Here is a 54,553-nt window from a genome sequence, read left to right on the forward strand (position 1 = left end):
TCGCTGATGGTCGTCAACGTCGGCGAGGCCGACGGCGAGGGCTCGCCGCACCCCCGCGGGCCGCGCCTCGACCTGGAGCAGGTCTCCCGCACCCTCTGAGACCGCCCTCTGCTGTGGGTATGAGATCGGCAGCCCCGGACGGGTTCGGGGCTGCCGATCTCATACCCACAGCGTTGTCGCGGGTGCTGGGAGCCCTGCGTCAGGAGACGGCGACCGGGCGGCCCGGGTCGTTCGACCACTGGGACCAGGACCCCGGGTAGAGGGCCGCCGGCACGCCGATCGACGCCAGGGCGGCGATCTCGTGCGCCGCGGTCACCCCGGACCCGCAGTAGACGCCCACCGTCGCGTCCGGCCTCACCCCGAGGGAGGTGAACCGGGCACGCAGCTCCGCCTCGCTGCGGAAGGCGCCCTCGTCGTCCAGGTTCTCCGTCGTCGGCGCCGAGACGGCGCCCGGGACGTGGCCCGCCTGCGGGTCGACGGGTTCGACCTCGCCGCGGTACCGCTCGGCGGCCCGGGCGTCGAGGAGCACACCCGAGGTCGCCAGGTCCGCCGCGTCGTCGGCGTCCAGCACCGGCATGCCCCCGGGGTGCGCCACCATGTCGCCGGGCACCCGGCGGGTGATCCCGACCTCGAGGGGGTGGCCCGCCCGGCGCCACGCCTCGAGCCCGCCGTCGAGGATGCGCACGGCGTCGTGACCGAACCAGCGCAGCAGCCACCACGCCCGGGCGGCGGAGGTGCCGCCCACCTCGTCGTACACCACGACGCGGGAGTCGGAGCAGACACCCCACCCCCGGGCGGACTCCTGGAACTCCGCGGCGGACGGCAGCGGGTGCCGTCCGGCCTCCGGCGACGGCACCGCGGCGAGCTCGGCCTCGAGGTCCACGTAGACCGCACCCGGCAGGTGACCGGCCTCGTAGCGGTCCAGACCGTCGGTCCGGCCCAGCGCCCAACGCACGTCCAGCAGCAACGGCGCGCCGCCGAACGGGTCCTGCAGGCCGCCGAGCTGCAGGTCGGCGGCGACCGTGTCCGCGTCGACGAGCACCCGGTCACGTGCCGGGGACGTCACCCGGCGCGTCACGCGGCACCGCCGGCACCGGTCGTCGCCCGCGTGCCCGGCGAGGGGTCCTCGGGGACCGACAGGTCCAGACGCATCGTGTAGGCGTCCGTGCCCTCCGGCTGGTAGTAGCGCTTGCGGAGGCCGAGCTGCTCGAACCCGAACTGCCCGTAGAGCGCGAGCGCGCTGTCGTTGTCCACGGCGACCTCGAGCAGCAGCGCCTCGGCACGCAGCTGTCGCGACCGGTCCACGAGAGCCTGCAGGAGTCGCCGGCCCACGCCGCGCCCCTGGTACTCACGGGCCGTGCCGATGGTCATCACCTGGGCGACGTCACCGTCGAACCACAACCCGGCGTACCCGACCACGGGACGTCGTCCCGGCCCGAGCCCCACGGCGTCCGGACCGTCGAGCTCCGCCACGACGTACCAGCGCCCGAGCCCGGCCAGCTCGTCGGCCAGCATGCCGTACGTCCACGCCCCCGGTCCGAACAGCTCGTGCTCGAGCTGGAGGACCCGGTCGAAGTCGCTGCTCACCAGCGGCCGCAGCCGCACCGACACGGGACGGTCCGTCATGCCGCTCCCCCGGTGGCGCGCTTGGCCCCGGCCGGCTCCTGCACGTCCGGACGGCGCAGGTACAGCGGCTCGGTCGGCTGGTCGACGCCCTCGGCCCGACGGGCCAGGGCCAGCCGGGCGAGCACGGTCGCGTCCGGCAGGACGGGGGCGTCCTCGTCGGCCACCAGGTGGTCCGGGTAGAGACCCGCACCCTCGCCCACGACGGCGAGCCGGGCGCCGTCCGCCGTCGGCGGGTCGAGCTGGGAGGCCGCCACGTCGGCCGCCCGGCCGACCTCCGGACCGCGCTCCACCGCGACGACCGGCACACCGTGCGGGCCCTCGTGCGCCACGACGCGGTACCGGGCCCAGTAGACCTCCTTGCGCCGCGCGTCGGTGGCCACGAGCACCTCGTCGCCGGGGTCGAGGCCGAGGTCGGCGACGGCCTCCACCGCGAGCGCGTCGATGCTCGGCACGCCGAGGACGTCGATCCCCAGGCTCAGCGCCAGCGTGCGGGCCGTGACCAGCCCGACGCGCAGACCGGTGAACGGTGCGGGTCCGGTGCCACCGACGACGGCCGTCAGGTCGGTGCGCTCGAGCCCCGCCGCGGCCAGGGCGTCGGCGATGAGGGGGGCGAGGGACTCGGCGTGCCGTCGGCGCTCGTCGGCGTTGCGGACGGCGAGGCGGCCACCGTCGTCGTCGACCACGGCGACGGAGACGGCGGCGGAGGTGTCGATCGCGAGAACAGCCACGGGACCAGCCTACGGCGAGCGGGGGATCAGCTCGGGCGCGGGCGCGGCACCAGGCGGGTGAGGTCGACGCCGGCCCAGCGCGGGCCCACGGCGCGCACCGTGGCGCGCCGGACACCGGCCTCGGGGTGCTCCGGGTCCACCTCGCCGCCGCGAGGCCGCTGCAGGTCGACCTCGAGACGGTCCTCGGTGAGGGCCTCGGCCAGCCCGCGGCCCCACTCGACGACGGTCACCGACTCGTCGAGGGAGGAGTCCAGGTCCAGGGCGTCCAGCTCGTCCAACCCGCCCAGCCGGTAGGCGTCCACGTGCACCAGCGCCGGACCGGTCGTGCCGTCCTGGCGCCGCAGCGGCGGGTGCTCCCGGGCGACGATGAACGTCGGGGACGCGATCTGCCCCCGCACGTTCAGCGCCCGGCCCAGGCCCTGGGTGAGGGTGGTCTTGCCCGCTCCGAGGTCACCGGTGAGGATCACCAGGTCCCCGGCGCGGAGCAGGCCGGACAGGGCTCCGCCCAGCGCCCGGGCGTCCGCGGCACCCGGCAGCTCCAGCTCCACCTGCGCGACGACGTCACTCACGGCTCTGCCTCTCTCCTTCGGGGTCGTCTCCGGTCGGGGCCGGCGCGGGCGTGCCGATCGCGCCCGTCCCGGCCGCGGGGACGTACACGCGGGGCACGCGCGGCGCCAGCCGCGTCACGATCTCATAGCTGATGGTCCCGGCGGCCTCGGCCCAGTCCTGGGCGTTCGGCAGCGGCGACCCGTGCGCCACCCCGTCCGAGGCGCCGAACAGGGTCACCAGGTCGCCGGCGCGTTCGGTGGCACCGGGCCCGAGGTCCAGGACGAACTGGTCCATGCAGACCCGCCCCGCCACCCGCAGCACGCGGGCGGTGGCCCCGTCGCCGACGGCCACGGGCGCTCCCGGGCTGCCGGCACCGCCGGAGCCGTGCCGGGGGACGCCGTCACCGTACCCCAGCGGGACGAGCCCGACGGTCGTGTCCTGCGTCGTGGTGTAGGTGTGACCGTAGGAGACGCCCTCGCCGGCGGCCACCTGCTTGACGTTGGCCAGCCGCGACTCGAGAGTCATCGCCGGCCGCAGCCCGAACCGTCCCGGCGGGCCGACGCCCGGGCCGGGCGAGTTGCCGTACACGGAGATCCCGGGGCGGACGAGGTCGTGATGCAGGTCCGGGCGGGTCAGGGTCGCCGCGGAGTTCGCCAGGTGCCGCACCTCGGGGCGCAGCCCGGCCCGTGCGACCTGCGCCAGCGCGTCGTCGAACGCCGCGCCCTGGCGGTCGATCGACGGGTGTCCGGGTTCGTCCGCGCAGGCCAGGTGGGAGAACACACCGACGACCCGCAGCTCGCCCGACGCCTCGAGCTCGGCGGCCCGGCGGACCACCGCCGGCAGGTCGCGCATCGCGACACCGTTGCGGGACAGCCCCGTGTCGACCTTGACGTGCACCCGGGCGGTCCGCCCGGCCGCGCGCGCCCCGGCCGCGACCTCCTCGAGCGCCCACGGCGCCACCACGGTCACGTCCACGTCCGCGGTGATCAGCTCGGCGAACGGCGCCCCGGGCACGAGCAGCCAGACCAGCACGGGCACGTCGGTGTCGAGCCCCGCCCGCAGGGCGAACGCCTCCTCGGCGGTCGCCACACCCAGCCACGTCGCCCCGCCGGCCAGCGCGGCGCGGGCCGCCGGGAGCATCCCGTGTCCGTAGCCGTCGGCCTTGACGACCGCCATGAGGTCCGCCGACGGCGCGTGGCCGCGCAGCGCGCGGACGTTGTCGCGGATCGCGTCGAGGTCGACGATCGCGCGGGCAGGGGTGCCGTCGGCGAAGGCGGGAGTCGTCACGGTGGCGATTCTCTCACTGGCCCGTGGGCCAGTCGCCCAGCCGACGGCGGGAGGTGAACGTGCGCCGCTCACCGGTCAGCGGGTCGTCGAACCTCAGCGAGCGAGCCAGCAGCTGCAAGGGTTCACCGCGGTCGTCCGCGCCGTCGTCGGCCCCGGCCCGCAGCACGGGCCAGAACGGGTCGTGCCGGATCGGCAGCCCCAGACCGGCCATGTGCAGCCGGAGCTGGTGCGTCTTGCCGGTGTGCGGCTCGAGGCGGTACAGCCCCAGCCCTCGCCGCTCGTCGCGGTCCACCAGGTCGATCCACGACTCGGCGTTGGGCTCGCCGGGCACCTCCTCGGCGCGCACGACGCCGCGGCGCTTGACGATGCGCGAGCGGACCGTGCGCGGGAACCCGGTGCCGTCGGACCCGTCCGGCAGCGGGGCGACGGCCTCGTACACCTTGCGGACGCGCCGCTCCTGGAAGACGAGCTGGTAGGGCCCGCGGACCTCGGGCCGGACCGTCAGCACCAGCACACCCGCCGTCGGGCGGTCGAGGCGGTGGGCGGGGACGAGGTCCGGCAGGTCCAGCTCGCGCCGCAGCCGCGTCAGCACCGTCTGGGTGACCCAGCGGCCGCGCGGCATGGTGGCGACCCGGTGCGGTTTGTCGACCACCAGCAGGTTCTCGTCCCGGTGGAGCACCTCGAGGTCCGCGAGCGCCGGCACGGCGGGTTCGTCGGCCGGCGGGTCCCGGTACAGGTAGAGGAACCCCCGCGGTTCGTAGGGGGTGTCCCGCGTGACGGGTGTGCCGTCCCCCGTGACGACCTCGCCCGCGGCCAGCTTGTCCCGCAGCCGGTCGGCGTCGTCGGGGAACCGCGCCAGCAGGTACCCGGCGGCCGTGGCGTACCGCGCCACGGCGGCGTCGTCGTGCGGCAGCACGAGCCGGGTGGGGTTCAGGCCGTCCCGCACCGGCAGGGGCGGGACGTGCTTGCGCGGGGACGGCATGGCACCCATTCTCGCGCGCCGTCATGACCCCGTAAGGCGCCGGACCCTGGGCAGGGGCCCGGCCCCGGCACAGACTGGGGGCATGCGAACGACACGAGGTGCGGCGACGGCCGCCGTGACCCTGACCCTCCTGCTCGCGGCGGGGTGCGCCGCCGAGGAGGACACCTCGGCGGGCGGGGCGTCGACCACCACCGAGATGTCGGAGGGGTCGGCAGACGCGGAGATGTCCGGTCCCGAGGACGACGCAGCGGCCGAGGAGGAGATGTCGGAGGGCGAGGACGCCGGCGACATGGCGTCGGGCGATGCCGCGCCGGTGTACGACTTCTCGGCCACCACGCTCGAGGGCGGGACGTTCGAGGGCAGCGAGCTGGCCGGGGCGCCGGCGGTGCTGTGGTTCTGGGCACCGTGGTGCCCGACCTGCATCGGCCAGATCCCCACCGTCACCGGCCTCGCCGAGGAGTACGACGGCGAGGTCGCGGTGGTCGGCGTGGGCGGCCTGGACGATGCCGAGACGATCCGTGAGATGGCCGAGAACGACATCGCCGGGCCGACCCACCTCGTCGACGACGCCGGTGAGGTCTGGCAGCACTTCGGCATGACCCAGCAGTCGACGTTCGTCGTCCTGGACGCCGAGGGCGAGGTCGTCCTCGAGGGTCAGGTGCCGGGCTCCGAGCTCGAGTCCGTCGTCGCCGAGCTCGCAGGTTGAGCGTCGTGCTCGACGGGGCGTTCGCGCTCGCGCTCGGGGCCGGGCTGGTCGCGGCCGTGAACCCGTGCGGGTTCGCGCTGCTGCCCGCCTATCTCGCGACGCTGGTCCGGCCCGACGACGGCCGGGCCGCCGCCGTCGGCCGTGCGCTGCGCTCGACCGCGGCGCTCACCCTCGGGTTCGTCGCGGTGTTCGGCGCCTTCGGGCTGGTCGTCGCCCCGGTCGCCAGCTCGGTCCAGCGCTGGCTGCCCGTGTTCACCCTGGTGCTCGGGGTCGTGCTCGCCGCGGCGGGCGTCTGGGTCCTGACGGGGCGCGAGCTGCCCGGGCTGCGGCTGCTGCGCACCGGGTCCGGGCGGCCGCTCACGGACCGGTGGTGGTCCGTCGTCGGGTTCGGGGCTTCCTACGCCCTGGCGTCGCTCACCTGCACGATCGCCCCGTTCCTCGCCGTGGTCGTGACGGCCTTCCGCGCCGGGTCGGTGGCAGAGGGTGTGGCCCTGTTCGCCACCTATGCGGCCGGCATGGCCCTGCTCGTCGGCACGGCCGCCGTCGTCGTCGCCGTGGCCGGTGCCGGAGTGGTCTCCCGCGCCCGGGGGGCGGGACCGGTGCTCGCCCGGGTCGGGGGCGGGATCCTCGTCGTCGCGGGGCTGTACGTCGCGTGGTACGGGTTCTGGGAGCTGCGCGTGCTGCACGCCGGGGCCGGCACGGACCCGGTGGTCGAGGGTGCCGCCGCCGTCCAGCGGTGGCTGGCCTCCGCGGCGGAGGGGCTCGGCTGGGTCGGGCTGCTCGTCGTCCTCCTCGTGGTGCTGGCCTCGGTGGGGGGCCTCACCTGGTGGCGCCGGCACCGGGCATGATGGGGCCCATGGACCTCTACGACATCCCCTTCGACCGGATGGACGGCAGCACCGCGACCCTGGCCGAGCACCGCGAGGACGTGGTGATGGTCGTCAACGTCGCCTCGCGCTGCGGCCTGACCCCCCAGTACACGGCCCTGGAGCAGCTGCAGCAGAAGTACGCCGACCGCGGCTTCACGGTCGTCGGGTTCCCCAGCAACCAGTTCTTCCAGGAGCTGTCCAGCGACGAGAAGATCGCCGCGTTCTGCTCCGCTACCTACGGGGTGACGTTCCCCGTGGTGTCCAAGGTCAAGGTCAACGGCCGGAAGGCCCACCCGCTGTACCAGGAGCTGACGAAGACCCCGGACGCGGGCGGCCACGACGGCCGCATCCGCTGGAACTTCGAGAAGTTCCTCGTGCTGCCCGGGGGCGAGGTGCGCCGCTACGCCCCCCAGACCGTGCCGGACGACCCCGAGATCGTCGAGGTCATCGAGGCCCACCTCCCGCGCTGATCCCGCAGGGACCGGGCAGGTCGGCCGCCAGCAGCACGCCGACACCGCCGGCGAACCGCACGCCGTGCAGCACCGGGGCGCGCACCACCTCGTGGAAACCCCAGCGCCGGTGCAGCGCGAGCGACGCGGTGTTGCGGGCGTTGGCCAGGTAGAACACCCGGGCGGCCCGGCCCGCGAGCCAGTCCATCCGGGTGGCGGTCAACGCCGTCCCGACGCCGCGGCGCCGCCAGGCCGGGGTCACGGTCACCCCGCCCAGGTAGTGCCCGGCCGGCGCGACGCCGTCCGTCCAGCGGAACAGGTGGGTCTTGGCCCAGCCGATCACGGCCCCCTCCGCCTCGGCGACCAGGACGAGACGTTCCGGGTCGGGCACCGCCGCGCGGACGCCGTCGAGCAGCTCGGCACGACCGGCCGCCTCCTGGACCTCCTCGATCGCCGGCACGTCGCCCTCGTGGGCCGGGCGGACGGTCACCGCCGCGGCCGAGTCCGCGGTCATCTCGGTCACCGGAGCCCGAGCAGCGTGGACACCGTGCCCGGCACGGCCTCGGCGACGTCCAGGGCGGCGACGGGGCCGCCGGGGTTGGCGCGTTCGGCGGCGAACCCGTGGACCAGCGCGGCCGCAGCCGCGACCTCGGCGGCGAGCGCCGGCCGCTCGACGACGTCGGTCGCGCGCGCGGCGAGCATCGTGCCCAGGATCCCCGCGAGCACGTCCCCGGCACCGGCCGTGGCGAGCCATCCCGGGGCGTCCGCCTGGGCCCAGGCGCCCTCGGTGCCGGCGACGACCGTCACCCCGCCCTTGAGCAGCACCGTGGCCCCGGTGAGCTCGTGGGCGCGTCGCGCCCAGCGCAGCGGCGCCGCCTCGACGTCGTCCCGGTGGACGTCCTCCCCCCGGGACCGCAGCAGACCCGCGAGCTCACCGGCGTGCGGGGTGAGGACGAACCACGGCGGGCTGGACTCCCCCAGCAGCGGCAGACCGCCCGCGTCGACGACGGCGGGCACCGGTCCGTACGGCATCCCCGGCAGGTCGCCCCGTGCCACCGCGAGGGCGCCCCGGCCGCGGTCGTGCTGCCCGTCGTCCGCCGGGTCGTCGCGGTCGCGCGTGGTGGGGACACCGGGCCCGACCACCCACGCCTGGACACGTCCCGTGGCGGTGACGACCTCGGGACGCGCCGCGAGGACCGCCCGGGCCACGGCGTCGGAGCCGCGGTAGCGCACCATCCCCGTGCCGGTGCGCACCGCGGCGGAGGCCGCGAGCACCGCGGCACCCGGGTACGTGGCGGTGCCGGCGACGAGCCCGACGAGCCCGCGGGTGTACTTGTGGTCGGACGGGCCGGGGACCGGCCAGGAGACGGCGACGTCGGCGGCCTCCAGGCGGCGCACCGCCGGCGGACCGACGGGCTCGAGGCCGATGTCGACCACGGTGACCTCGCCGACCACCCGGGCGGCGGGTGGCAGCAGCAGACCGGGTTTGGCGACGCCGAAGGTGACCGTGCGGTCCGCCGCCAGCACCGGTCCGGGCAGCGTGCCGTCGTCCACCCCGATCCCGGACGGCAGGTCGACGGCGACGGCCCAGGGCCGCCGCCCCCGCTCTCGACCAGCCCCTGGTGCTGTGGGTATGAGATCTGCAGGATCGGAACGTTCCGATCCTGCAGATCTCATACCCACAGCGAGGCGGGAGACGAGAGCCGTGACGAGGTCGGCAGCCGTCCCGCGCAGGGCCCCGCGGGCACCGATGCCGAGCAGCCCGTCGAGCACGACGTCGGCGGCCGACACCTCGGCCGCCACCGCCGGGGCGCGGTCGGGTGCCGCGGCCAGCTCGACGACGCGTCCCCCGGCGCCGCGCAGCGCGGCGAGCCCCTCGCTGTGGACCCGCTCGGCGGTCAGCACCGCCGTCACCGCGACGCCTCGCCGGGCCAGCACGGCGCCCGCGTGCAGCGTGTCGCCACCGTTGTTCCCGGCACCGACCAACAGGGCGGCCCGCGCCCCGCGGACGTGCCGCCGTCGGGCCCGCAGGTCCGCAAGGACCTGCGTCGCCAGGGCGAAGGAGGCGCGCTCCATCAGGGGCGTACCCGCCGCGAGGAGCGGCTCCTCGGCGGCACGGACGTCGTCGGCGGACCACGCGGAGATCATGCCGTCGATCATGCCGTCTCCCCCGGTCGACTCGCAGCGGCGCCACGCGACGGTGCCGGACGGCGCCCGGCTCGGTGGAGGAATAGGCTCGGCGGCATGCGATTCGGACTCTTCATCCCGCAGGGCTGGCGGATGTCGCTCACGGACGTCCCGCCGGAGCAGCACTGGGAGACGATGCTCTCCCTCCTCCACTACGCCGACAACGCCGCCGCGGGCGAGGCGGTCCCGGGGGGTGAGTTCGCCTGGGAGTCGGTCTGGGTCTACGACCACTTCCACACGGTGCCGGTGCCCAGCACGGAGGCCACCCACGAGGCCTGGTCGCTGATGTCGGCCTTCGCGGCGGCCTCCCAGCGGGTGCGCCTGGGCCAGATGTGCACCTGCATGGCCTATCGCGAGCCCACCTACCTGGCGAAGGTCGCCTCCACCGTGGACGCGATCTCGGGCGGCCGGGTCGAGATGGGCATCGGCGCCGGCTGGTACGAGCACGAGTGGCGGGCCTACGGCTACGGCTTCCCGTCGGCCGGCGAGCGCCTGCGCGCGCTCGACGAGGGCGTGCAGATCATGGCGAACATGTGGCGCACCGGCTCCTCCGGCACCTTCGAGGGCGAGCGCTACCAGGTCGACGGCGCCCTGTGCTACCCGCAGCCGCTGCAGAAGCTGCCCGTCGGTGACGGCGGCGCCGAGGTCCCGAGCATCCCGTTGTGGATCGCGGGCGGCGGGGAGAAGAAGACGCTGCGCACCGCCGCGAAGTACGCGCAGTACACGAACTTCTCGGGCGAGCCGGAGGCCTTCGACCACAAGTCCCGGATCCTGGAGCAGCACTGCGCCGACGTCGGCACCGACTTCGGGGCGATCACCCGCTCGGCCAACTACAACGTGGTGATCGGCGAGAACCAGGCCGAGATCGACGACAAGCTGGCCTGGGTCGAGTCCCACTTCTCGCGGTACGCCCCCGGCGAGCCCGGGGAGCGGGAGATCGCCAACTGGCGCAACGGCCCGCTGGTCGGCACCCCGGAGCAGATCGTCGAGACGCTCCAGGACCTGAAGTCGCGCGGCATGACGTACGCGATCACGTACTTCGCCAACGCCGTCGGGGACCGCGACCAGATCGAGCTGTTCCAGCGGCAGGTCGTCCCGGCGCTCCAGGACTGATCCCCCGCCCTCGCCCTCTCCGCCGAACATGCCCGGGCCGCCCGTCGGCTTCGCCGGACGGACACCGGCGGCATGGTCGGCGGGGCGGGGAGGTCAGTCCTCGGCGACCACCATCGCCGAGGAGATCCCGGCGTCGTGCGAGATCGACAGGTGCCAGCGCCGGATCCCCAGCTCGTCGGCCCGGGCCTGCACCGAGCCGCGCAGCTCGACCTGCGGCGGCCCGCCGACCACCCGGTGCACGGTCGCGTCGTGCCAGTGCATGGTGCCCGGGGCGCCGAGGGCCTTGGCGATGGCCTCCTTGGCCGCGAACCGCGCCGCCAGGGACGACGCCGGCAGGTCGCGCTCGGCCTCCGTGAACAGCTTCTCCCGCAGCCGCGGGGTCCGCTCCAACGTGGCCATGAACCTCTCGACGTCCACGACGTCGATCCCCACCCCGATGATCACCGGCGCACACCCTCCTCGTCCTGCGGCTCCACCAGGTGCCGCCAGCGGAACCACTTGCGCTGCACCTCGGCGTCGAGGTCGACGTCGAACCGGCGCGCCACGAGCAGCAGCATCCCGAGGACGTCGGCCAGCTCCGCGCGGAAGGCCGCGTCGACCGCGGCCGCGTCCTCGCCCCGGTCGCGCGAGCGCCCCGAACGCGCCAGGTAGGCCTGGGTCAGCTCCCCGACCTCCTCGTGGAGCTTGAGGACGAGCCAGTCGTCCGAGCGCGGCACGTCGAACACGCGCTCGTAGACCCGCGAGATGATCTCGATCTCGTCCGCGAGCCCTGCGAGGGTCCGTGCGTCGCCCATGGTGCCGATCATGCCCTCCCGGCGGCCGGTCCGGCGAGAGCAGGCCGGACGGCGCGGTGCTCGGCGGGACGGCGCGTCCGCCCCGCCGGCACCCGCGTCACTCGACCGTGACCGACTTGGCCAGGTTGCGGGGCTGGTCCACGTCCAGGCCCTTGGCGCCGGCGAGCGCCATCGCGAAGATCTGCAGCGGCACCACGGCCAGCAGCGGCTGCAGCAGCGACGGGGCCTGCGGGATCCAGAAGACCTCGTCGGCGTACTTGCGCACCTCGTCGTCGCCGTCCTCGGCGATCACCAGCGTGCGCGCGCCGCGCGCCCGGATCTCCTGGATGTTGGAGACCACCTTGGAGTGCAGCTGGTCGCGGCCCCGCGGCGACGGCACGACGACGAAGACCGGCTGACCCTCGTCGATGAGCGCGATGGGGCCGTGCTTGAGCTCGCCGGCCGCGAACCCCTCGGCGTGGATGTAGGCGAGCTCCTTGAGCTTGAGCGCCCCCTCCATCGCCACGGGGTAGCCGACGTGCCGGCCGAGGAACAGGACCTTGTCGGCGGCCTCCATCGAGCGTGCGGTGGCCCGCACGTACTCGCCGCGCTCGATGACCGTCTGCACCTTGCGGGACATGTCGCGCAGCTCGTCGAAGAGCTGGGCGACCTCGTCGGGGAACTTGTTGCCGCGCAGCTGGGCCAGGTACAGCCCGAGGATGTAGGCCGCGGTGATCTGCGCCAGGAACGCCTTGGTCGAGGCGACGGCGATCTCCGGGCCGGCGTGCGTGTACAGCACGGCGTCGGACTCGCGCGGGATCGTCGAGCCGTTCGTGTTGACGATGGCGAGCACCTTGGCACCCTGCTCGCGGGCGTGCCGGACGGCCATCAGGGTGTCCATCGTCTCGCCGGACTGCGAGATCGCGACCACCAGGGTGCGCTCGTCGACGATCGGGTCGCGGTAGCGGAACTCGTGGGCGAGCTCGACCTCCACCGGGATGCGGCACCAGTGCTCGATGGCGTACTTGGCGACGTGGCCGGCGTACGCGGCCGTCCCGCAGGCGATGACGATGATCTTGTCGACGCTGCGCAGCACGGCCTCGTCGATGCGCAGGTCGTCGAGGATGATGCGGCCCGCCGCGTCCGTGCGGCCGAGCAGCGTGTCGGCGACGGCGTGCGGCTGGTCGTGGATCTCCTTGTCCATGAAGGAGTCGAAGCCGCCCTTCTCGGCGGCGGCCGCGTCCCAGTCGACGGTGAACCGCTTGCCCTCGGCGGGGTTCCCCGCGAAGTCGGTGACGGTCACCGCGTCCGGGGTGATCGTGACGATCTGGTCCTGCCCCAGCTCGAGGGCCTCCTTCGTGTGCTCCACGAACGCGGCGACGTCGGAGCCGAGGAAGTTCTCGCCCTCCCCGAGCCCGACCACGAGCGGCGAGTCGTGCCGCGCCCCGACGACCGTCGTGGGGTCGTCGGCGTGCACGGCGAGCAGCGTGAAGGTGCCGTCGAGCTGCCGGGCCGTGGCCGCCATCGCGGCGGTGAGGTCCCCGGTCGTGCGGTACTCGCGGGCCAGGAGCTGTGCGGCGACCTCGGTGTCGGTCTCGGAGAGGAACTCGACGCCGCTCGCCGTGAGCGCCTGCCGCAGGGCGCTGAAGTTCTCGATGATGCCGTTGTGGATGACGGCGAGCCGGTCGCCGTCGGCCAGGTGCGGGTGGGCGTTGGTGTCGGTGGGGCCACCGTGCGTGGCCCACCGCGTGTGCCCGATCGCGGCGGTCGCGGGGGGCAGGGGGTGCAGGGCGATCTCGCCGACCAGGTTGTCGAGCTTGCCGGACTTCTTGGCGAAAGCCGCCACGTCCCGCCCGGGGCCCACCAGCGCGACCCCGGCGGAGTCGTAGCCCCGGTACTCGAGCCGCTTCAGCCCGGCGAGGGCGACTTCCAGCGGGCGCTCGTTCGCGCCCAGGTCTCCGGCGACGGCGTCCGCTCCTGCAGAGCGCGCCCCGGCGTATCCGACGATGCCACACATGCCGCGGAGTCTACCCGCGCACCCGGTCCGCGCCGGTGCCCGCGGGACCCGGACGAGACCCGGCGGCGGCACCTGCCGGGGGCCGGATTGTCGGCATCGCCCCCGTCTCGGGCAGAATCGTTCCTGTGACCTTCGCGAGCCAGTCCAGCCCGGCGGGCGCCCCGGTTCCGCCGCACCCGCTGAGCGAGCACCTGTCCCGGTTCGCCCCCGTCTCGCCGTACGTCGACTTCGACCGGGCGGCGTGGAGCCGGCTGTCCGAGCAGACGCCGCTGCCGCTCACCGACGAGGACGTCGAGCGGTTGCGGGGCCTCGACGACCCGATCGACCTGGCCGAGGTCGACGCCATCTACCGGCCGCTGTCCCGGCTGCTCAACCTGTACGTCACGGCGACCGGCGGGCTGCACCGGGCGACGTCGACCTTCCTCGGCGAGGACCCGCCCCGTACCCCGTACGTGATCGGTGTCGCGGGGTCGGTCGCGGTGGGCAAGTCGACGACGGCACGCGTGCTGCGCGAGATGATGGCGCGCTGGCCCGAGACGCCGCACGTCGAGCTGATCACCACCGACGGGTTCCTCTACCCGAACGCCGAGCTGGAGCGGCGCGGTCTCATGACCCGCAAGGGGTTCCCCGAGTCCTACGACCGCCGTGCGCTCATCCGGTTCCTGTCCCGGATCAAGGCGGGGCAGGCCGAGGTGCGCGCCCCGGTGTACTCCCACGTGACCTACGACATCGTGCCGGGCGAGCGGACCGTCGTGCGCCGCCCCGACGTGCTCATCGTCGAGGGCCTCAACGTGCTGCAGCCGGCACGGTACTCCTCGATCGACGAGTCGACCGTCGCGGTCAGCGACTTCTTCGACTTCTCGATCTACGTCGACGCCCGCACCCGCACGATCCGCCAGTGGTACGTGGACCGCTTCCTCAAGCTGCGCCGCACGGCGTTCAGCCGACCCGAGTCCTACTTCCGCCGCTACGCCGAGCTGTCGGACGCCGAGGCGACGCAGCGGGCGCTGCACATCTGGGAGACGATCAACGCCGTCAACCTCGAGCAGAACGTCCTGCCGACCCGCAGCCGCGCCACGCTCGTCATGAGCAAGGGTGCGGACCACTCGGTCCAGCGGGTCCGGCTACGCAAGCTCTGAGTCGTCGGCGCCGACGCCGACCTCCTGCGGCAGCGGCGCCTGCTCGCGCATCTCCTCCAGCACCTCTTCGCGCGGGGTGAAGAGCTGGACGACCCGGTCGACGAGGAGGCCGAGCAGCCCGCCGCCGACGACCCCGACCGCCATGGCCAGCAGCGGGTCGTGCCCGAGCACGCCCGCCGCGGCGACGCCGATGAGGGTCGAGTAGGCCGACCAGAGCACCGCGGCGATGCCGGAGAAGATCATGAACCGGCGCTGCGGGTAGCCGACGGCGCCGGCCGTCATGTTGACCGCGACGCGGCCCACGGGGATGTAGCGGGCGGCGATGATGAACACCGCGCCCCGACGGGCCAGCGCCCGGCGCGCCCACGAGACGGCCTTCCGTCCGCGGCGGGAACGCAGCATGCCGATCCGGTCGGTGCCGACCCGTCGGCCGAGGACGTAGGCGAGGTTGTCGCCGCACCAGGCGCCGATGCCGGCGATGGGGATGATCAGCCACAGCCAGGGCAGGCCGGTGGCCTGGGCGGAGATCACGAGGGTGACGAGGACCGACTCGCTGGGCACCGGGGGGAAGAAACCGTCGATGAAGGCCGACGCGAACATGGCCGGGTAGATCCACACCGACGCGGCGATCTCGAGGATCCATCCCTCGATCTGCCCCAGCAGCGTCGTCAGTCCTGGCACGCGATCCCTCGGTTCGTCGGCCGGGCGGTCCCGGTGTCCCGTGGCACCGTCCGGTGCCCGGGAACCAGCGTAGGGGGCCCGGCGGGCCGGGGCCGTCCCCCGACGCCCTCGGGAGCGCTCGCGCCACGAACGTTCACAGGGGATTCACGGACCCGTCCCGCGACCTCGACGAGCAGCCCCGCAGGGCGGGCCCCCTCACCGGTCGGGCAGCTCGAACCCGAGCGCCCGCGCGGCGCGACCGGGGTCCGGGTCCGCGCCGAAGTGCCGCAGCAGGTTCTCGGTCGTGGCCAGCGACCGCGTCTCGGCCCGGTCGAGGTAGAGCCGGCCGGCGAGGTGGTCGGTCTCGTGCTGCACGATGCGCGCCGGCCACCCGGACAGGACCTCCTGCACGGGTGCGCCGTGCTCGTCGCGGCACGTCAGCCGGACGTGCCGGGGCCGCGCCACGACCGCCTGCCAGCCGTCCACGGACAGGCATCCCTCGTAGAACGCGGCGTCCGGCGCCGGGGCGTCCTCGCCCACGGGCTCGTAGCGCGGGTTCACCAGCACGCGGTACGGCAGCGGCCCCCGGTCGCGCGGGTCGTCGGGGACCCCGGCGTCCTCGCAGACCGCGATCGCCAGCCCGATGCCGATCTGCGGGGCGGCGAGGCCGACGCCCGGTGCGGCGTGCATGGTGCGGCGCATCGCCTCCAGCAGCCGCGGCAGGACGTCGCCGAGCTGACCGGTGTAGGGCGCCGCCGTGCGGCGCAGCACCGGGTCCCCGGCCTGGACGACCGGCAGCACGCCGGGCTGCTCGGGCTGCCGGTCGGCCACGTCGAGCAGGTCGGCGACGGCCGCGGCGAGCTCCGGCACGACGGGGCCCGGCCAGCCGGTCACAGGGCGAGCTGCTCCCGCACCACGGCGGCGAGCCGTTCCGCGACGCCGTCCGCCTGCGCCTGGCTGGCGGCCTCGACCATGACCCGGACGACCGGCTCGGTGCCCGAGGGGCGCAGCAGGACACGGCCCGTCTCGCCGAGGACCGCCTCGGAGGCCGCCACGGCCTCGACCACGCGCTCGTCGGTGCTCGCGCGGGTCTTGTCGACGTCCTTGACGTTGATCAGCGTCTGCGGCAACCGCGGGATCTCGCCCGCGAGGTCGGCCAGGCGCTTGCCGGAGGCCTTGACGCGTGCGGCCAGGTGCAGGGCGGTGAGCACGCCGTCACCGGTCGTGGCGTGCTCGGCCAGGATGATGTGCCCCGACTGCTCACCACCGAGGCCGAAACCGCCCGCGCGCATGTCCTCCAGCACGTAGCGGTCGCCGACGGCGGTCTGGCGCGTGGTGATCCCGGCGTCACGCATGGCCAGCAGCAGGCCGAGGTTGCTCATCACGGTGACCACGAGGGTGTCGTGCGGCAGATGCCCGCCCTCGCGCAGCGACTTGGCCAGGATGCCGAGGATCTGGTCCCCGTCGACGAGCACACCGCCGTGGTCGACGGCCAGGCAGCGGTCGGCGTCGCCGTCGAAGGCCACGCCGAAGTCGGCCTCGGCGGCCACGACCACGGCCTGCAGCTGCTCGGGGTGCGTCGAGCCGGCCTTCTCGTTGATGTTGCGGCCGTCGGGGCTGGCGTTGATGACCACGACGTCGGCCCCGGCCTCGCGCAGGGCCTCGGGGCCGACCTGGCTGGCGGCGCCGTTGGCGGCGTCCACGGCGATGCGCAGGCCGTCCAGCGGCCGGTGGTCGGGCGTCGTGCCGATGCTGGCCGTCACGTGGTCGACGTACTCGCGGGTCGCCAGGCCGGCGTCGGTCCGCATCCGGCCGACGTCGGCTCCGGTGGGCCGCACCCGGCTGGTGCCCAGGAGCGCCTCGATCTCGTCCTCGACGCCGTCGTCCAGCTTCCGTCCCCCGCGGGCGAAGAACTTGATGCCGTTGTCCGGCATCGGGTTGTGGGAGGCGGAGACCATGACGCCGAGGTCGGCCTGCATGGCGCTGACGAGGTAGGCGAGCGCGGGGGTCGGGACCACGCCGAGGTCGACGACGTCGACGCCCGACCCGGCGAGCCCGGCCGAGACCGCGGCCGACAGGAACTCGCCCGAGGCGCGCGGGTCCCGCCCGACGACCGCCTTGGGGCGGTGCCCGACGGTGTCGGTGCGCCGGCCGAGCACGTCGGCGGCCGCGCTGCCCAGGTCGAGCGCGAGCTCGACGGTCACGTCACGGTTGGCCAGGCCACGGACACCGTCCGTGCCGAAAAGTCGTCCCATCAGTCCTCCTTGGACACCCGGTCGATCCTAGTCGGCGTGGCGGGGTCCGCCGCGCCGGTCCCGGTGACGAGGGGTCGCCGGGCACGCGAACGGCCCCGTCGGGCGGACCGACGGGGCCGTACGGGTGAAGCGTCGGCGATCAGCGCTTCGAGTACTGCGGGGCCTTGCGGGCCTTCTTGAGACCAGCCTTCTTGCTCTCCACCGCGCGGTCGTCGCGGGTGAGGAAGCCGGCCTTCTTGAGGGCGGCACGGTTGGCCTCGCGGTCGATCTCGTTCAGGGCGCGGGCGATCGCGAGACGCAGCGCACCGGCCTGGCCCGAGGGGCCACCGCCGCCGATGCGGGCGATGACGTCGAAGCGGCCCTCGACCTCGACCAGCTTCAGCGGGTCGTTGACGAGCTGCTGGTGCACCTTGTTCGGGAAGTACTGCTCGAGGGTGCGACCGTTGATCTTCCACTCACCGGAACCCGGCACGAGGCGGACGCGCGCGACGGCCTCCTTGCGGCGGCCGAGGGCCTGGCCCGGGGCGGTGATGGACTGACCGCTGTTGGCCACGGGGGCCTCGGTCTCGGTGGTGTAGTTGCTGGGCGTGTTCTCGTCCAGCTCGGTGTCGACGGTGGTGTCAGCCACAGGTATTCCTTCGCTCAACGGGCAGCGGCTCAGGCCTGCTGCGACAGCTGGGTGATCTCGAACGGCTTCGGCTGCTGCGCCGCGTGCGGGTGCTCCGCGCCGCGGTAGACCTTCAGCTTCTTGAGCTGCTCGCGGGCGAGCTTGGTCTTCGGCAGCATGCCGCGCACGGCCTTCTCGACGGCCCGCTCGGGGTCCTTCTCGAGCAGCTCGCCGTACGAGATGGAGCTCAGGCCACCCGGGTAGCCGGAGTGGCGGTAGGCCCGCTTCTTCTCGTGCTTGTTGCCGGAGAGCGCCACCTTGTCCGCGTTGATGACGACGACGAAGTCGCCGCCGTCCACGTGCGGGGCGAAGGTCGGCTTGTGCTTCCCGCGCAGGAGCGTGGCGACCTGGCTGGCCAGACGGCCCAGCACGACGTCAGAGGCGTCGACGACGTACCAGTCACGCTGGATGTCGCCGGGCTTCGGGGTGTAAGTACGCACGGTTGCGTCACCTTTTCATGTTCGGTGTCGTCGGGCGAGAAGCGCCGCCCGATGAAGACAGCTGTTGTGCGCGGGTGCCCCGGAGGCGTCCTGGCCGTGCGCGGTCTGGCGGTGGGATCGCCGACCACGCGGACGCTGGGGCATAGCACAACGACTGTTCAGTTTAGCGGTGCGTTCCAGCGAGGGCAAAGCGACCTCGGTCACGTCCGGTCCGGGCTGCAGACTTCGGTGCGGGGGTGCACGGTAGAAGGCATGAGCGAGGACACGACGGGCACCAGACCTGACCCGGAGACCCTGGCCGAGGGCGACAACGACCAGCTGTCGGCGGAGGACACCCTGCTCGACCGGGGCACCGAGAACATCCTCGACGAGGGGTACTCCCCGCCGGAACGACCGCGGGCGAACCACTGGGGCGAGACGGCCTGGGAGGAGATCACGGGTGAGCCGCTGGACCAGCGGCTGGCGGAGGAGCAGCCCGACGACTGGGAGCGCGACCCGCTGACCCACCCCGACACCACGCGGGCCGGGCGGCTCGTGGCCGACGACGACGCCGACCCCAGCCAGGACGGCTACCGGTCCAACGACCTGTACGGCACCGACGCCGGCGTCGACGGGGCGGGTGCGAGCGCCGAGGAGGCCGCCGTGCACTGGGTCGAGGAGCCGTAGGCCCGGACCGCGAGCCACGCCGCACGACGCCGTGAGGGAACAGCGCGACCCCGGCACGCCGGTGCGCGCAGCCGGGGTCGCGATGCCCCCGGAGGACGGGCTCCCCCAGTCGACCATCCCCGGAGCTCTGGCCGGACGGAGTCTCCTCGGTCGCGGCGTCGAGTCCGCTTCCAGCCTACGCAGCGCGGGACCACGGGGGTCGCGTCCGTCGGGTGAAGCCGGGGGTGAAAAGGTCGCTCAGCGCGGCCCGACCTCGTCCCGTCGACGACGGGCCCGGACCCGTCGCGCGCGCAGGCCGAGCTCGGCGGTGACCGGGTAGGCGACGTGCTCCAGGGTCAGCCCGCGCGCCGGGGCGACGGCACCGGCGGCGGCCCGGTCGCCGGCGGCGAGCACGGACGCGGCGTCGGCCGCGGGCCGCCGTCCCTCCCCCACCGCGAGCGACATGCCCACCAGCGCCCGGACCATCGAGTGGCAGAACGCGTCCGCCACGACCTCGGCGACGACCAGTCCGGCGTCGGGGCCGTCCTCGGGACGGGACCAGGCGAACCGCGTCAGCTCCCGGATCGTGGTCGCGCCCTCGCGCGGCTTGCAGAATGCCGCGAAGTCGTGCAGGCCGGTCAGGGGCCGCGCCGCCTCGTCCATGGCCGCCACGTCCAGCGGTCGCCGGTGCCACAGCACGGACTCGCGCCGCAGGGGATCGCGCAGCACGTGCTCGTCGGCGATGCGGTAGCGGTAGGTCCGTGACAGGGCGGAGAAGCGGGCGTCGAAGCCGGGCGGGGCGACCTCGGCCTCCCGCACGACGACGTCGGCCGGCAGGACCCCGGCGAGGCGGTCGACCAGCGCCCGCCCCGGGTCCCGGTCCGACCGTCCCGGCATGGCGTCCCACCGGTCGCGCGGCACGTCCACGTGCGCCACCTGACCGCGGGCGTGCACGCCCGCGTCCGTCCGGCCGGCGACGGTGAGGCGCGGCCACGGCAGCTCCAGCGGGCCCGTGCGCAGGATCGTCGCGAGCGCCTCCTCCAGGACGCCCTGGACGGTCCGCAGGCCGGGCTGGGTGGCCCAGCCGGCGAAGTGCGTGCCGGCGTAGGCGAGGTCGAGGCGGACCCGCACGGTCCCGACCTCGACCTCCGGCGCGTTCGTGATGCTCACCCGGCCATTGTGCCCGGATGATGGTCCCGTGCCCGACCTCATGACTCTCGCCGTGGACTGCGGCGGCGGCGGCATCAAGGCCACCGTGCTCGACGACGCCGGCACCGCGCACGCCGACCCCGTGCGCGTGCCGACGCCCTACCCGCTGCCGCCCGACCTGCTGGTCGACACCGTCGCGGACATCGCGGCCGCCCTCCCCCCGGCCGAGCGGGCCACCGTGGGCCTGCCGGGGATGATCCGTCACGGCGTGGTGGTGCACACCCCGCACTACGTGACCCGGTCCGGACCCCGGTCCCGGGTGGACCCCGACCTCGTGGACCGGTGGCGCAACGTCGACCTGCGGGCCGCCCTGCACGCCCGCCTCGACGTGCCCACGCTGGTCCTCAACGACGCCGAGCTGCACGGCGCCGGCGTGGTGGCCGGCAGCGGCGTGGAGCTCGTGCTCACCCTCGGCACCGGCCTCGGGTCCGCCCTCTTCGACGGCGGCCGGCTGGCGCCGCACCTGGAGTGGTCCCGCGCGCCCCTGCGCCGGGGCACCACGTACGACCAGTACGTGGGTGAGCCGGAGCGACGACGGCTCGGCAACGGCCTGTGGTCGCGCCGGGTGGTCACCGTCGTCGAGGGGCTGCGCCCCGTGTTCTGGTGGGACCGCCTGTACCTCGGCGGCGGCAACTCACGGTGCCTGGGCCCGGCGGCGCTCGCGCGGCTGGGCGACGACGTCGTCGTGGTCCCGAACACGGCCGCCCTCGTCGGCGGTGTCCGGGCCTGGGACCTCGCCGAGGGCTGAGCGCGCCGCGACGTGCGCCTCGAGCAGCACCCGGGAGAAGGCCACCGGGGCGTCCAGGCTCACCAGGTGCTTCGCACGCGGCACGACCACCAGCCGGGCGTCCGCCCCGGTCGACCGCGCCGCGGCGAGCAGCGAGCGCTCCTGACCGCGGAAGTGGTCCCACTGCCCGTTGACGAGGAGGACGGGGCTGTCGGCCCGCCGCAGCGCCTCCCGGACGTCGATGCGGCCGACCTCCTCGAGCACGTCCCCCATGACGTCGAGCGCGAAGCCTCCCGCCGCGAGGTCGACGGCGGACTCCGGGTCGACCAGGGCGCGCACGAAGGTGTCGTTCAGGTGCGCGCCGCTGTCCCCCCACCGTTCGATCCGGCGGGCCAGCACGAGCCACCCGGCGCGCAACGGAGAGGCGGGGTCCGTCGAGCACGACGCCGCGACGAGTCCGGCGACCTGCTCGGGGTGCCGGGCACGGTGCTCGATCCCGACGTACCCGCCGAGGGACAGGCCCACCACGAGGGCCCGACCGCCGACGTCGTCGACGGCGTCGCGCACGGTGGCGATCGCACCGTCCAGGGTGAACCGTGTCCCCCGCCGCGCGCCGTGGCCCGGCAGGTCCGGCGCGACGGCGGGGATACCGGCCGCGGCGAGCGTCGCCAGCTGCCGGCGCCACATCGTGCGCGACGTGCGCGAGCCGTGCAGGAGGACCACCGGGAGCATGTCCCCACCGTAACCAGGCGCCGCCGGGCGCACGCGGCGGGCGTCGCTGTCGACGGGTGGCACCGTGAGCACGACGAGGGCCCCGCACCATCGGTGCGGGGCCCTCATGCGTGCAGCCGGCCGGGAAGCCGGAGGACGTCAGTCCTCCTTCTTCTCCTCGGTCGTCGCCTCGGTGGACTCGGTCGCCTCGGCGGCCTTCGTCTCCTCCGTGGTGTCGGCAGGCTTGTCGTCGGCCTTCTTCGAGGCGGCCGACTTCTCGGCGGCCTTCGTGGCCTCCTTGACGACGGCCTGCTTCGGGCTCACGGGCTCGGTGATGAGCTCGATGACCGCCATCGGGGCGTTGTCGCCCTTGCGGTTGCCGACCTTCGTGATGCGCGTGTAGCCACCGTTGCGCTCGGCCATGGCCGGAGCGATCTCGGTGAACAGCGTGTGTACGACGGACTTGTCGCGCACGACCCGCTGGACGCGGCGACGGGCGTGCAGGTCACCGCGCTTGGCGAAGGTGATCAGACGCTCGGCGACCGGGCGCAGGCGCTTGGCCTTCGTCTCGGTGGTCGTGATGCGGCCGTGCTCGAAGAGGGCGGTCGCCAGGTTCGCGAGCATCAGCCGCTCGTGCGCCGGGCTCCCGCCGAGCCGCGGACCCTTGGTGGGGGTAGGCATAACTGGTTCTCCTTGGGTGTCGTTCCACGCCGCGCGGCCCCGTCATGTCGAGCGGTGCCGCTGCGGGCGCGGTGCGTCAGTACGGCTGCTCGTCGGTGTACGAGGTCTCGTCGTCCCCGCCGGCGAAGTACTGCGCCGAGGGGTCGAAGTCGAGCGGCGAGTCCTTGAGAGCAAGGCCCAGCTCCGCGAGCTTCTCCTTGACCTCGTTGATCGACTTGGCACCGAAGTTGCGGATGTCGAGCAGGTCCGCCTCGCTGCGCGCCACGAGCTCACCGACCTGGTGGATGCCCTCGCGCTTGAGGCAGTTGTACGAACGGATCGTGAGGTTGAGCTCCTCGATCGGCAGCGCCAGGTCCGCGGCCAGCGCGGAGTCCGTGGGCGACGGGCCGATCTCGATGCCCTCGGCCTCGACGTTCAGCTCGCGGGCCAGGCCGAACAGCTCGACGAGCGTCTTGCCGGCCGAGGCGAGCGCGTCGCGCGGGGCGATCGCGTTCTTCGTCTCGACGTCGACGATCAGCTTGTCGAAGTCCGTGCGCTGCTCGACACGGGTCGCCTCGACCTTGTACGTGACCTTCAGGACGGGCGAGTAGATCGAGTCCACGGGGATCCGACCGATCTCGGCGTCCAGGGTCTTGTTCTGCGCGGCGGACACGTAGCCACGACCCCGCTCGACGGTCAGCTCGATCTCGAGCCGGCCCTCGTCGTTGAGCGTGGCGATGTGCAGGTCGGGGTTGTGCACCTCGACGCCCGCGGGCGGGACGATGTCCGCCGCGGTCGCCGCACCGGCGCCCTGCTTGCGCAGGTACATCACGACCGGCTCGTCGTTCTCGGACGAGACGACGAGGTTCTTGATGTTGAGGATGATCTCGGTGACGTCCTCCTTGACACCCGGCACGGTGGTGAACTCGTGGAGCACACCGTCGATGCGGATGGAGGTGACCGCCGCGCCCGGGATGGACGACAGCAGCGTGCGACGCAGCGAGTTGCCGAGCGTGTAGCCGAAGCCGGGCTCGAGCGGCTCGATGGAGAAGCGCGAACGGTACTCCGAGATGACCTCTTCGGTCAGCGAGGGGCGCTGTGCGATGAGCACTGTGATGGTCCTTTCAGTGTGCGTCCGCCATATGACGCATCACGGATCCGCGGTCTACGCGGTCCGGACGGGACTCGGTCCACCCGCCCGGGCAGGGCTGGAACCGACCGGGCACGAGGCCCGGTCGGTTCGAGGGGTCAGACGCGGCGGCGCTTCGGGGGACGGCAGCCGTTGTGCGCCTGGGGCGTGACGTCCTGGATCGAGCCGACCTCGATACCGGTCGCCTGCAGCGAACGGATCGCGGTCTCACGACCGGAGCCCGGGCCCTTGACGAAGACGTCGACCTTCTTGACGCCGTGGTCCTGGGCACGGCGCGCAGCGGACTCGGCGGCCAGCTGGGCGGCGTACGGCGTGGACTTGCGGGAGCCCTTGAAGCCGACGTGGCCGGCGGAGGCCCACGAGATCACGGCGCCCGAGGGGTCGGTGATCGACACGATCGTGTTGTTGAAGGTGCTCTTGATGTGCGCCTGGCCGTGCGGGACGTTCTTCTTGTCCTTGCGACGCGGCTTGCGCGCGGCGGTCGAGCGGGACTTGGGAGGCATATGCGTTGATACTCCTGGTCTGAGGTCGTCGGACCGGGGCGAGGGTCAGCGGTGCTGACCCGCTCCACGGACTGCTGACGTCAGCGGGACTTCTTCTTGCCCGCGACGGTGCGCTTCTTGCCCTTGCGGGTACGCGCGTTGGTCTTGGTGCGCTGACCACGCACCGGCAGTCCGCGACGGTGACGCAGACCCTGGTAGGTACCGATCTCCACCTTGCGGCGGATGTCGGCCGCGACCTCGCGGCGGAGGTCACCCTCGAGCTGGTAGCTGCCCTCGAGGTGGTCGCGCAGCGCGACGAGCTCGGCGTCGCCGAGGTCCTTCACGCGCGTGTCCGGGGAGATCCCGGCGGCCGCGACGGTCTGCTCGGCGCGGGTGCGCCCGACGCCGTAGATGTAAGTGAGTGCGACGACGACCCGCTTCTCGCGCGGGAGGTCGACGCCGATCAGACGTGCCATTCCTGGCGACTCCTGTCCTTCGTCCAGAGGTCTGCCGCACCACCCTCCCGCGAGGACCGCGGGCCCCGGCCCCTGGACCGGAGGTTCGGCCGCTCGATGAGCGGCTCCGTGATGGTGCGCTGAGCCACGGCGTCCGAGGACGGCGCGGCGACGGGCGTGATCAGCCCTGGCGCTGCTTGTGGCGCTGGTTCGAGCAGATCACCATGACGCGACCGTGCCGGCGGATCACCTTGCACTGGTCGCAGATCTTCTTGACGCTCGGCTTGACCTTCATCAGTGTTCCTCTGCCGCCGGACGCCCGGGCCACCAGGGCCGGACGCTCGCGCGGCGATGTCGATCGGGTGGGGGGATGACGACTACTTGTAGCGGTAGACGATCCGGCCACGGGACAGGTCGTACGGGCTGAGCTCCACCACGACCCGGTCCTCGGGGAGGATCCGGATGTAGTGCTGCCGCATCTTGCCCGAGATGTGGGCGAGGACCTTGTGACCGTTGCTCAGCTCCACGCGGAACATCGCGTTCGGCAGCGCCTCGATCACGCTGCCCTCGATCTCGATGACACCGTCCTTCTTTGCCATGTCCTCCGCTAACTCTCGTCTGTGTCTTTCGACGGACTGCAGCCACGCCCGTCCGACCGCGGTCGGGGCACGAGACGGATCTCGCGAGGACGTGGATCGCGTGCTTCCGTTGGCCAGGGCCGCGCCCCGTCGCTCTCGACGAGCGGGGGACGGGGCACACGAACGGACTACACCCGACTAAATATCGTACCCCATCGATGCGACCTGGCAAGCCTGGCGTACGTCACACCGGGGCCGGGCCGTCGAGGTCGACGGGGACGACCTCGAACGGCGCCAGACCGGCACGGCCGAGGTCCGGGGCCGTGAGCACGGCGATCCCGTCCTCGAGCACCGCGACCGTGTGCTCCCAGTGCGCGGCCCGCGAGCCGTCGCCGGTCACGACGGTCCAGTCGTCACCCAGCACGCGGGTGACCTCCGACCCCCGGGTCAGCATCGGCTCGACCGCCAGGCACAGGCCGGGGCGCACGCGGGGGCCGCGGTCCGTCGCCCGGAAGTTGAGGACCTCGGGCGGCTGGTGCATCGCGGTACCGATCCCGTGGCCCGTGTACTCCTCGACGATGCCGTAGGACGTGCCCGCGAGGTCGCCCGCCGTCTCGGCGGCCATCTCGACGGCGTCGCCGACCTCCCCCACACGCCGTGCGGAGGCCAGGGCGGCGATACCCGCCCACATGGCGCTGCGCGTCGCCCGCACGAGCGCGGCGTCGTCGGCGTCGAGCTCCACCGCACCGGCCTCGTCGGGGCCGAGCGCCCCGTCCGGGCCGACCTGGAAGGAGATGGCGGAGTCACCGTGCCAGCCGTCGACGATCGCGCCGCAGTCGACGGACACCAGGTCCCCGACCGCCAGCACGCGCGGGCCGGGGATCCCGTGGACGACCTCGTCGTTCACCGACGTGCAGATCGTCGCGGGGAAGCCGTGGTACCCGAGGAACGACGGCGACGCCCCGGCCGCCGCGATCGCGTCGGCGGCCACACGGTCGAGGTCAGCCGTCGACGCCCCGGGGCGGGCGGCGGCGCGCACCTGCGCCAGCGTGTCGGCGACGACCAGGCCGGCGCGACGCATCCTGAGGATGTCGTCGCGCGACTTCAGCTCGATCCGGGGACGGGAACGGAACACCTCGTTCAGCCTGCTCGCTGCCCGTCAGCCGAACTGCTGCTCGAGCGAGGTGACGATCCGGTCGGTGACCTCCGAGATCTCACCGATGCCGTCCACCTGCACCAGCAGGCCGCGCTCGGCGTAGGCAGCGGTCAGCGGGGCGGTCTCGGCCTCGTAGATGTCCAGCCGGCGGGCGATCGCCTCCGGCGTGTCGTCCTCGCGACCCTCGACCTCGGCGCGCTTCGAGATGCGCTGGAGCAGCTCCTCGCGCTCGGCCGTCAGCTCGATGACCCCGTCCAGCTCCCAGTCGAGCTCGCCGAGGATCGCGTCGAGAGCCTCCACCTGGTGCGCGTTGCGGGGGTAGCCGTCGAGCAGGAACCCGCCCTTGACGTCCTCCTCCCCGAGCCGGTCGCGGACCATCGAGTCCGTGACCTCGTCCGGGACGAGCTCGCCCTTCGAGGAGTACTCCTGGGCGAGCCGGCCGAGCTCGGTGCCGCCCTTGATGTTCGCCCGGAAGATGTCACCGGTCGAGATGGCGGGGATCCCGAAGACCTCGGCGAGCCGAGCGGCCTGGGTGCCCTTGCCCGCGCCCTGCGGTCCCATGATCACCAGGCGGGTCACCCGTGCCTCGGGACGCTGGGAGCCGTGCAGCTCGCGACGGGTGGTCGGGGTGGTCGTCTCGGTCAACGGAGGAACCCTTCGTAGTGGCGCTGCTGGAGCTGGGAGTTCACCTGCTTCACGAACTCCAGCCCAACACCGACGATGATGAGGATCGACGTCCCGCCGAACGGGATGTTCGTGGTCACGCCGAGGAACACCAGCACCAACGTCGGGATGAGGGCGACGATGGCGAGATACAGCGAGCCGGCCGACGTGATGCGGGTGATCACGTAGTCGAGGTACTCGGCCGTGGGGCGCCCGGCACGGATGCCGGGGATGAAGCCCCCGTACTTCTTCATGTTGTCCGCGACCTCGTCCGGGTTGAACGTGATCGACGTGTAGAAGAAGGCGAAGAAGATGATCATCGCGATGTACAGCGCGACGTAGAGCGGCTGGTCCTGCTGCGCCAGGTTGTTCGAGACCCACACGACCCAGTCCGCCGTCTGGTCGCCGAACTGGGCGATCAGTGCGGGGATCGCGAGGATCGACGCCGCGAAGATGACCGGGATGACGCCCGCCATGTTGATCTTGATCGGGATGTAGGTGCTCGTGCCGCCGTACATCCGGCGCCCGACCATCCGCTTGGCGTACTGCACCGGGATGCGGCGCTGGGACTGCTCGACGAACACGACCATGCCGATGACCAGCACGATCACGGCGATCATGATGATGAAGTTCAGCGCGCCGTTGGCACCGCCGGCGATCGACCAGAGGGCCGTCGGGAAGCTCGCCACGATCGAGGTGAAGATCAGCAGGGACATGCCGTTGCCGATGCCCTTCTCGGTGATGAGCTCGCCGAGCCACATCACGAGACCGGTGCCGGCCGTCATGGTGATCACCATGAGGGCGGCGGTGACGAACCGGTCGTCGACCACGACGTCGAGGTTGCAGCCCGGGAACAGCAGCCCGGTGCGGGCCGTGGTGACGATGGTGGTCGACTGCAGGATGGCCAGGGCGATCGTCAGGTAGCGGGTGTACTGCGTCAGCTTCGCCTGACCCGACTGCCCCTCCTTGTGGAGTGCCTCGAACCGCGGGATGACCACGCGCAGGAGCTGCGTGATGATGCTGGCGGTGATGTAGGGCATGATCCCCAGCGCGAACACCGACAGCTGCAGGAGTGCGCCACCACTGAACGTGTTGACGAGACCGAGCAGCGAGGTGCTGTCCTCGAGGGAGGCCACGCACTGCTGGACGTTGCCGTAGTCGACGCCCGGCGTCGGGACGAACGACCCCACGCGGAACAGCGCCATGATCGCGATCGTGAACAGCAGCTTGCGCCGCAGGTCCGGTGTCCGGAAAGCCCGGCCGAATGCGCTGAGCACCTATCCTCCTGACCCGCCGGGGCGGGATGTCGTGTCGCCGGTCGCCCGACGAGGTGTGGCGCGCGACGCCCGCGGGACGGCCCCGCGACGTCGAGACGCCGACTCGGTCGTGGTCCGGCCGGGATGCTCCGACACCTCGGCACGCGGGGCGTGCAGAAACGGACCGTGACGGATTCTACGTGTCCCGGTGAGTGATCTGGACCACTGATCCCGGTCGAAGGTAGCAGACCAGGACAATCCGACTCCCGGGACGTCGCTCCTCGAGGTGATCGTCACCCCCACCCCGAGGAACGCGCAAGGGCCGGTGGCGCGACTGCGCCACCGGCCCTGCGACGGACCTCAGTCCTCCGAGACCGAGCCGCCGGCCGCCAGGACCTTGTCCTTGGCGGAGCCGGAGATCGCGTCGACCGCGACGTCCAGCTTGACGGTGATCTCGCCCGTGCCGAGAACCTTCACCGGCTGTCCGGAGCGGACCGCGCCCTTGGCGACGAGATCGTCGACCGTGACGGAGCCCCCCTCCGGGTACAGCGCGGCGAGCTTGTCCAGGTTGACGACCTGGTACTCGACGCGGAACGGGTTCTTGAAGCCACGCAGCTTCGGCAGCCGCATGTGGAGCGGGATCTGCCCGCCCTCGAAGCCCGCGGGCACCTGGTAACGAGCCTTCGTCCCCTTGGTACCGCGACCCGCCGTCTTACCCTTCGACGCCTCACCGCGACCCACACGGGTCTTGGCGGTCTTGGCGCCGGGGGCCGGACGCAGGTGGTGGACCTTGAGCGGCTTCGACTGCGCGCCGTTGTCCTTGGTGCTGTCGGCCATGATCAGTCGACCTCCTCGACGGTGACGAGATGCGCCACCGTGGTGACCATGCCACGGATCTCCGGACGGTCCTCCTTCACGGCGATGTCGCCGATCCGCTTGAGGCCGAGGGACCGCAGCGTGTCACGCTGGTTCTGCTTGCCGCCGATGGCGGACTTGACCTGGGTGACCTTGAGACGGGCCATCACGCACCCACCTTCTCGTCGGACTTCTTCTCCGCCTGCTCGGCCCGGCCGGCGGCCTGGGCGCGGAGCAGCGGAGCCGGTGCGACGTCCTCGAGCGGCAGACCGCGGCGAGCCGCCACGGCCGCCGGCTCCTCGAGACCCTTCAGGGCCGCGACGGTGGCGCGCACGATGTTGATGGCGTTCGACGAACCGAGCGACTTGCTCAGCACGTCGTGGATGCCGGCGCACTCCAGCACGGCACGCACCGGACCACCGGCGATCACACCGGTACCCGGGGAGGCCGGACGCAGGAAGACGACACCGGCCGCCTCCTCGCCCTGGACCTGGTGCGGGATGGTGCCCTGGATGCGCGGGACGCGGAAGAAGTTCTTCTTCGCCTCCTCGACACCCTTGGCGATCGCCGAGGGCACCTCCTTCGCCTTGCCGTAGCCGACACCGACGGTGCCGTCGCCGTCGCCCACCACGACCAGCGCGGTGAAGCTGAAGCGGCGGCCGCCCTTGACGACCTTGGCGACGCGGTTGATCGTCACCACGCGCTCGACGAAGGCGTTCCGGTCGTCACCGCGGTTGTTGCTGCGGCGGTCGTCGCGCCGGTTGGAGCGGCGACCGTCGTTCTTGGACTCGTTGGCGCCCTGGGGGGCGCCGGTGTTGCGCTGCCCTGCAGCCATCAGAGGATCCTCATCTTCCGTGCGAACGTGGTCATCACAGCGCCAGACCGCCTTCGCGCGCGCCGTCGGCGACCGCAGCCACCCGACCGTGGTACTTGTTGCCGCCACGGTCGAAGACCACGGCGTCGACACCGGCAGACTTCGCACGCTCGGCGACGAGCTCGCCGACCTTGCGGGCCTTGGCGGTCTTGTCGGCGTCCATCGCACGCAGGTCGGCCTCGAGCGTCGAGGCGGAGGCCACGGTCTTGCCGACCGTGTCGTCCACGACCTGCGCCACCATGTGACGCGACGAACGGGTCACGACGAGGCGGGGACGCTCCGCGGTGCCCTTGATCTTCTTGCGCAGGCGAAGGTGACGACGCTGACGAGCGACGCTCTTGCCCTTGCCGAGAACCTTGAGAGCCATCACTTACCAGCCTTTCCGACCTTGCGACGGACGACCTCGTCGGCGTACCGCACACCCTTGCCCTTGTAGGGCTCGGGGCGGCGGATCTTGCGGATGTTCGCGGCGACCTCGCCGACCTGCTGCTTGTCGATGCCGGAGACCGAGAACTTCGTGGGGCTCTCCACCGCGAAGGTGATGCCCTCCGGCGGCGTGACCTTGACGGGGTGCGAGAACCCGAGCGCGAACTCGAGGTCCTGCCCCTTGGCCACGACGCGGTAACCGGTGCCGACGATCTCGAGCTTGCGCTCGTAGCCGTTGGTCACACCGGTGACCATGTTCGACAGCAGGGTGCGGGTCAGGCCGTGCAGCGAGCGCGACTCGCGCTCCTCGTCGGGACGCGAGACCTTGAGGCCGTCCTCGGTCTGCTCGACGGTGATCGGTGCGGCGACCGTGTGCTCCAGGGTGCCCTTCGGGCCCTTGACGGTCACGAGCGCACCGCTGATGGTGATCTCCACGCCGGACGGGACCGGAACGGGGAGCTTGCCGATTCGAGACATGGGCGTCTCTCCTTTCCGGATTACCAGACGTAGGCGAGGACTTCGCCGCCCACACCCTTGTCCTGCGCCTGACGGTCGGTCAGGAGGCCGGAGGAGGTGGACAGGATGGCCACGCCGAGGCCACCGAGGACCTTCGGGAGGTTGGTGGACTTCGCGTAGACGCGCAGGCCGGGCTTGGACACACGGCGCACGCCGGTGAGCGCGCGCTCACGGCTCGGGCCGTACTTGAGGGTCAGGGTGAGGTCCTTGCCCACCCGGGCGTCCTCGACGGTCCAGCCGCTGATGTAACCCTCGGCCTGCAGGATCTCCGCGATGCGCGACTTCAGCTTCGAGAACGGCATGGTGACCGTGTCGTGGTGCGCCGAGTTCGCGTTGCGCAGACGCGTCAGCATGTCTGCGATCGGGTCGGTCATAGTCATCGGGCTCTAGCCCTTCCTCGCCGGGGTATCCGTGCGGCGCCGCGGTGGGCGCCGCACGGACCTACGGCGTAGTTGTTTTACCAGCTGCTCTTGGTGACGCCGGGGAGCTCGCCGCGGTGGGCCATCTCCCGCAGGCAGATCCGGCACAGGCCGAACTTGCGGTAGACCGAGTGCGGACGCCCGCACCGCTGGCACCGGGTGTAGGCACGCACGGCGAACTTCGGCTTGGCGTTCGCCTTGTTGATCAGGGCCTTCTTCGCCATATCAGTTCTCCTTGAAGGGGAAACCGAGACGGCGCAGCAGGGAGCGGCCCTCGTCGTCGGTCGTCGCCGTCGTCACGATCGTGATGTCCATGCCCCGGACACGGTCGATCTTGTCCTGGTTGATCTCGTGGAACATCGACTGCTCCGTGAGACCGAACGTGTAGTTGCCGTGGCCGTCGAACTGCTTCGGGCTCAGACCGCGGAAGTCGCGGATGCGCGGCAGCGCGATCGAGAGCAGGCGGTCGAGGAACTCCCACATGCGGTCACCGCGGAGGGTGACGTGCGCGCCGATCGGCATGCCCTCACGCAGCTTGAACTGCGCGATGGACTTCTTGGCACGGTTGATCGCCGGCTTCTGGCCGGTGATCGCCGTCAGGTCGCGGATGGCGCCCTCGATGAGCTTGGAGTCGCGCGCGGCGTCCCCGACACCCATGTTGACGACGACCTTCGTGAGGCCGGCGACCTGCTGGACGTTCTGGTGGTCGAACTCGTCCTTGAGGGCGGAGAGGATCTCCTCGCGGTACTTCTGCTTGAGGCGCGGCAGGGCCGGGGCCTCGAGAGTCGTCTCGGTCATCAGATGTCCTTCCCGGAGCGCTTGGCGTAGCGGACGCGCACCGTGCGGGTACGGCCGTCCTGCTCCACCTCCTCGAGACGGAAGCCCACACGGGTCGGCTTCTTCGTCTCGGGGTCGACCAGCATCACGTTCGACACGTGGATCGGTGCCTCGACGGTCTCGAGGCCACCCGTGCGGGTGCCGCGAGCCGACTGGCCGGCCTTCACGTGCTTGGTCACGCGCTGGATGCCCTCGACCACGATGCGGTCGGAGTCCTTGAGCACCTCGAGCACGCGGCCCGTCTTGCCCTTGTCGCGACCTGCGGTGACGATCACCTGGTCGCCCTTCTTGATCTTCGCCATGGTCAGAGCACCTCCGGAGCCAGCGAGATGATCTTCATGAACTTCTTGTCACGCAGCTCACGCCCGACCGGGCCGAAGATGCGGGTTCCACGGGGGTCGCTGTCGCCCTTGAGGATGACAGCGGCGTTCTCGTCGAACTTGATGTAGGAACCGTCGGGACGACGGCGCTCCTTGGCGGTCCGGACGATGACGGCCTTGACGACGTCGCCCTTCTTCACGTTGCCGCCCGGGATCGCGTCCTTGACGGTGGCGACGATGGTGTCGCCGATACCGGCGTAGCGACGGCCGGAGCCTCCGAGAACACGGATGGTGAGAATCTCCTTCGCACCCGTGTTGTCGGCGACTCGCAGTCGCGACTCCTGCTGGATCATCGATTGATCTCCTGTCGTCGAGCTGGTTCTCTGCCCGGGAGGTCCCGGACGAGCCTGGCCGAACGGATAGTTGCTGTGGTGGGGACCCGGCGCATACGTGTGTCACACCGCGGCCCCCACCGAGGAAGGTCTGTGCTTACTTGGCCTTCTCGAGGATCTCCACCAGGCGCCACCGCTTGGTCGCGGACAGCGGGCGGGTCTCCATGATGACGACGAGGTCGCCGCGGCCCGCGGTGTTCTCCTCGTCGTGCACCTTCACCTTGTTCGTGCGGCGCATGACCTTGCCGTAGAGCGGGTGCTTCTTGCGGTCCTCGACCTCGACGACGATGGTCTTCTCCATCTTGTCGCTGACGACGTAGCCGCGGCGCACCTTGCGGCTGGACCGCTCCTCGGTGGTCACCGTCTCGGTGTTCTCGCTCATCAGTGCCTCACTCACTCACGCTCGGGGCCGTACGGATGCCGAGCTCGCGCTCCCGCAGGACCGTGTAGATCCGCGAGATGTCGCGCTTGACCGCCTTGAGGCGGCCGTGCGACTCGAGCTGGCCGGTGGCGGCCTGGAAGCGAAGGTTGAAGAGCTCTTCCTTCTGCTCCTTGAGCTTCGCGACGAGGGTCTCGTCGTCGAAGCCGTCGAGGTCGGCGGGGGCCAGGCCCTGGGTACCGATAGCCATCAGTTCGCACCACCTTCGCGCACCACGAAACGGCACTTCATCGGAAGCTTGTGCATCGCGCGGCGCAGGGCCTCGCGTGCCAAGTCCTCGGGGACGCCGGCCAGCTCGAAGACGATGCGGCCGGGCTTGACGTTGGCGACCCACCACTCGGGCGAGCCCTTGCCGGAACCCATGCGGGTCTCAGCCGGCTTCTTGGTCAGCGGGCGGTCCGGGAAGACGTTGATCCAGACCTTGCCGCCTCGCTTGATGTGGCGGGTCATCGCGATACGAGCAGCCTCGATCTGGCGGTTCGTGACGTAGGCGGGCTCGAGAGCCTGGATGCCGTAGTCGCCGAAGGAGATCGTGGTGCCACCCTTGGCCACGCCGGAGCGCTTCGGGTGGTGCTGCTTGCGGTGCTTGAGCCTGCGCGGGATCAGCATGACTCAGGCCTCCGTTCCGGACTCGGGGGCCGCGGCCTGGTCGGCCGGGGCCGGCGCGTCGGACGCCTCGGCAGCGTTCTGCTGCTTCGGCTGCGACGGACGCTCGTTGCGGTCGTTGCGACGACCACCACGACGCTCGCCACCACGGCCACGGCCCTGGCGGGGCGCGGCGGCCGCCTGCTGTGCGGCGAACTCCTTCTCGGTGAGGTCGCCCTTGTAGATCCAGACCTTCACGCCGATGCGACCGAAGGTGGTGCGGGCCTCGAAGAAGCCGTAGTCGATGTTCGCGCGCAGGGTGTGCAGCGGCACGCGCCCCTCGCGGTAGAACTCCGACCGGCTCATCTCGGCGCCGCCGAGACGGCCCGAGACCTGGACCCGGATGCCCTTCGCGCCGGCACGCTGCGCGGACTGGATGCCCTTGCGCATGGCGCGACGGAAGGAGACGCGGCTCGCCAGCTGCTCGGCGATGCCCTGCGCGACGAGCTGCGCGTCGATCTCGGCGTTCTTGACCTCGAGGATGTTGAGCTGGACCTGCTTGCCCGTGAGCTTCTCGAGCTCGCCGCGGATGCGGTCGGCCTCGGCGCCGCGACGGCCGATGACGATGCCCGGACGCGCCGTGTGGATGTCCACACGGACGCGGTCACGCGTGCGCTCGATCTCGACCTTGGCGATACCGGCCCGCTCGAGACCGGTGCTCATGAGCTTGCGGATCTCGACGTCCTCGCGGACGTAGTCGCGGTACCGCTGACCAGGCTTGGTGCTGTCGGCGAACCAGCGCGACCGGTGGTCGGTGGTGATGCCGAGGCGGTACCCGTGCGGGTGAATCTTCTGCCCCACTATCGGGCCCCTTCCTTCTGCTCGCGCGGTGCGACGACCACGGTGATGTGGCTGGTGCGCTTGAGGATGCGGCTGGCACGCCCCTGCGCACGGGGGCGGAACCGCTTGAGGGTCGGGCCCTCGTCCACGTACGCCATCGAGACCACGTAGTCGGCCTCGTCGAAGCGCTCGTTCGCGCGGTCGGCCTTCACCCGTGCGTTGGCCACAGCGGACTCGACCACCTTGCGGACGGGCTCGCTCGCCGCCTGCGGCGCGAACTTCAGCACCGCGACGGCCTCAGCGGCCTGCTTGCCACGGATGAGGTCGACGACGCGCCGGGCCTTCATGGGCGTGACACGGACGAACCGCGCCTGCGCCTTGGCTTCCATTGCTGTCCTGCTTCCTTTTCTCAGACAGTCCGAGTCGCTACCGACTGACCGGGGTCAGCGGCGGCGACCCTTCCTGTCGTCCTTCACGTGGCCGCGGAACATCCGCGTAGGGGCGAACTCGCCCAGCTTGTGACCCACCATGGCCTCGGTCACGAAGACCGGGACGTGCTTGCGGCCGTCGTGGACGGCGAAGGTGTGGCCGAGGAAGTCGGGCGTGATGACCGACCGGCGGGACCACGTCTTGATGACGTTCTTGGTCCCCTTCTCGTTCTGAGCGTCCACCTTCTTCTGCAGGTGGTCGTCGACGAAGGGGCCCTTCTTCAGGCTACGAGGCATCTGTCAGGCTCCTTTTCAGCGCTTCTTGCCGGTGCGACGACGGCGGACGATCAGCTTGTCGCTGGGCTTGTTCGGACGACGGGTCCGGCCCTCGGGCTGGCCCCAGGGGCTCACCGGGTGGCGGCCACCGGAGGTGCGGCCCTCGCCACCACCGTGCGGGTGGTCGACGGGGTTCATCACGACACCGCGGACGGTCGGGCGGACGCCCTTCCAGCGCATGCGGCCGGCCTTGCCCCAGTTGATGTTCGACTGCTCGGCGTTGCCGACCCAGCCGATCGTGGCGCGGCAGCGCAGGTCCACGTTCCGGATCTCGCCGGACGGCATGCGCAGCTGGCCGTAGGGGCCGTCCTTCGCGACGAGCTGGACCGAAGCGCCCGCGGAGCGGGCGATCTTCGCGCCGCCACCGGGGCGGAGCTCGACGGCGTGGATGACGGTACCCGTCGGGATGTTGCGCAGCGGCAGGTTGTTGCCGGGCTTGATGTCGGCGCCGGGGCCGGCCTCGACGGTGTCACCCTGCGCGAGCTTGTTCGGCGCGATGATGTAGCGCTTCGTGCCGTCCGCGTAGTGCAGGAGCGCGATGCGCGCCGTGCGGTTCGGGTCGTACTCGATGTGCGCGACCTTCGCCGGCACGCCGTCCTTGTCGTGACGACGGAAGTCGATCACGCGGTAGGCGCGCTTGTGGCCACCGCCCTTGTGCCGGGTGGTGATCCGGCCGGAGCTGTTGCGGCCGCCGGTCTTGGACAGCGGACGAACCAGCGACTTCTCCGGCTCCGAACGGGTGACCTCGACGAAGTCGGCGACGCTCGAGCCGCGGCGGCCGGGCGTCGTCGGCTTGTGCTTACGGATTCCCATGGAAGTAGTCCTCGATCTGCTCTCGTGCGGCTCAGCCGACCGGACCGCCGAAGATGTCGATCGACCCCTCGCGGAGGGTGACGATCGCACGCTTCGTGTCCTTGCGCTTGCCCAGGCCGAAGCGCGTACGACGCGCCTTGCCCTTGCGGTTGATCGTGTTCACCGAGGCGACCTTCACGCCGAAGACCTTCTCGACCGCGATCTTGATCTCGGTCTTGTTGGCGTCCGGGTCCACGACGAAGGTGTACTTGCCCTCGTCGAGGAGGTTGTAGGACTTCTCGGAGACGACCGGCGCGATCAGGATGTCGCGCGGGTCCTTCGTCACGGCGGTCACTTGGTGGCCTCCTTCTCGGACGCGGCCTCGGTCTCGGTCGCGACGGCCTTGGCCGACTTGCCCGTCGCCGGGCCGGCCAGGAACGCCTCGAGCGCACCGGAGGTGAAGACGACGTCGTCGGAGACGAGGACGTCGTAGGTGTTGAGCTGGTCCGCGGTCAGCAGGTGGACCTGCTCCAGGTTCCGCAGCGACTTGATCGTCAGCTCGTCCGAACGCTCCGTGACGACCAGCACGTGCGTGCGGTCGGTGAGCGCCGAGATGGTGCCGAGCGCGGCCTTGGTCGACGGCTTGTCGTCGATGCCGAACCCGGAGACCACGTGGACGCGGCCGGCGCGGGCACGGTCGGAGAGGGCACCGCGCAGGGCGGCGGCCTTCATCTTCTTCGGCGTGCGCTGGTCGTACTTGCGCGGCTGCGGGCCGTGGACGGTGCCACCACCGGCGAACTGCGGGGCGCGGATCGAACCCTGGCGGGCGCGACCGGTGCCCTTCTGCTTGTAGGGCTTCTTGCCACCGCCGCGCACCTCGGCGCGGGTCTTGGTGGCGGCCGTCCCCTGGCGGGAGGCCGCGCGCTGCGCGACGACCACCTGGTGGATCAGCGGGACGTTCGTGGCGACGTCGAACACCTCGGCGGGGAGCTCGGCGGTGCCGGCCTTCTTGCCCGTGGCGTCGAGCACGTCGACGGTCAGGTTAGCCATCGGTCTCAGGCTCCCTTCGCGGCGGTACGGACGAGGACGATGCCGCCCTTGGGACCCGGGACCGCGCCCGTGACGAGCAGCAGACCCTTCTCCGCGTCGACCGCGTGGACGGTCAGGTTCTGGACGGTCTTGCGGGCGTTGCCCATGCGACCGGCCATCCGCATGCCGCGGAAGACGCGCGAGGGCGTGGCGGCGCCACCGATCGAACCCGGCTTGCGGTGGTTGCGGTGCGCACCGTGGGAGGCACCCACACCGGAGAAGCCGTGGCGCTTCATGACACCGGCGGTGCCCTTGCCCTTGGTGGTGCCGACGACGTCGACCAGCACGCCGGCCTCGAAGGCCTCGGCGGTGATCTCCTGGCCGAGCGTGTACTCGGCGGAGTCGTCGGTACGGATCTCGGCCACGTGACGGCGCGGCGTGACGCCGGCCTTCTCGAAGTGGCCCTTGAGCGGCTTGGTGACCTTGCGCGGGTCGATCTGGCCGGCGGCGAGCTGGACGGCCGCGTAGCCGTCGGAGTCCGCGTTGCGGACCTGCGTCACCACGTTGGTGGGGACGGCCACGACGGTGACCGGGACGAGCTTGCCGTCCTCGTTCCACGTCTGCGTCATGCCGAGCTTGGTGCCGAGCACCGCGGTCACGTTCTTCTGCTGGTTGGTCATGATCTCTTCCAGCCTCAGAGCTTGATCTCGATGTTCACGTCGGCCGGCAGGTCGATGCGCATCAGCGAGTCGACAGCCTTCGGCGTGGGGTCGATGATGTCGATCAGCCGCTTGTGAGTACGCATCTCGAAGTGCTCACGGCTGTCCTTGTACTTGTGAGGCGACCGGATGACGGTGAAGACGTTCTTCTCCGTCGGCAGCGGCACCGGGCCCACGACCGTCGCACCAGCGCGAGTGACCGTGTCGACGATCTTGCGCGCCGAGCTGTCGATCACCTCGTGGTCGTAGGACTTGAGCCGGATGCGGATCTTCTGTCCCGCCATGGCGTCGTCTGACTCTCTCTCTCGAACCGCTACTGTCCGACCCCCGCGCTCGGGCGTGTCGCTTTGTGCGACAGAACCGTGCGCATACCTGTCCGGCATGGGGGCCGTGGGTGTGGCCCGCGGTGCGGGCCACGACGTATGCCAAGCCTGTCGAAGACATGTGTCCGTGGGGCGCTCGTGCGCGTCGACAGCCGGCATCCCACGACTCCCCCGGGGGGAGGTCGCGCCCGACGCCACCGCAGACCAGAGGTTCCGGCGGCACCGTGGTGCTACACACTGTTCGACACGAGAAAGAACGCGCCCGTGACAGGCAACTTGTACATCTTGCCATACGAGGAGCCGGGAAACCAACCCCTCGTACTGTGACGCCGGACGCATCCGAGGCCCGGACCCGCGCGGGGCCCGGGCCTCGGAGGACCGGCGGAGCCTAGGGCTCCGGGATCACCAGGTGATCAGCAGATCACTTGAGGATCTTGGTGACACGGCCGGAACCGACCGTGCGGCCACCCTCGCGGATGGCGAAGCCGAGGCCCTCCTCCATGGCGATCGGCTGGATCAGCTCGACCGTCATGTCGGTGTTGTCGCCCGGCATGACCATCTCGGTGCCCTCGGGCAGCTCGATGACACCGGTGACGTCCGTGGTCCGGAAGTAGAACTGCGGACGGTAGTTCGAGTAGAACGGGTTGTGACGGCCGCCCTCGTCCTTGGCCAGGATGTAGACCTGGGCCTCGAAGTTGGTGTGCGGGGTGATCGAACCCGGCTTCACGACGACCTGACCGCGCTCGACGTCCTCACGCTTGAGACCGCGCAGCAGCAGACCGGTGTTGTCGCCCGCCTGGGCCTGGTCCATCTGCTTGTGGAAGGTCTCGATACCGGTGACGGTCGTCTTCTGCGGCGAACGGATGCCGACGATCTCGACCTCGGAGTTGATGTCGAGCGAGCCGCGCTCCACCTTGCCGGTGACGACGGTTCCGCGACCGGTGATGGTGAAGACGTCCTCGATCGGCATGAGGAACGGCTTGTCGAGGTCACGCTGCGGCTCGGGGACGTTCTCGTCCACGGCCTCCATGAGCTCGAGGACCTTCTTGGTCCACTCGGGGTCGCCCTCGAGGGCCTTGAGGCCGGAGACGCGGATGACCGGGGCGTTGTCGCCGTCGAAGTCCTGCGACGACAGCAGCTCGCGGACCTCCATCTCGACGAGCTCGAGGAGCTCCTCGTCCTCGACCATGTCGGACTTGTTCAGCGCGACGAGCAGGTACGGGACGCCGACCTGGCGGGCCAGGAGGACGTGCTCGCGGGTCTGCGCCATCGGACCGTCGGTCGCGGCGACCACGAGGATCGCGCCGTCCATCTGGGCGGCACCGGTGATCATGTTCTTGATGTAGTCGGCGTGACCCGGCGCGTCGACGTGCGCGTAGTGACGGTTCGGCGTCTCGTACTCGATGTGCGCGATGTTGATCGTGATACCGCGCTGCTTCTCCTCCGGCGCGGCGTCGATCTCGTCGAAGGCGCGGAGCTGGTTCGCCGGCAGGTCCGGGTACGTCTCCGCGAGGGTCTTCGAGATCGCGGCGGTCAGCGTCGTCTTACCGTGGTCGACGTGACCGATCGTGCCGATGTTGACGTGCGGCTTGGTCCGCTCGAACTTGGCCTTAGCCACTGGGTCCTCCTGGGACTTGGGTAGATGTTCCGAACGATTGCGAGTGTCGGCCGATCAAGCCTAACCCTCGGGGCGTTGCGGTTTCCTACAGGTTGATGGTTGTGCAGGTGTTCGACCTGTGGGGACTCACTCGCCCCGGGTCTTCTTGATGATCTCGTCAGCCACTGCCTTGGGGACCTCGGCGTAGCTGTCGAACTGCATCGAGTACACGGCGCGGCCCTGCGTCTTGGAACGCAGGTCACCGATGTACCCGAACATCTCGCTCAACGGTACCTGGGCGCGCACGACCTTGACGCCGGTCGCGTCCTCCATGGACTGGATCAGTCCACGCCGCGAGTTGATGTCGCCGATGACGTCGCCCATGTACTCCTCGGGCGTACGGACCTCGACGGCCATGACGGGCTCGAGCAGGACCGGGTCGGCCCGCTTGACGCCCTCCTTGAACACCATGGAGCCGGCGATCTTGAACGCCATCTCCGAGGAGTCGACGTCGTGGTACGCACCGTCGAGGAGCGTGGCCTTGACGCCGACGACCGGGAAGCCGGCCAGGACACCCTGCTGCATGGCCGCCTGGATACCGGCGTCCACCGACGGGATGTACTCGCGCGGCACACGACCACCGGTGACCTCGTTGGCGAACTCGTACAGCTCGCCCTCGGCGGTGGTCTCCAGCGGCTCGAAGTTCACGATGACCTTCGCGAACTGACCCGAACCACCGGTCTGCTTCTTGTGCGTGTAGTCGATCTTCTCCGCCTTGCGACGGATCGTCTCGCGGTACGCGACCTGCGGCTTGCCGACGTTGGCCTCGACCTTGAACTCGCGCTTCATGCGGTCCACGAGGATGTCCAGGTGGAGCTCGCCCATACCGCCGATGACGGTCTGGCCGGTCTCCTCGTCCAGCTTGACGCGGAACGTCGGGTCCTCGTCGGCGAGCTTCTGGATCGCCGTCGAGAGCTTCTCCTGGTCGGCCTTCGTCTTCGGCTCGATCGCGACGTCGATGACCGGCTCCGGGAAGGTCATCGACTCGAGGATGACCGGCGCCTCGGGCGCGCTCAGGGTGTCACCGGTGGTGACGTCCTTGAGCCCGATGAAGGCGTAGATGTGACCGGCCTGCGCCTCGGGGACGGGGTTCTCCTTGTTGGAGTGCATCTGGAAGAGCTTCCCGATGCGCTCCTTCTTCCCCTTGGTGGTGTTGAGCACCTGGGCGCCCTGCTCCACCTTGCCCGAGTACACGCGGACGTAGGTCAGCTTGCCGAAGAACGGGTGCACGGCGACCTTGAACGCCAGGGCCGAGAACGGCTCCGTGGCGTCCGCGTGACGCTCGATGACCTTCTCCTCGTCCTTGACGTCGTGGCCCTGGACGGCCGGGACGTCGAACGGGGAGGGCAGGTAGTCGATCACGGCGTCGAGCATGGGCTGCACGCCCTTGTTCTTGAACGCCGAGCCGCACAGCACCGGGAAGGCCTCGGAGTTGACCGTCATCTTGCGGATGCCGGACTTGATCTCGTCGACCGTCAGCTCTTCGCCGCCGAGGTACTTCTCGAGGAGGTCCTCGTCGGACTCCGCGACGGACTCGATGAGCTCGTTGCGGTACTCCTCGGCCTTGGCCTGGAGGTCCGCCGGGATCTCCTCGACCTCGTAGGTCTCGCCCAGCTGGGTCTCGCCGTGCCAGACCAGCGCCTTCATGGTCAGCAGGTCGACGACGCCGATGAAGTCGTTCTCGGCGCCGATCGGGAGCTGGAGCACGAGCGGCTTGGCCTTGAGGCGCTCGACGATCGTCTTCACCGTGAAGTAGAAGTCGGCACCCAGCTTGTCCATCTTGTTGACGAAGCAGATGCGCGGCACGTCGTACTTGTCGGCCTGGCGCCAGACGGTCTCCGACTGGGGCTCGACGCCCTCCTTGCCGTCGAAGACGGCAACGGCGCCGTCCAGGACGCGCAGCGAGCGCTCCACCTCGACCGTGAAGTCGACGTGGCCCGGGGTGTCGATGATGTTGATCTGGTTGTCGTTCCAGTAGCACGACGTCGCGGCGGACGTGATCGTGATGCCGCGCTCCTGCTCCTGCTCCATCCAGTCCATCGTCGACGCACCGTCGTGCGTCTCACCGATCTTGTAGTTCACACCCGTGTAGTACAGGATGCGCTCGGTGGTGGTGGTCTTGCCGGCATCGATGTGAGCCATGATGCCGATGTTGCGGACCTTCTTCAGGTCGGTCAGCACGTCGAGTGCCACGGTGTCTTACCCCTCGGGTCAGTGGGACGTCGGAAACCGGTGCCGGAGGCCGGCCGGCAGCCGGATCCGGGTGCGGCTGACGACCCCGGGGAACTCCCCGAGGTCGTCAGCACGCATCACCAACGGTAGTGCGCGAAGGCCTTGTTGGACTCGGCCATCTTGTGCATGTCCTCGCGACGCTTGACCGCGGCACCCAGGCCGTTCGACGCGTCGAGGATCTCGTTCATGAGTCGCTCGGTCATCGTCTTCTCGCGGCGGGCCCGCGAGAAGTCGGTGAGCCACCGCAGGGCGAGCGTCGTGGAGCGCGAGGGGCGCACCTCGACCGGCACCTGGTAGGTCGCACCGCCGACACGGCGGGAGCGGACCTCGAGAGCCGGGCGGACGTTCTCCAGCGCGCGCTTGAGAACGACGACCGGGTCCTGGTCGGTCTTGGTACGCACACCCTCGAGGGCGCCGTACACGATCGCCTCGGCGGTGGACTTCTTGCCGTCGAGCAGGACCTTGTTGATCAGCTGCGTGACGATGGGCGACCCGTAGACGGGGTCGACGATGAGCGGCCGCTTGGGGGCCGGACCCTTGCGGGGCATCAGGCCTTCTCCTTCTTCGCGCCGTACCGGGAACGTGCCTGCTGGCGGCCCTTGACACCCTGGGTGTCGAGCGCGCCACGCACGATCTTGTAGCGGACACCGGGGAGGTCCTTCACACGACCACCGCGGACGAGCACGATGGAGTGCTCCTGGAGGTTGTGGCCGACACCGGGGATGTAGGCGGTGACCTCGATGCCGGAGGAGAGCTTCACACGCGCAACCTTGCGGAGCGCCGAGTTCGGCTTCTTGGGGGTGGTGGTGTACACACGGGTGCACACGCCGCGCCGCTGCGGGGAACCCTTGAGCGCCGGAGTCTTCGACTTCCCGGCCTTCGAGGTCCGGCCCTTGCGGACGAGCTGCTGGATCGTAGGCACTACGTCTCCGTCGTCTCTCGAGCTCTCGAGGACCGTCGTCCGGCCCTCGACTGGTGGTCTGTACTGGCTTGTGCGCGCCGATCGCATGCGGCACCCGCGGCCCTCACGGACCGCCACGCCACGTACCACCGGCTCGATGGCCCGGGGTGCGCCCACGATCCTCACGGAGGAGCGGGCGTTCTTCCCGGGATGCTCGTGCGATCGTCGGCGGCGTGTTCGTCGGGTCGTCCGGACAGAAGCTCGGATGACCGTCGGGATGCACGGCGCGACGGCACGGGCACGGCTTCCAAGATTACCCGCGGAAGCAAGCGGGGTCAAAGGATGAGACGAGGGCGGCACTGTGACCTCCGTCGCCCACCCGCACGCCGCGCCGCCGGCCCGGCACCCGCGGGACGCCGGCCCACGGCCGCCGGGTCGTACCCCGCGTCGCCCCGTCGTACCCGGCGGGTACGACGGGGCGACGGCCGGTAGGACCGCGCGGGCCGAGGTGGCCGGTCGGGTCGGGTGGTCGATCGGGACGGGGCCGGCCCAGGACGCGGGAAGGCCCCGCCGTCGCGCCTCGCGGCACGACGACGGGGCCTCTCCGTCGAACAGGATCAGCGGAAGTCGCCGAAGTCCAGGTCCTCCAGCGGGATCGCCTCGCCCGAGCCCATGCCGAGCGTCGGGAAGTCGATCTCGTCGTAGCCGAAGCTCGGGTAGAGCTCCGCCTTGGCCTGCTCGGTCGGCTCGACCTCGATGTTCCGGTAGCGGGACAGCCCCGTACCGGCCGGGATGAGCTTACCGATGATGACGTTCTCCTTGAGGCCCAGCAGCGGGTCACGACGCCCGCTCATCGCCGCCTCGGTGAGCACCCGGGTGGTCTCCTGGAAGGAGGCCGCCGAGAGCCACGAGTCGGTGGCGAGCGAAGCCTTCGTGATACCCATCAGCTCCGGACGGCCGGCGGCCGGCTGGCCACCCTCCGCCACGGCCGCACGGTTGGCGTCCTCGAAGCGGACCCGCTCCGCGAGCTCACCGGGCAGCAGGTCGGAGTCACCGGCGTCCAGCACGGTCACGCGACGCAGCATCTGGCGCACGATGACCTCGATGTGCTTGTCGTGGATGTCCACGCCCTGCGACCGGTAGGTCTCCTGGACCGCGTCCACGAGCTGCTTCTGCGCGGCGCGCGGGCCGAGGATGCGCAGCACCTTCTTCGGGTCCACGGCGCCCTGCACCAGCTGGGTACCGACCGCGACGTGGTCGCCGTCGGCGATCAGCAGGCGCGCACGCTTGGTGACCGGGTACCGGATCTCCTCGCCGCCGTCGTCCGGGGTGAGGACCAGGTGCCGCGTCCGCTCGGTGTCCTCGATGGCCACCCGACCGGTGTACTCGGCGATCGGCGCCTCACCCTTCGGGGTACGGGCCTCGAACAGCTCGGTCACACGGGGCAGACCCTGCGTGATGTCGTCCGCGGAGGCGACACCACCGGTGTGGAAGGTACGCATCGTCAGCTGCGTGCCCGGCTCACCGATCGACTGCGCCGCGATGATGCCGACGGCCTCGCCGATGTCCACGAGCTTGCCCGTGGCCAGGGAGCGGCCGTAGCACTTGGCGCAGGTGCCGACGCGCGACTCGCAGGTCAGGACCGACCGGACCTTGACCTCCTCGATGCCGGCCGCGATCACCTGGTCGATGATCACGTCGCCCGCGTCGCTGCCCGGCTCCGCGAGGACCGTGCCGTCGGGGGCGACGACCTGCGTGGCGAAGGTGCGCGAGTAGATCGAGGTCTCCACGCGACCGTCCGGCACGAGCTGGTCGCCGATGCGCTCGGCGACCGGCAGCATCAGACCACGCTCGGTCCCGCAGTCCTCCTCGCGGATGATGACGTCCTGGGAGACGTCCACGAGACGACGGGTGAGGTAGCCGGAGTCCGCGGTACGCAGCGCCGTGTCGGCCAGACCCTTGCGGGCACCGTGCGAGGCGATGAAGTACTCGAGGACGGACAGACCCTCGCGGTAGTTGGACTTGATCGGGCGCGGGATGATCTCGCCCTTCGGGTTGGCCACCAGACCGCGCATACCGGCGATCTGACGCACCTGCATCCAGTTACCGCGCGCCCCGGAGGAGACCATCCGGTAGAGCGTGTTGCGGGTGTCGTTCTCGAGGTTGTCCCGCATGACGGCGGCGATCTTGTCGGTCGCCTGCGTCCAGATCTCGATGAGCTCCTGGCGACGCTCGTCGTCGGTGATGAGGCCCTTCTCGTACTGGCCCTGCACCTTCAGCGCACGCGCCTCGTGCTCGTCGAGGATCTCGTTCTTCTCCACGGGCATCGCCACGTCGGAGATCGAGATCGTCACGCCCGAACGCGTGGCCCACTTGTAGCCGGCGTCCTTGAGCGCGTCCAGCGACGTCGCGACGTCGACCTTCGGGTAGCGCTCGGCGAGGTCGTTGACGATCGCCGAGAGCTCCTTCTTGCCGACGACCTCGTTCTGGAACGGGTAGTCGGTCGGCAGCGCCTCGTTGAACAGCGTCCGGCCGAGGGTGGTCTCGAACAGCAGCTGCTGGCCGGGCTCCCAGCCCTCGGGGGCCTCGAAGCCGTGGCGCGGCGGCACCAGGTCGGACATGCGCATCTTGATCGACGCGTTGATGTCCAGCTCGCCGCGGTCGAAGGCCATGATGGCCTCCGCCTGGGTGCCGAAGACGCGACCCTCACCGACGGCACCGGGCCGCTCGGCCGTCAGGTGGTGCAGACCGATGATCATGTCCTGCGACGGCATGGTCACCGGACGGCCGTCCGACGGCTTGAGGATGTTGTTGCTCGAGAGCATGAGGATGCGGGCCTCGGCCTGCGCCTCCGCGCTCAGCGGCAGGTGGACCGCCATCTGGTCACCGTCGAAGTCGGCGTTGAACGCGCCGCACACGAGCGGGTGCAGGTGGATGGCCTTGCCCTCGACGAGCTGCGGCTCGAACGCCTGGATGCCCAGACGGTGCAGCGTGGGCGCACGGTTGAGCAGCACCGGGTGCTCGGTGATGACCTCTTCGAGGACGTCCCACACCACGGGGCGGGTGCGCTCGACCATGCGCTTGGCCGACTTGATGTTCTGGGCGTGGTTGAGCTCGACCAGACGCTTCATGACGAACGGCTTGAACAGCTCGAGCGCCATCTGCTTCGGCAGACCGCACTGGTGCAGCTTGAGCTGCGGGCCGACCACGATGACCGAACGGCCCGAGTAGTCGACGCGCTTGCCGAGCAGGTTCTGACGGAACCGGCCCTGCTTGCCCTTGAGCATGTCGGAGATCGACTTCAGCGGTCGGTTGCCCGGCCCGGTGACCGGACGGCCACGGCGGCCGTTGTCGAACAGCGAGTCGACGGCCTCCTGCAGCATCCGCTTCTCGTTGTTGACGATGATCTCCGGCGCGCCCAGGTCCAGGAGCCGCTTGAGGCGGTTGTTCCGGTTGATGACGCGGCGGTACAGGTCGTTCAGGTCCGACGTCGCGAAGCGGCCACCGTCGAGCTGCACCATCGGGCGCAGGTCCGGCGGGATGACCGGCACCGCGTCGAGCACCATGGCCGTCGGCGAGTTCGTCGTCGTCAGGAACGCGTTGACGACCTTGAGCCGCTTCAGGGCACGCGTCTTGCGCTGGCCCTTGCCGCTGCGGATGGTCTCGCGCAGCGACTCGGCCTCGGCGTCCAGGTCGAAGCTCTCCAGACGCTTCTGGATCGCCTGGGCACCCATGGCGCCCTCGAAGTACGTGCCGTAGCGGTCCACGAGCTGCCGGTACAGCATCTCGTCGCCCTCGAGGTCGGCGACCTTGAGGTTCTTGAACCGGTCCCAGACCTGCTCGAGGCGGTCCAGCTCCTGGTCGGCACGCTTGCGCAGCTGCGCCATCTCGCGCTCGGCGGCGTCGCGGACCTTGCGGCGCGCGTCCGCCTTGGCCCCCTCGGCCTCGAGCTCGGCGAGCTCGCTCTCGAGCTTGGTGGCACGGATGTTGATGTCGTTGTCGCGGCGGTCGGTGATCTCCTTCTTCTCCAGGTCGATCTCGTTCTGGAGGTTCGGGAGGTCTTCCTGGCGGGCCTCGTCGTCGACCCACGTGATCATGTAGGCCGCGAAGTAGATGACCTTCTCCAGGTCCTTCGGGGCGAGGTCGAGCAGGTAGCCCAGGCGGGACGGCACACCCTTGAAGAACCAGATGTGCGTGACCGGGGCGGCCAGCTCGATGTGCCCCATGCGCTCACGGCGCACCTTGGAGCGGGTGACCTCCACGCCGCAGCGCTCGCAGATGATCCCCTTGAAGCGCACGCGCTTGTACTTGCCGCAGTAGCACTCCCAGTCCCGGGTGGGGCCGAAGATCTTCTCGCAGAAGAGCCCGTCCTTCTCCGGCTTCAGGGTGCGGTAGTTGATGGTCTCGGGCTTCTTCACCTCACCGTGCGACCAGGAACGGATGTCGTCGACCGTGGCCAGGCCGATACGCAGCTCGTCGAAGACGTTGACGTCGAGCAAGATGTCCTACTTCCTCAAAGCTTTTCGGATGATTCCGTGGATCAGCTGGTCGCTGGATCAGATCTCGTCGACGGTGGTCGCCGAGTTCGGGCGGCGGGAGAGGTCGATGCCGAGCTCCTCCGCGGCGCGGTACACCTCGTCGTCGGACTCCTTCATCTCGATCGAGGAGCCGTCGCTGGACAGCACCTCGACGTTCAGGCAGAGCGACTGCATCTCCTTGAGGAGGACCTTGAAGGACTCCGGGATGCCCGAGTCGGGGATGTTCTCGCCCTTGACGATCGCCTCGTAGACCTTGACGCGGCCCGGGATGTCGTCGGACTTGATCGTGAGCAGCTCCTGGAGGGTGTACGCGGCGCCGTACGCCTCGAGCGCCCACACCTCCATCTCGCCGAAGCGCTGACCGCCGAACTGCGCCTTACCACCGAGCGGCTGCTGGGTGATCATCGAGTACGGGCCGGTCGAGCGCGCGTGGATCTTGTCGTCGACCAGGTGGTGGAGCTTCAGGATGTACATGTAGCCCACCGCGACCGGGTCCGGGAACGGCTCGCCGGAACGACCGTCGAACAGCGGCGCCTTGCCGTCCAGGCCGACCATGCGGTCGCCGTCGCGGTTCGGCAGCGTGGTCGAGATCAGACCGCGGAGCTCGTGCTCCTCGAGACCGTCGAACACCGGCGTCGCCACCGGGCGGCCGGGCTCGGAGGTGCGCGCGTGCTCGGGCAGCTCGTCGCGCCACTCGAGGTCGTCGCCCTCGGCCAGCTCGACGTCCCAGCCACGGCTGGCGACCCAGCCGAGGTGCGTCTCGAGGACCTGGCCGACGTTCATGCGGCCGGGCACACCGAGCGGGTTCAGCACGATGTCCACCGGGGTGCCGTCCGGCAGGAACGGCATGTCCTCCTGCGGCAGGATCTTCGCGATGACGCCCTTGTTGCCGTGACGGCCGGCGAGCTTGTCACCGACGGTGATCTTGCGGCGCTGGGCGATGTAGACCCGCACGAGCTGGTTCACGCCGGCGGGCAGCTCGTCGCCGTCCTCCCGGTTGAACTCGCGCACGCCGATGACGGTGCCGGACTCGCCGTGCGGCACCTTCAGGGAGGTGTCGCGCACCTCGCGCGCCTTCTCGCCGAAGATCGCGCGCAGCAGGCGCTCCTCGGGGGTCAGCTCGGTCTCGCCCTTGGGGGTGACCTTGCCGACCAGCACGTCGCCGGCGCCGACCTCGGCACCGATGCGGATGATGCCGCGCTCGTCGAGGTCGGCCAGGACGTCCTCGGAGACGTTCGGGATGTCCCGGGTGATCTCCTCGGGCCCGAGCTTGGTGTCGCGGGCGTCGACCTCGTGCTCCTCGATGTGGATCGAGGACAGCACGTCGTCCTCCACGAGGCGCTGCGACAGGATGATCGCGTCCTCGTAGTTGTGGCCCTCCCACGACATGAACGCCACGAGCAGGTTGCGGCCGAGCGCGAGGTCGCCCTCGTCGGTGGCCGGGCCGTCGGCCAGCACGGAGCCGACCTCGACCCGCTGGCCGGCGTCGACCAGCACGCGCTGGTTGTAGTTCGTGCCCTGGTTCGAGCGGCGGAACTTGGCCACCCGGTAGGTGGTCGTCGTCGCGTCGTCGTTCTCGACCGTGATGAGGTCCGCCGACACCTGGGTGACGACACCGGGCTTGGTCGCGACGATGACGTCGCCGGCGTCGATCGCGGCGCGACGCTCCATGCCGGTGCCGACCAGCGGCGCCTCGGAGCGCACGAGCGGCACGGCCTGACGCTGCATGTTGGCGCCCATGAGCGCACGGTTGGCGTCGTCGTGCTCGAGGAACGGGATGAGCGCGGTGGCGACCGAGACCATCTGCCGCGGCGAGACGTCCATGTAGTCGACCTCGGACGCCGGGACGTCGTCGGTCTCGCCGCCCTTGGTGCGGACCAGGACGCGGTCGAACGCGAAGGAGCCGTCCTCGTTCAGCGTGGTGTTCGCCTGGGCGATGACGTAGCTGTCCTCGTCGTCCGCGGTGAGGTAGACGACCTCGTCGGTGACCTTGCCGGCCAGGACCTTGCGGTACGGCGTCTCGATGAAGCCGAAGGCGTTGATCCGGCCGAACGAGGCCAGCGAGCCGATCAGACCGATGTTCGGGCCTTCCGGCGTCTCGATCGGGCACATGCGGCCGTAGTGCGACGGGTGGACGTCGCGGACCTCCATGCCGGCGCGGTCACGGGACAGACCGCCCGGACCCAGCGCCGACAGACGCCGCTTGTGCGTCAGACCGGCGAGCGGGTTGTTCTGGTCCATGAACTGCGACAGCTGAGAGGTGCCGAAGAACTCGCGGATCGAGGCCACGACGGGACGGATGTTGATCAGGGTCTGCGGCGTGATCGCCTCGACGTCCTGGGTCGTCATCCGCTCGCGGACCACGCGCTCCATGCGGGACAGGCCCGTGCGGACCTGGTTCTGGATGAGCTCGCCGACCGCGCGGATGCGGCGGTTGCCGAAGTGGTCGATGTCGTCGGTCTCGACGCGCACGTCGTGCGGCTGCCCGTCCCGCGTGCCCGGGATCGAGGTCTTGTCGGCGTGCAGCGCGGCGAGGTACTTGATGGTCGCGACGACGTCGGCCAGGGACAGCGTGCTCTCGTCCAGCTCGGCCGTGACGCCGACCTTCTTGTTCAGCTTGTACCGGCCGACCTTCGCGAGGTCGTAGCGCTTCGGGTTGAAGTAGAAGTTCTCGACCAGCGCACGACCGGCCTCGACCGTCGGCGGCTCACCCGGACGGATCTTGCGGTACAGGTCCACCAGGGCCTCGTCCTGGGTGTGGACGTGGTCCTTCTCCAGGGTGTCGAGGATCGTCGGGAAGTCGCCGAACTCCTCGCGGATCTCGGACTCGGTCATCCCGAGCGCCTTGAGCAGCACGGTCACGGGCTGCTTGCGCTTGCGGTCGACGCGCACGCCGACGGCGTCGCGCTTGTCGATCTCGAACTCGAGCCAGGCACCGCGCGACGGGATGATCTTCGCGGAGAAGACGTCCTTGTCGCTGGTCTTGTCCGGCGTGCGCTCGAAGTAGACGCCCGGCGAGCGGACGAGCTGCGACACCACGACACGCTCGGTGCCGTTGATGACGAAGGTGCCGCGGTCGGTCATGAGCGGGAAGTCACCCATGAACACCGTCTGGCTCTTGATCTCACCCGTCGTGTAGTTGACGAACTCGGCCGTCACGAACAGCGGCGCCGAGTAGGTGAAGTCCTTCTCCTTGCACTCCTCCACCGTGTACTTCGGCGGCTCGAAGCGGTGGTTGGCGAAGGACAGGGACATCGACTGACCGAAGTCCTCGATCGGGGAGATCTCCTCGAAGATCTCCTCCAGACCGGAGGTACCAGGGACGTCGTGGCGTCCGGCCTCGATCGCGGCCTCGACCCGAGCTCGCCAGGACTCGTTGCCCAGCAGCCAGTCGAAGCTGTCGAGCTGGAGGCCGAGCAGGTCCGGCGCCTGAAGGGGCTCGTGGATCCGGCCGAACGAAAGTCGGCGGGAGGCGGTACGGTTCGCGATAGCGTCGGCGGACGGAGCAGAAGGGGTGCGCGAGGCAGCCAAGAGGGGTCCTTCCCTGCAGTTCGATGGCACGCTGTACGCTCAGTCGTGCCGCGGACGTCCGAACCGCGGGCGAGGAGACCGTCCCAGGGGTCACGACAGGTGACTCGGGAGGCGGGGTGTCATCGGCGGGGGGAACGTCTGGGCACAGGCGAGCGCAAAGCGCTAGCGTAGCCGAAACCTTCGGACTTGTCCACCCCGCGCCGGCACGCGAGCAGGACGTCCTCGGGTTCCGTCGGTTCTGAGGACGTTGTCTCGGTGGCCGCCATATGCCGCCCAAGAAACGGTGCCTCATCACGTTACTCCGCCGGGCACGAAGTCGCCAGACCCCTCGGACGAGCCGTGCGTCACACCGGGGTGGCACCGCCGGCCCACCCCGTGCACGACGAAGGCCCGCACCCCCGGGGGGTACGGGCCTTCGTGCGACGTCCGGCGGACCGGATCATCGGTGGGTGCGGCTCATGCCGCGAGCCTCACTTGAGGGAGACGGTGGCGCCGGCGCCCTCGAGCTGCTCCTTGGCCTTCTCGGCGGCGTCCTTGTCGACACCCTCCAGAACCGGCTTCGGCACGCCGTCGACCAGGTCCTTGGCCTCCTTCAGGCCGAGGGACGTGAGCGCGCGCACCTCCTTGATGACCTGGATCTTCTTGTCGCCGGCACCCTCGAGGATGACGTCGAACTCGGACTGCTCCTCCTCGGCGGGGCCCTCGTCGCCACCGGCGGGGGCGCCGGCCACGACCGCGGCGGCCGGAGCGGCAGCGGTGACGTCGAACTTCTCCTCGAAGGCCTTCACGAACTCGGAGAGCTCGATGAGGGTCAGCTCCTCGAAGACGGACAGGAGCTCTTCGGTGCTGAGCTTCGCCATGATGGCGTTCCTTTCATTCAGCGCTTCGCGGGCCGGTCGGCCCACCAGAAGCAGGGGTTGTGTTCCAGCGCGTCCGCCTGATCAGGCGGCAGCGCCCGCCGATTCCTGCTTCTGACGCAGGGCATCGATGACTCGGGCGACCTGGGTCGGCTTGGCGTTGAAGGCGTAGGCAGCCTGGCTGATCTTCGCCTTCATCGCGCCGGCCGCCTTGGCCAGCAGAACCTCGCGGGACTCGAGGTCCGCGAGCTTCGTGATCTCCGCAGCGGTCAGGGCGTTCCCCTCGAGGACACCGCCCTTGATGACCAGTGCGGGGTTCGCCTTGGCGAAGTCACGCAGACCCTTCGCGGCCTCGACCGGGTCACCGGTCACGAACGCGATCGCGGAGGGACCCTGGAGGTCGGCGTCGAGACCCTCGACACCGGCTTCCTTGGCCGCGATGCTGGTCAGCGTGTTCTTCACCACGGCGTAGGTTGCGTTGCCGCTGAGCGACCGACGCAGCTCCTGGAGCTGGGCGACGGAGAGCCCGCGGTACTCGGTCAGCACGGCCGCGTTGGAGTCGCGAAGCCTGTTCGCGATCGCTGCGACAGCGGCTGCCTTGTCCGGCCTCGCCATGGCAATCCTTCCGGTGGTGGAGCCACCGGTCACCCCGGAAACGAGAAAGAGCCCCGGCGCAGGCGCACGGGGCTCGGATGCTCACGGCCGGAACCGGGAGATCGTCGTCGTGTCACCTGCGCAGGCCTCCGCACGTTGGCGGGACTTCGGTCTTCGGCGTCTCGGAGCGAGCTCCGGGCAGCCTGGGACGACCGGCGGTCTTGGGTTACCCGAGCACTCTACACGACGCGCCACGAGGCGTCGTCCGTCCCCGACGAGGCGCTGGTCACACCCCGCCGCACCGGCCGGACCCGGTCGGGACGCCCCCCCGCGGGCCGGGCGGGGGGTCAGCCCACGTCGAGCGGGCCGAAGCAGACGAGGGGGATCGGCTCCTCCTCGCCGGCCACCGCCGTGGCGAGAGCCGTCGCGGGTGACGCACCGCCGCACAGCTCGCGGTGCAGCACCGGCATGACCCGACGAGCCACGTCGTCCCGCAACGGGGCGACCGAGGCGATGACGGCCCGCGCCCCGAGCCGCAGCAGGACGCTCGTCAGGCCGAGCGGCTCTCCCCCGACGTGGGTGCTGCCGACGCCGACGTCGCAGGACGAGAGCACCACGACCATCCCGCCGAGGTCGGTGCCGTCCAGCTCGTGGGCGAACAGCGGGCCGTCGGCGAGCCGGACGCTCGAGAAGACCGGGTTGTCCTGCTCGTGCGTACCGTGGGTGGCGAGGTGCACGATCGAGGCGTCCGCCATCCCCGCGCGGACGGCGTCGCACGTCGCCTCCGCACCCACCAGCACCGTGGCGTCGTGCCACACGTCCGCCACCGCCCACGCCTCCCGGTCGGCGTCCGCCAGGTCCGGGCCGGCCACGACCAGCGCGGGGCCGGACCGCCGCCCCTGCCGTGCCGGCGCCACCCACGAGTTGACGAGCGTGGCCGCCCCCCGGCGCGACGGCAGGGCACCCCAGGGCAGCGAGGCCAGGCGGTCCCGCGCCGCCACGTACAGCGGCCGACCCGCCAGGTCGAGCTCTCCGAGCAGCGTGCGGTCGAGCCAGTCGAGATCCGTCGCGAGCGAGCCGAGAGCCGCCTCCCGCAAGGGCTCCGGGATCAGCCGGTTCGCGAGGATCCGCTGGTCCGCCTGGACCCGCCGGCACCGCTCGCGTACCTCGTCGACGTCGACGACGTCGTGGAGCGACGTCCCGCTCGCGTCCACCCGGGCCGCGAGCACCCGGCCGCGGTACAGCGCCAGGTCGACGACGGCCCCCTCGGACCCGGCGTCGCGCAGGGCGCCCCGCAACCGGCGCACCGTCGTCGGGAGCGGCACCTCGGCGTCGCCGCTCGCGTGCCACGCGCGGTGGCGGGCACGGTCCTGCAGGCGTCGGGCGTCCCGCAGCAGTCCGGCCTCCTCGTCCGTGTCGTCGGCACCGACGACCCGGGCCCTCTCCAGGAGCCGGCGTGCCTCGACGACGAGGGCCGCGGTCTCCTCGTCGGCCGACGGGCGCACCCGGCCGGCACCCGCGAAGGTCGCCCGGCCCCGTTCCACCGCGTCGAAGACGGCGTCCGCACGCCCGGTGCGCAGGGCCGCCTCGACGTCCACGGCCTGCAGCCGCACACCGTGCGCGGCCGCCGCCGTGACGGCCTCCACCGCCCCGAGCCGGAGCCGCTGGCTGGCGAGCAGCCGCTGGCCACGTCGCACGGCGGCCAGACCGGCGCGGCGGTCGCCCGCGCCGAACGCCTCCCGGGCCCGCACGACCTCGACGCTGACGCGTGTGCCGAGGGGCAGCTCCGCAGCACGGGGCAGTCGTGCCAGCCACGCGTCCGCCTCGGCGGGCCGCCCGGTACGGACCAGCACGTCGGCCGCGATCAGCGCCACGTCGACCCGCGCACGCTCCGTCCCGGGGACCCGGCACGCGGCGTCGTGGAGCTCGACCGCGTCGGCCGCCAGCCGATCGAGGTCCCGGTGCTCCCCTGAC

65 protein-coding genes (2 of these 65 cut by a window edge) are annotated in these 54,553 nt (G+C 71.0%); 8 read left to right on the top strand and 57 right to left on the bottom strand.

The window, feature by feature from the left end; translation table 11 throughout:
- On the top strand, nucleotides 1-99 hold the final stretch of the coding sequence (locus Q6350_RS00940; protein ID WP_171246368.1) for a malonic semialdehyde reductase. The gene continues 522 nt to the left of window position 1, outside the view; only the last 99 of its 621 coding nucleotides appear in the window; the start codon falls outside the window, past its left edge; its stop codon occupies nucleotides 97-99.
- Between the two features lie 100 nt (nucleotides 100-199).
- Here Q6350_RS00940 and Q6350_RS00945 read toward each other — a convergent pair whose 3' ends face one another.
- The 6 genes from Q6350_RS00945 to Q6350_RS00970 are packed head-to-tail and all read right to left on the bottom strand — an operon-like array spanning nucleotide 200 to nucleotide 5,172.
- Nucleotides 200-1,066, bottom strand: a complete 867-nt coding sequence (locus tag Q6350_RS00945; RefSeq protein WP_304602502.1) for a sulfurtransferase — start codon at nucleotides 1,064-1,066, stop codon at nucleotides 200-202.
- Between the two features lie 8 nt (nucleotides 1,067-1,074).
- Nucleotides 1,075-1,626: a ribosomal protein S18-alanine N-acetyltransferase gene (gene rimI / locus Q6350_RS00950; protein WP_304602503.1), complete on the bottom strand. Its 552-nt coding sequence runs from the start codon at nucleotides 1,624-1,626 to the stop codon at nucleotides 1,075-1,077.
- Entirely contained in the window at nucleotides 1,623-2,354 is a 732-nt protein-coding gene (gene tsaB, locus Q6350_RS00955) for a tRNA (adenosine(37)-N6)-threonylcarbamoyltransferase complex dimerization subunit type 1 TsaB (protein WP_171246370.1), read from the bottom strand. The genes rimI and tsaB overlap by 4 nt, the downstream gene beginning before the upstream one ends.
- Nucleotides 2,355-2,380: 26 nt before the next feature.
- Complete coding sequence (tsaE, locus tag Q6350_RS00960; RefSeq protein ID WP_304606778.1) at nucleotides 2,381-2,923, bottom strand: tRNA (adenosine(37)-N6)-threonylcarbamoyltransferase complex ATPase subunit type 1 TsaE; 543 nt, start codon at nucleotides 2,921-2,923, stop codon at nucleotides 2,381-2,383.
- On the bottom strand, nucleotides 2,916-4,190 hold the full coding sequence (gene alr / locus Q6350_RS00965; RefSeq protein ID WP_305064746.1) for an alanine racemase: 1,275 nt from the start codon (nucleotides 4,188-4,190) through the stop codon (nucleotides 2,916-2,918). Before alr ends, tsaE begins: the two co-directional genes overlap by 8 nt.
- A gap of 13 nt (nucleotides 4,191-4,203) precedes the next feature.
- Nucleotides 4,204-5,172, bottom strand: coding sequence for a pseudouridine synthase (locus Q6350_RS00970; protein ID WP_305064747.1), 969 nt, complete (start codon nucleotides 5,170-5,172; stop codon nucleotides 4,204-4,206).
- 82 nt (nucleotides 5,173-5,254) lie between these two features.
- On the opposite strand from Q6350_RS00970, the gene Q6350_RS00975 reads away from it, so the two are divergent.
- Genes Q6350_RS00975 through Q6350_RS00985 form a run of 3 tightly spaced genes read left to right on the top strand, consistent with a single transcriptional unit; the run spans nucleotide 5,255 to nucleotide 7,217 of the window.
- On the top strand, nucleotides 5,255-5,878 hold the full coding sequence (locus tag Q6350_RS00975; protein WP_304602507.1) for a redoxin family protein: 624 nt from the start codon (nucleotides 5,255-5,257) through the stop codon (nucleotides 5,876-5,878).
- A gap of 5 nt (nucleotides 5,879-5,883) precedes the next feature.
- Nucleotides 5,884-6,726 (top strand): cytochrome c biogenesis CcdA family protein, encoded by an 843-nt coding sequence (locus Q6350_RS00980; RefSeq protein WP_304606880.1) that lies wholly within the window; start codon nucleotides 5,884-5,886, stop codon nucleotides 6,724-6,726.
- Nucleotides 6,727-6,734: 8 nt separating this feature from the next.
- The gene (locus Q6350_RS00985; RefSeq protein WP_304606776.1) at nucleotides 6,735-7,217 is read left to right on the top strand and encodes a glutathione peroxidase; all 483 of its coding nucleotides are present in this window, start codon (nucleotides 6,735-6,737) and stop codon (nucleotides 7,215-7,217) included.
- Here Q6350_RS00985 and Q6350_RS00990 read toward each other — a convergent pair.
- Together Q6350_RS00990 and Q6350_RS00995 are read right to left on the bottom strand one after the other, a co-directional pair.
- Nucleotides 7,192-7,710, bottom strand: a complete 519-nt coding sequence (locus Q6350_RS00990; protein WP_305065738.1) for a GNAT family N-acetyltransferase — start codon at nucleotides 7,708-7,710, stop codon at nucleotides 7,192-7,194. The genes Q6350_RS00985 and Q6350_RS00990 overlap by 26 nt on opposite strands.
- A 5-nt stretch (nucleotides 7,711-7,715) precedes the next feature.
- Complete coding sequence (locus Q6350_RS00995) at nucleotides 7,716-9,344, bottom strand: NAD(P)H-hydrate dehydratase (protein ID WP_305064750.1); 1,629 nt, start codon at nucleotides 9,342-9,344, stop codon at nucleotides 7,716-7,718.
- 96 nt (nucleotides 9,345-9,440) lie between these two features.
- Between Q6350_RS00995 and Q6350_RS01000 the strand changes: the two genes are divergently transcribed.
- A complete protein-coding gene (locus tag Q6350_RS01000) occupies nucleotides 9,441-10,496 on the top strand; it encodes a TIGR03560 family F420-dependent LLM class oxidoreductase (RefSeq protein ID WP_305064752.1) in 1,056 nt (351 codons plus the stop codon).
- A gap of 93 nt (nucleotides 10,497-10,589) precedes the next feature.
- Here the strand turns inward: Q6350_RS01000 and Q6350_RS01005 are convergent, their stop codons facing one another.
- The 3 genes from Q6350_RS01005 to glmS form a co-directional block, all read right to left on the bottom strand.
- Entirely contained in the window at nucleotides 10,590-10,940 is a 351-nt protein-coding gene (locus Q6350_RS01005; protein WP_171246377.1) for a holo-ACP synthase, read from the bottom strand.
- Nucleotides 10,937-11,290, bottom strand: a complete 354-nt coding sequence (locus Q6350_RS01010) for a pyrophosphatase (protein ID WP_171246378.1) — start codon at nucleotides 11,288-11,290, stop codon at nucleotides 10,937-10,939. Before Q6350_RS01010 ends, Q6350_RS01005 begins: the two co-directional genes overlap by 4 nt.
- Nucleotides 11,291-11,387: 97 nt before the next feature.
- The gene (glmS, locus tag Q6350_RS01015) at nucleotides 11,388-13,286 is read right to left on the bottom strand and encodes a glutamine--fructose-6-phosphate transaminase (isomerizing) (protein ID WP_305064753.1); all 1,899 of its coding nucleotides are present in this window, start codon (nucleotides 13,284-13,286) and stop codon (nucleotides 11,388-11,390) included.
- Nucleotides 13,287-13,465: 179 nt separating this feature from the next.
- Here glmS and coaA point away from each other — a divergent pair, with 179 nt between their 5' ends.
- Complete coding sequence (gene coaA / locus Q6350_RS01020; protein WP_304603075.1) at nucleotides 13,466-14,425, top strand: type I pantothenate kinase; 960 nt, start codon at nucleotides 13,466-13,468, stop codon at nucleotides 14,423-14,425.
- Here the strand turns inward: coaA and Q6350_RS01025 are convergent.
- The 5 genes from Q6350_RS01025 to rplM all read right to left on the bottom strand — a co-directional run bounded on the left by Q6350_RS01025 (nucleotide 14,411) and on the right by rplM (nucleotide 18,447).
- Nucleotides 14,411-15,106: a DedA family protein gene (locus Q6350_RS01025; protein ID WP_304606773.1), complete on the bottom strand. Its 696-nt coding sequence runs from the start codon at nucleotides 15,104-15,106 to the stop codon at nucleotides 14,411-14,413. The genes coaA and Q6350_RS01025 overlap by 15 nt on opposite strands.
- 195 nt (nucleotides 15,107-15,301) lie before the next feature.
- Nucleotides 15,302-15,979 (bottom strand): peptide deformylase, encoded by a 678-nt coding sequence (locus Q6350_RS01030; RefSeq protein WP_369810803.1) that lies wholly within the window; start codon nucleotides 15,977-15,979, stop codon nucleotides 15,302-15,304.
- Nucleotides 15,976-17,340, bottom strand: a complete 1,365-nt coding sequence (gene glmM, locus Q6350_RS01035) for a phosphoglucosamine mutase (protein ID WP_305064756.1) — start codon at nucleotides 17,338-17,340, stop codon at nucleotides 15,976-15,978. Before glmM ends, Q6350_RS01030 begins: the two co-directional genes overlap by 4 nt.
- Before the next feature lie 139 nt (nucleotides 17,341-17,479).
- Nucleotides 17,480-17,968, bottom strand: a complete 489-nt coding sequence (gene rpsI / locus Q6350_RS01040) for a 30S ribosomal protein S9 (RefSeq protein ID WP_171246383.1) — start codon at nucleotides 17,966-17,968, stop codon at nucleotides 17,480-17,482.
- A 29-nt stretch (nucleotides 17,969-17,997) separates the two neighbouring features.
- Entirely contained in the window at nucleotides 17,998-18,447 is a 450-nt protein-coding gene (rplM, locus tag Q6350_RS01045) for a 50S ribosomal protein L13 (RefSeq protein ID WP_171246384.1), read from the bottom strand.
- Nucleotides 18,448-18,699: 252 nt separating this feature from the next.
- Here rplM and Q6350_RS01050 point away from each other — a divergent pair, with 252 nt between their 5' ends.
- On the top strand, nucleotides 18,700-19,113 hold the full coding sequence (locus Q6350_RS01050; RefSeq protein WP_304602513.1) for a DUF5709 domain-containing protein: 414 nt from the start codon (nucleotides 18,700-18,702) through the stop codon (nucleotides 19,111-19,113).
- A gap of 237 nt (nucleotides 19,114-19,350) precedes the next feature.
- Here the strand turns inward: Q6350_RS01050 and truA are convergent, their stop codons facing one another.
- Entirely contained in the window at nucleotides 19,351-20,262 is a 912-nt protein-coding gene (truA, locus tag Q6350_RS01055; protein WP_305064759.1) for a tRNA pseudouridine(38-40) synthase TruA, read from the bottom strand.
- Between truA and Q6350_RS01060 the strand changes: the two genes are divergently transcribed.
- On the top strand, nucleotides 20,255-21,049 hold the full coding sequence (locus tag Q6350_RS01060) for an ROK family protein (RefSeq protein ID WP_370375350.1): 795 nt from the start codon (nucleotides 20,255-20,257) through the stop codon (nucleotides 21,047-21,049). The genes truA and Q6350_RS01060 overlap by 8 nt on opposite strands.
- Here the strand turns inward: Q6350_RS01060 and Q6350_RS01065 are convergent.
- From Q6350_RS01065 to Q6350_RS01260, 40 genes are all read right to left on the bottom strand, one after another.
- Complete coding sequence (locus Q6350_RS01065) at nucleotides 20,936-21,760, bottom strand: alpha/beta fold hydrolase (RefSeq protein WP_304602515.1); 825 nt, start codon at nucleotides 21,758-21,760, stop codon at nucleotides 20,936-20,938. The genes Q6350_RS01060 and Q6350_RS01065 overlap by 114 nt on opposite strands.
- Nucleotides 21,761-21,898: 138 nt before the next feature.
- A complete protein-coding gene (rplQ, locus tag Q6350_RS01070) occupies nucleotides 21,899-22,420 on the bottom strand; it encodes a 50S ribosomal protein L17 (protein ID WP_171246388.1) in 522 nt (173 codons plus the stop codon).
- 76 nt (nucleotides 22,421-22,496) lie between these two features.
- Nucleotides 22,497-23,510, bottom strand: coding sequence for a DNA-directed RNA polymerase subunit alpha (locus Q6350_RS01075; protein ID WP_171246389.1), 1,014 nt, complete (start codon nucleotides 23,508-23,510; stop codon nucleotides 22,497-22,499).
- A gap of 137 nt (nucleotides 23,511-23,647) precedes the next feature.
- Nucleotides 23,648-24,052, bottom strand: coding sequence for a 30S ribosomal protein S11 (rpsK, locus tag Q6350_RS01080; protein WP_171246390.1), 405 nt, complete (start codon nucleotides 24,050-24,052; stop codon nucleotides 23,648-23,650).
- Between the two features lie 80 nt (nucleotides 24,053-24,132).
- Nucleotides 24,133-24,507, bottom strand: coding sequence for a 30S ribosomal protein S13 (rpsM, locus tag Q6350_RS01085; protein ID WP_304602516.1), 375 nt, complete (start codon nucleotides 24,505-24,507; stop codon nucleotides 24,133-24,135).
- A 160-nt stretch (nucleotides 24,508-24,667) separates the two neighbouring features.
- A complete protein-coding gene (gene rpmJ / locus Q6350_RS01090; protein ID WP_171246392.1) occupies nucleotides 24,668-24,781 on the bottom strand; it encodes a 50S ribosomal protein L36 in 114 nt (37 codons plus the stop codon).
- An 82-nt stretch (nucleotides 24,782-24,863) separates the two neighbouring features.
- The gene (gene infA / locus Q6350_RS01095; protein ID WP_020016137.1) at nucleotides 24,864-25,085 is read right to left on the bottom strand and encodes a translation initiation factor IF-1; all 222 of its coding nucleotides are present in this window, start codon (nucleotides 25,083-25,085) and stop codon (nucleotides 24,864-24,866) included.
- A 223-nt stretch (nucleotides 25,086-25,308) separates the two neighbouring features.
- Nucleotides 25,309-26,199, bottom strand: coding sequence for a type I methionyl aminopeptidase (gene map / locus Q6350_RS01100; protein ID WP_304602517.1), 891 nt, complete (start codon nucleotides 26,197-26,199; stop codon nucleotides 25,309-25,311).
- Nucleotides 26,200-26,223: 24 nt separating this feature from the next.
- A complete protein-coding gene (locus Q6350_RS01105; RefSeq protein WP_304603078.1) occupies nucleotides 26,224-26,781 on the bottom strand; it encodes an adenylate kinase in 558 nt (185 codons plus the stop codon).
- A gap of 80 nt (nucleotides 26,782-26,861) precedes the next feature.
- Entirely contained in the window at nucleotides 26,862-28,160 is a 1,299-nt protein-coding gene (gene secY / locus Q6350_RS01110; protein WP_171246394.1) for a preprotein translocase subunit SecY, read from the bottom strand.
- A 339-nt stretch (nucleotides 28,161-28,499) separates the two neighbouring features.
- Nucleotides 28,500-28,976: a 50S ribosomal protein L15 gene (gene rplO / locus Q6350_RS01115; protein ID WP_171246395.1), complete on the bottom strand. Its 477-nt coding sequence runs from the start codon at nucleotides 28,974-28,976 to the stop codon at nucleotides 28,500-28,502.
- Nucleotides 28,977-28,978: 2 nt separating this feature from the next.
- Nucleotides 28,979-29,161, bottom strand: coding sequence for a 50S ribosomal protein L30 (gene rpmD / locus Q6350_RS01120; protein WP_171246446.1), 183 nt, complete (start codon nucleotides 29,159-29,161; stop codon nucleotides 28,979-28,981).
- A complete protein-coding gene (gene rpsE / locus Q6350_RS01125) occupies nucleotides 29,161-29,829 on the bottom strand; it encodes a 30S ribosomal protein S5 (protein WP_171246396.1) in 669 nt (222 codons plus the stop codon). Before rpsE ends, rpmD begins: the two co-directional genes overlap by 1 nt.
- A 34-nt stretch (nucleotides 29,830-29,863) precedes the next feature.
- Nucleotides 29,864-30,235, bottom strand: a complete 372-nt coding sequence (gene rplR, locus Q6350_RS01130; protein WP_171246397.1) for a 50S ribosomal protein L18 — start codon at nucleotides 30,233-30,235, stop codon at nucleotides 29,864-29,866.
- A complete protein-coding gene (rplF, locus tag Q6350_RS01135) occupies nucleotides 30,235-30,771 on the bottom strand; it encodes a 50S ribosomal protein L6 (protein ID WP_171246398.1) in 537 nt (178 codons plus the stop codon). The genes rplR and rplF overlap by 1 nt, the downstream gene beginning before the upstream one ends.
- A gap of 20 nt (nucleotides 30,772-30,791) precedes the next feature.
- Entirely contained in the window at nucleotides 30,792-31,190 is a 399-nt protein-coding gene (gene rpsH / locus Q6350_RS01140; protein WP_171246399.1) for a 30S ribosomal protein S8, read from the bottom strand.
- Nucleotides 31,191-31,267: 77 nt separating this feature from the next.
- Nucleotides 31,268-31,453 (bottom strand): type Z 30S ribosomal protein S14, encoded by a 186-nt coding sequence (locus tag Q6350_RS01145; protein ID WP_013837851.1) that lies wholly within the window; start codon nucleotides 31,451-31,453, stop codon nucleotides 31,268-31,270.
- A 1-nt stretch (nucleotide 31,454) separates the two neighbouring features.
- A complete protein-coding gene (gene rplE, locus Q6350_RS01150; protein ID WP_171246400.1) occupies nucleotides 31,455-32,027 on the bottom strand; it encodes a 50S ribosomal protein L5 in 573 nt (190 codons plus the stop codon).
- On the bottom strand, nucleotides 32,027-32,368 hold the full coding sequence (gene rplX / locus Q6350_RS01155; protein WP_171246401.1) for a 50S ribosomal protein L24: 342 nt from the start codon (nucleotides 32,366-32,368) through the stop codon (nucleotides 32,027-32,029). Before rplX ends, rplE begins: the two co-directional genes overlap by 1 nt.
- A 2-nt stretch (nucleotides 32,369-32,370) precedes the next feature.
- On the bottom strand, nucleotides 32,371-32,739 hold the full coding sequence (gene rplN / locus Q6350_RS01160; protein ID WP_171246402.1) for a 50S ribosomal protein L14: 369 nt from the start codon (nucleotides 32,737-32,739) through the stop codon (nucleotides 32,371-32,373).
- A 136-nt stretch (nucleotides 32,740-32,875) separates the two neighbouring features.
- Complete coding sequence (rpsQ, locus tag Q6350_RS01165; protein WP_171246403.1) at nucleotides 32,876-33,160, bottom strand: 30S ribosomal protein S17; 285 nt, start codon at nucleotides 33,158-33,160, stop codon at nucleotides 32,876-32,878.
- Between the two features lie 7 nt (nucleotides 33,161-33,167).
- Nucleotides 33,168-33,407, bottom strand: a complete 240-nt coding sequence (rpmC, locus tag Q6350_RS01170; protein ID WP_246246410.1) for a 50S ribosomal protein L29 — start codon at nucleotides 33,405-33,407, stop codon at nucleotides 33,168-33,170.
- Nucleotides 33,407-33,826 (bottom strand): 50S ribosomal protein L16, encoded by a 420-nt coding sequence (gene rplP, locus Q6350_RS01175; protein WP_171246404.1) that lies wholly within the window; start codon nucleotides 33,824-33,826, stop codon nucleotides 33,407-33,409. The genes rpmC and rplP overlap by 1 nt, the downstream gene beginning before the upstream one ends.
- Before the next feature lie 3 nt (nucleotides 33,827-33,829).
- Nucleotides 33,830-34,663 carry a 30S ribosomal protein S3 gene (rpsC, locus tag Q6350_RS01180; protein ID WP_304602518.1) on the bottom strand — a complete coding sequence of 278 codons (834 nt, stop codon included), beginning with the start codon at nucleotides 34,661-34,663 and terminating at the stop codon, nucleotides 33,830-33,832.
- On the bottom strand, nucleotides 34,663-35,031 hold the full coding sequence (gene rplV / locus Q6350_RS01185) for a 50S ribosomal protein L22 (RefSeq protein ID WP_171246406.1): 369 nt from the start codon (nucleotides 35,029-35,031) through the stop codon (nucleotides 34,663-34,665). The genes rpsC and rplV overlap by 1 nt, the downstream gene beginning before the upstream one ends.
- 54 nt (nucleotides 35,032-35,085) lie before the next feature.
- The gene (gene rpsS / locus Q6350_RS01190; RefSeq protein WP_171246407.1) at nucleotides 35,086-35,367 is read right to left on the bottom strand and encodes a 30S ribosomal protein S19; all 282 of its coding nucleotides are present in this window, start codon (nucleotides 35,365-35,367) and stop codon (nucleotides 35,086-35,088) included.
- Nucleotides 35,368-35,382: 15 nt separating this feature from the next.
- Complete coding sequence (rplB, locus tag Q6350_RS01195; RefSeq protein ID WP_171246408.1) at nucleotides 35,383-36,219, bottom strand: 50S ribosomal protein L2; 837 nt, start codon at nucleotides 36,217-36,219, stop codon at nucleotides 35,383-35,385.
- Nucleotides 36,220-36,250: 31 nt separating this feature from the next.
- The gene (gene rplW / locus Q6350_RS01200; RefSeq protein ID WP_171246409.1) at nucleotides 36,251-36,553 is read right to left on the bottom strand and encodes a 50S ribosomal protein L23; all 303 of its coding nucleotides are present in this window, start codon (nucleotides 36,551-36,553) and stop codon (nucleotides 36,251-36,253) included.
- The gene (gene rplD, locus Q6350_RS01205; RefSeq protein ID WP_304602519.1) at nucleotides 36,550-37,248 is read right to left on the bottom strand and encodes a 50S ribosomal protein L4; all 699 of its coding nucleotides are present in this window, start codon (nucleotides 37,246-37,248) and stop codon (nucleotides 36,550-36,552) included. Before rplD ends, rplW begins: the two co-directional genes overlap by 4 nt.
- 5 nt (nucleotides 37,249-37,253) lie before the next feature.
- Nucleotides 37,254-37,907 (bottom strand): 50S ribosomal protein L3, encoded by a 654-nt coding sequence (rplC, locus tag Q6350_RS01210; protein ID WP_171246411.1) that lies wholly within the window; start codon nucleotides 37,905-37,907, stop codon nucleotides 37,254-37,256.
- A gap of 14 nt (nucleotides 37,908-37,921) precedes the next feature.
- Entirely contained in the window at nucleotides 37,922-38,230 is a 309-nt protein-coding gene (rpsJ, locus tag Q6350_RS01215; protein WP_013837837.1) for a 30S ribosomal protein S10, read from the bottom strand.
- Nucleotides 38,231-38,690: 460 nt separating this feature from the next.
- Nucleotides 38,691-39,887 (bottom strand): elongation factor Tu, encoded by a 1,197-nt coding sequence (gene tuf, locus Q6350_RS01220; RefSeq protein WP_171246412.1) that lies wholly within the window; start codon nucleotides 39,885-39,887, stop codon nucleotides 38,691-38,693.
- A gap of 126 nt (nucleotides 39,888-40,013) precedes the next feature.
- Nucleotides 40,014-42,119 carry an elongation factor G gene (gene fusA, locus Q6350_RS01225; RefSeq protein WP_171246413.1) on the bottom strand — a complete coding sequence of 702 codons (2,106 nt, stop codon included), beginning with the start codon at nucleotides 42,117-42,119 and terminating at the stop codon, nucleotides 40,014-40,016.
- A gap of 116 nt (nucleotides 42,120-42,235) precedes the next feature.
- Nucleotides 42,236-42,706 (bottom strand): 30S ribosomal protein S7, encoded by a 471-nt coding sequence (rpsG, locus tag Q6350_RS01230; protein ID WP_171246414.1) that lies wholly within the window; start codon nucleotides 42,704-42,706, stop codon nucleotides 42,236-42,238.
- Nucleotides 42,706-43,080: a 30S ribosomal protein S12 gene (rpsL, locus tag Q6350_RS01235; protein ID WP_106267324.1), complete on the bottom strand. Its 375-nt coding sequence runs from the start codon at nucleotides 43,078-43,080 to the stop codon at nucleotides 42,706-42,708. Before rpsL ends, rpsG begins: the two co-directional genes overlap by 1 nt.
- 596 nt (nucleotides 43,081-43,676) lie before the next feature.
- A complete protein-coding gene (locus tag Q6350_RS01240; protein ID WP_171246415.1) occupies nucleotides 43,677-47,558 on the bottom strand; it encodes a DNA-directed RNA polymerase subunit beta' in 3,882 nt (1,293 codons plus the stop codon).
- A 57-nt stretch (nucleotides 47,559-47,615) separates the two neighbouring features.
- Nucleotides 47,616-51,128, bottom strand: a complete 3,513-nt coding sequence (rpoB, locus tag Q6350_RS01245; protein WP_304602520.1) for a DNA-directed RNA polymerase subunit beta — start codon at nucleotides 51,126-51,128, stop codon at nucleotides 47,616-47,618.
- A gap of 470 nt (nucleotides 51,129-51,598) precedes the next feature.
- Complete coding sequence (rplL, locus tag Q6350_RS01250; RefSeq protein ID WP_171246417.1) at nucleotides 51,599-51,988, bottom strand: 50S ribosomal protein L7/L12; 390 nt, start codon at nucleotides 51,986-51,988, stop codon at nucleotides 51,599-51,601.
- Nucleotides 51,989-52,069: 81 nt separating this feature from the next.
- Nucleotides 52,070-52,600: a 50S ribosomal protein L10 gene (rplJ, locus tag Q6350_RS01255; RefSeq protein WP_171246418.1), complete on the bottom strand. Its 531-nt coding sequence runs from the start codon at nucleotides 52,598-52,600 to the stop codon at nucleotides 52,070-52,072.
- 326 nt (nucleotides 52,601-52,926) lie between these two features.
- Nucleotides 52,927-54,553, bottom strand: partial view of a CHAT domain-containing protein gene (locus tag Q6350_RS01260; protein ID WP_304602521.1) — the 3' portion only. 920 nt of this gene lie beyond the right edge of the window; 1,627 of the gene's 2,547 nt are visible here — the last part of the coding sequence; the start codon falls outside the window, past its right edge; the stop codon is at nucleotides 52,927-52,929.

This window comes from Isoptericola sp. b515 (genome assembly GCF_030588125.1).
Taxonomy (GTDB): Bacteria; Actinomycetota; Actinomycetes; order Actinomycetales; family Cellulomonadaceae; genus Isoptericola; species Isoptericola sediminis.

Bases quoted from the DNA above. Each gene is read 5' to 3' on its own strand.
- rimI (WP_304602503.1), bottom strand. From the start codon at position 1,626: ATGACGGACCGTCCCGTGTCGGTGCGGCTGCGGCCGCTGGTGAGCAGC.
- Q6350_RS00970 (WP_305064747.1), bottom strand. From the start codon at position 5,172: ATGCCGTCCCCGCGCAAGCACGTCCCGCCCCTGCCGGTGCGGGACGGC.
- Q6350_RS00975 (WP_304602507.1), top strand. From the start codon at position 5,255: ATGCGAACGACACGAGGTGCGGCGACGGCCGCCGTGACCCTGACCCTC.
- Q6350_RS00985 (WP_304606776.1), top strand. From the start codon at position 6,735: ATGGACCTCTACGACATCCCCTTCGACCGGATGGACGGCAGCACCGCG.
- Q6350_RS00990 (WP_305065738.1), bottom strand. From the start codon at position 7,710: ATGACCGCGGACTCGGCCGCGGCGGTGACCGTCCGCCCGGCCCACGAG.
- Q6350_RS00995 (WP_305064750.1), bottom strand. From the start codon at position 9,344: ATGATCTCCGCGTGGTCCGCCGACGACGTCCGTGCCGCCGAGGAGCCG.
- Q6350_RS01000 (WP_305064752.1), top strand. From the start codon at position 9,441: ATGCGATTCGGACTCTTCATCCCGCAGGGCTGGCGGATGTCGCTCACG.
- Q6350_RS01010 (WP_171246378.1), bottom strand. From the start codon at position 11,290: ATGGGCGACGCACGGACCCTCGCAGGGCTCGCGGACGAGATCGAGATC.
- glmS (WP_305064753.1), bottom strand. From the start codon at position 13,286: ATGTGTGGCATCGTCGGATACGCCGGGGCGCGCTCTGCAGGAGCGGAC.
- glmM (WP_305064756.1), bottom strand. From the start codon at position 17,340: ATGGGACGACTTTTCGGCACGGACGGTGTCCGTGGCCTGGCCAACCGT.
- Q6350_RS01050 (WP_304602513.1), top strand. From the start codon at position 18,700: ATGAGCGAGGACACGACGGGCACCAGACCTGACCCGGAGACCCTGGCC.
- Q6350_RS01060 (WP_370375350.1), top strand. From the start codon at position 20,255: ATGCTCACCCGGCCATTGTGCCCGGATGATGGTCCCGTGCCCGACCTC.
- Q6350_RS01065 (WP_304602515.1), bottom strand. From the start codon at position 21,760: ATGCTCCCGGTGGTCCTCCTGCACGGCTCGCGCACGTCGCGCACGATG.
- rplQ (WP_171246388.1), bottom strand. From the start codon at position 22,420: ATGCCTACCCCCACCAAGGGTCCGCGGCTCGGCGGGAGCCCGGCGCAC.
- rpsK (WP_171246390.1), bottom strand. From the start codon at position 24,052: ATGCCTCCCAAGTCCCGCTCGACCGCCGCGCGCAAGCCGCGTCGCAAG.
- rpsM (WP_304602516.1), bottom strand. From the start codon at position 24,507: ATGGCACGTCTGATCGGCGTCGACCTCCCGCGCGAGAAGCGGGTCGTC.
- rpmJ (WP_171246392.1), bottom strand. From the start codon at position 24,781: ATGAAGGTCAAGCCGAGCGTCAAGAAGATCTGCGACCAGTGCAAGGTG.
- infA (WP_020016137.1), bottom strand. From the start codon at position 25,085: ATGGCAAAGAAGGACGGTGTCATCGAGATCGAGGGCAGCGTGATCGAG.
- Q6350_RS01105 (WP_304603078.1), bottom strand. From the start codon at position 26,781: ATGGGACCGCAGGGCGCGGGCAAGGGCACCCAGGCCGCTCGGCTCGCC.
- rplO (WP_171246395.1), bottom strand. From the start codon at position 28,976: ATGGCCGACAGCACCAAGGACAACGGCGCGCAGTCGAAGCCGCTCAAG.
- rpmD (WP_171246446.1), bottom strand. From the start codon at position 29,161: ATGGCCCGTCTCAAGGTCACCCAGGTCAAGTCCGCCATCGGCGGCAAG.
- rpsE (WP_171246396.1), bottom strand. From the start codon at position 29,829: ATGGCTGCAGGGCAGCGCAACACCGGCGCCCCCCAGGGCGCCAACGAG.
- rplR (WP_171246397.1), bottom strand. From the start codon at position 30,235: ATGGCTCTCAAGGTTCTCGGCAAGGGCAAGAGCGTCGCTCGTCAGCGT.
- rplF (WP_171246398.1), bottom strand. From the start codon at position 30,771: ATGTCTCGAATCGGCAAGCTCCCCGTTCCGGTCCCGTCCGGCGTGGAG.
- rpsH (WP_171246399.1), bottom strand. From the start codon at position 31,190: ATGACTATGACCGACCCGATCGCAGACATGCTGACGCGTCTGCGCAAC.
- Q6350_RS01145 (WP_013837851.1), bottom strand. From the start codon at position 31,453: ATGGCGAAGAAGGCCCTGATCAACAAGGCGAACGCCAAGCCGAAGTTC.
- rplE (WP_171246400.1), bottom strand. From the start codon at position 32,027: ATGACCGAGACGACTCTCGAGGCCCCGGCCCTGCCGCGCCTCAAGCAG.
- rplX (WP_171246401.1), bottom strand. From the start codon at position 32,368: ATGGCGAAGATCAAGAAGGGCGACCAGGTGATCGTCACCGCAGGTCGC.
- rplN (WP_171246402.1), bottom strand. From the start codon at position 32,739: ATGATCCAGCAGGAGTCGCGACTGCGAGTCGCCGACAACACGGGTGCG.
- rpsQ (WP_171246403.1), bottom strand. From the start codon at position 33,160: ATGAGCGAGAACACCGAGACGGTGACCACCGAGGAGCGGTCCAGCCGC.
- rpmC (WP_246246410.1), bottom strand. From the start codon at position 33,407: ATGGCTATCGGTACCCAGGGCCTGGCCCCCGCCGACCTCGACGGCTTC.
- rplP (WP_171246404.1), bottom strand. From the start codon at position 33,826: ATGCTGATCCCGCGCAGGCTCAAGCACCGCAAGCAGCACCACCCGAAG.
- rplV (WP_171246406.1), bottom strand. From the start codon at position 35,031: ATGGAAGCCAAGGCGCAGGCGCGGTTCGTCCGTGTCACGCCCATGAAG.
- rpsS (WP_171246407.1), bottom strand. From the start codon at position 35,367: ATGCCTCGTAGCCTGAAGAAGGGCCCCTTCGTCGACGACCACCTGCAG.
- rplB (WP_171246408.1), bottom strand. From the start codon at position 36,219: ATGGGAATCCGTAAGCACAAGCCGACGACGCCCGGCCGCCGCGGCTCG.
- rplD (WP_304602519.1), bottom strand. From the start codon at position 37,248: ATGGCTAACCTGACCGTCGACGTGCTCGACGCCACGGGCAAGAAGGCC.
- rplC (WP_171246411.1), bottom strand. From the start codon at position 37,907: ATGACCAACCAGCAGAAGAACGTGACCGCGGTGCTCGGCACCAAGCTC.
- rpsJ (WP_013837837.1), bottom strand. From the start codon at position 38,230: ATGGCGGGACAGAAGATCCGCATCCGGCTCAAGTCCTACGACCACGAG.
- rpsG (WP_171246414.1), bottom strand. From the start codon at position 42,706: ATGCCCCGCAAGGGTCCGGCCCCCAAGCGGCCGCTCATCGTCGACCCC.
- rplL (WP_171246417.1), bottom strand. From the start codon at position 51,988: ATGGCGAAGCTCAGCACCGAAGAGCTCCTGTCCGTCTTCGAGGAGCTG.
- rplJ (WP_171246418.1), bottom strand. From the start codon at position 52,600: ATGGCGAGGCCGGACAAGGCAGCCGCTGTCGCAGCGATCGCGAACAGG.